This is a genomic window from Pseudomonas izuensis, assembly GCF_002356535.2.
GTDB classification, from domain to species: Bacteria; Pseudomonadota; Gammaproteobacteria; order Pseudomonadales; family Pseudomonadaceae; genus Aquipseudomonas; species Aquipseudomonas izuensis.
The window spans coordinates 6061286-6118460 of the sequence record NZ_AP017423.2; the positions used below are offsets into that span (position 1 = coordinate 6061286).

At 58.2% G+C, this 57175-nt stretch carries 59 protein-coding genes (2 of these 59 cut by a window edge); 13 read left to right on the forward strand and 46 right to left on the reverse strand.

Translation table 11 applies throughout. From position 1 onward, the window contains the following. From LAB08_RS27125 to LAB08_RS27145, 5 genes are all read left to right on the forward strand, one after another. Positions 1 to 143 carry the 3' portion of a DUF2796 domain-containing protein gene (locus tag LAB08_RS27125; protein ID WP_096514803.1) on the forward strand. 442 nt of this gene lie to the left of the window's left edge, so 143 of the gene's 585 nt are visible here — the last part of the coding sequence; its start codon lies beyond the left edge, outside the window; it ends in the stop codon at positions 141 to 143. A 131-nt stretch (positions 144 to 274) separates the two neighbouring features. Further along, positions 275 to 985, forward strand: coding sequence for an ABC transporter ATP-binding protein (locus LAB08_RS27130; RefSeq protein ID WP_096514801.1), 711 nt, complete (start codon positions 275 to 277; stop codon positions 983 to 985). A 1-nt stretch (position 986) separates the two neighbouring features. Beyond that, positions 987 to 2252 (forward strand): ABC transporter permease, encoded by a 1266-nt coding sequence (locus LAB08_RS27135; RefSeq protein ID WP_096514799.1) that lies wholly within the window; start codon positions 987 to 989, stop codon positions 2250 to 2252. Between the two features lie 11 nt (positions 2253 to 2263). Continuing rightward, a complete protein-coding gene (locus LAB08_RS27140) occupies positions 2264 to 2782 on the forward strand; it encodes a DUF3299 domain-containing protein (RefSeq protein WP_096514797.1) in 519 nt (172 codons plus the stop codon). Between the two features lie 221 nt (positions 2783 to 3003). Then, a complete protein-coding gene (locus LAB08_RS27145) occupies positions 3004 to 3702 on the forward strand; it encodes an OmpW/AlkL family protein (protein WP_096514795.1) in 699 nt (232 codons plus the stop codon). A gap of 153 nt (positions 3703 to 3855) precedes the next feature. Here LAB08_RS27145 and LAB08_RS27150 read toward each other — a convergent pair whose 3' ends face one another. Both LAB08_RS27150 and LAB08_RS27155 read right to left on the reverse strand, forming a co-directional pair. Then, the gene (locus tag LAB08_RS27150; protein ID WP_096514793.1) at positions 3856 to 4785 is read right to left on the reverse strand and encodes an NAD-dependent epimerase/dehydratase family protein; all 930 of its coding nucleotides are present in this window, start codon (positions 4783 to 4785) and stop codon (positions 3856 to 3858) included. Continuing rightward, entirely contained in the window at positions 4778 to 5662 is an 885-nt protein-coding gene (locus LAB08_RS27155; protein ID WP_096514791.1) for a sugar nucleotide-binding protein, read from the reverse strand. Before LAB08_RS27155 ends, LAB08_RS27150 begins: the two co-directional genes overlap by 8 nt. Before the next feature lie 325 nt (positions 5663 to 5987). On the opposite strand from LAB08_RS27155, the gene LAB08_RS27160 reads away from it, so the two are divergent. Continuing rightward, positions 5988 to 10292, forward strand: coding sequence for an Lhr family helicase (locus LAB08_RS27160; protein ID WP_096514789.1), 4305 nt, complete (start codon positions 5988 to 5990; stop codon positions 10290 to 10292). Between the two features lie 132 nt (positions 10293 to 10424). On the opposite strand, the gene LAB08_RS27165 is transcribed toward LAB08_RS27160, so the two are convergent. Next, positions 10425 to 12548 (reverse strand): mechanosensitive ion channel family protein, encoded by a 2124-nt coding sequence (locus tag LAB08_RS27165; protein ID WP_096514787.1) that lies wholly within the window; start codon positions 12546 to 12548, stop codon positions 10425 to 10427. A 265-nt stretch (positions 12549 to 12813) separates the two neighbouring features. Here LAB08_RS27165 and LAB08_RS27170 point away from each other — a divergent pair, with 265 nt between their 5' ends. The 5 genes from LAB08_RS27170 to LAB08_RS27190 all read left to right on the forward strand — a co-directional run bounded on the left by LAB08_RS27170 (position 12814) and on the right by LAB08_RS27190 (position 18210). After that, the gene (locus LAB08_RS27170) at positions 12814 to 14025 is read left to right on the forward strand and encodes an MFS transporter (protein ID WP_096514785.1); all 1212 of its coding nucleotides are present in this window, start codon (positions 12814 to 12816) and stop codon (positions 14023 to 14025) included. Between the two features lie 202 nt (positions 14026 to 14227). Further along, complete coding sequence (locus LAB08_RS27175; protein WP_096514783.1) at positions 14228 to 15154, forward strand: DUF72 domain-containing protein; 927 nt, start codon at positions 14228 to 14230, stop codon at positions 15152 to 15154. Next, on the forward strand, positions 15151 to 15948 hold the full coding sequence (locus tag LAB08_RS27180; protein WP_096514781.1) for an endonuclease/exonuclease/phosphatase family protein: 798 nt from the start codon (positions 15151 to 15153) through the stop codon (positions 15946 to 15948). The genes LAB08_RS27175 and LAB08_RS27180 overlap by 4 nt, the downstream gene beginning before the upstream one ends. Next, on the forward strand, positions 15945 to 17237 hold the full coding sequence (clsB, locus tag LAB08_RS27185) for a cardiolipin synthase ClsB (RefSeq protein WP_096514779.1): 1293 nt from the start codon (positions 15945 to 15947) through the stop codon (positions 17235 to 17237). The genes LAB08_RS27180 and clsB overlap by 4 nt, the downstream gene beginning before the upstream one ends. Next, the gene (locus LAB08_RS27190) at positions 17224 to 18210 is read left to right on the forward strand and encodes a lysylphosphatidylglycerol synthase domain-containing protein (RefSeq protein WP_096514777.1); all 987 of its coding nucleotides are present in this window, start codon (positions 17224 to 17226) and stop codon (positions 18208 to 18210) included. The genes clsB and LAB08_RS27190 overlap by 14 nt, the downstream gene beginning before the upstream one ends. A 47-nt stretch (positions 18211 to 18257) precedes the next feature. Here LAB08_RS27190 and LAB08_RS27195 read toward each other — a convergent pair whose 3' ends face one another. From LAB08_RS27195 to LAB08_RS27205, 3 genes are all read right to left on the reverse strand, one after another. Continuing rightward, positions 18258 to 19016 carry an alpha/beta hydrolase family protein gene (locus tag LAB08_RS27195; protein WP_096514775.1) on the reverse strand — a complete coding sequence of 253 codons (759 nt, stop codon included), beginning with the start codon at positions 19014 to 19016 and terminating at the stop codon, positions 18258 to 18260. Continuing rightward, positions 19006 to 20115 carry a DUF3182 family protein gene (locus LAB08_RS27200; RefSeq protein ID WP_096514773.1) on the reverse strand — a complete coding sequence of 370 codons (1110 nt, stop codon included), beginning with the start codon at positions 20113 to 20115 and terminating at the stop codon, positions 19006 to 19008. Before LAB08_RS27200 ends, LAB08_RS27195 begins: the two co-directional genes overlap by 11 nt. 287 nt (positions 20116 to 20402) lie before the next feature. Then, positions 20403 to 21395 (reverse strand): GlxA family transcriptional regulator, encoded by a 993-nt coding sequence (locus LAB08_RS27205; protein ID WP_096514771.1) that lies wholly within the window; start codon positions 21393 to 21395, stop codon positions 20403 to 20405. Positions 21396 to 21496: 101 nt separating this feature from the next. On the opposite strand from LAB08_RS27205, the gene LAB08_RS27210 reads away from it, so the two are divergent. Beyond that, the gene (locus LAB08_RS27210) at positions 21497 to 22051 is read left to right on the forward strand and encodes a cysteine hydrolase family protein (RefSeq protein ID WP_096514769.1); all 555 of its coding nucleotides are present in this window, start codon (positions 21497 to 21499) and stop codon (positions 22049 to 22051) included. A 97-nt stretch (positions 22052 to 22148) separates the two neighbouring features. Here LAB08_RS27210 and LAB08_RS27215 read toward each other — a convergent pair whose 3' ends face one another. Then, positions 22149 to 22661: a single-stranded DNA-binding protein gene (locus tag LAB08_RS27215; RefSeq protein ID WP_096514767.1), complete on the reverse strand. Its 513-nt coding sequence runs from the start codon at positions 22659 to 22661 to the stop codon at positions 22149 to 22151. Between the two features lie 9 nt (positions 22662 to 22670). Then, positions 22671 to 24068 (reverse strand): MFS transporter, encoded by a 1398-nt coding sequence (locus tag LAB08_RS27220; protein ID WP_096514765.1) that lies wholly within the window; start codon positions 24066 to 24068, stop codon positions 22671 to 22673. A 191-nt stretch (positions 24069 to 24259) separates the two neighbouring features. Here LAB08_RS27220 and uvrA point away from each other — a divergent pair, with 191 nt between their 5' ends. Further along, positions 24260 to 27094, forward strand: a complete 2835-nt coding sequence (gene uvrA, locus LAB08_RS27225) for an excinuclease ABC subunit UvrA (RefSeq protein ID WP_096514763.1) — start codon at positions 24260 to 24262, stop codon at positions 27092 to 27094. Between the two features lie 64 nt (positions 27095 to 27158). Here uvrA and bfr read toward each other — a convergent pair whose 3' ends face one another. The 38 genes from bfr to rplJ form a co-directional block, all read right to left on the reverse strand. Further along, complete coding sequence (gene bfr, locus LAB08_RS27230; RefSeq protein ID WP_008053867.1) at positions 27159 to 27623, reverse strand: bacterioferritin; 465 nt, start codon at positions 27621 to 27623, stop codon at positions 27159 to 27161. A gap of 148 nt (positions 27624 to 27771) precedes the next feature. Then, complete coding sequence (locus LAB08_RS27235) at positions 27772 to 29226, reverse strand: catalase (protein WP_096514761.1); 1455 nt, start codon at positions 29224 to 29226, stop codon at positions 27772 to 27774. Between the two features lie 196 nt (positions 29227 to 29422). Then, positions 29423 to 29809, reverse strand: coding sequence for a 50S ribosomal protein L17 (rplQ, locus tag LAB08_RS27240; protein WP_007955635.1), 387 nt, complete (start codon positions 29807 to 29809; stop codon positions 29423 to 29425). Positions 29810 to 29851: 42 nt separating this feature from the next. Continuing rightward, complete coding sequence (locus LAB08_RS27245) at positions 29852 to 30853, reverse strand: DNA-directed RNA polymerase subunit alpha (protein WP_007924176.1); 1002 nt, start codon at positions 30851 to 30853, stop codon at positions 29852 to 29854. Positions 30854 to 30875: 22 nt separating this feature from the next. Further along, positions 30876 to 31496, reverse strand: a complete 621-nt coding sequence (rpsD, locus tag LAB08_RS27250; protein ID WP_003176404.1) for a 30S ribosomal protein S4 — start codon at positions 31494 to 31496, stop codon at positions 30876 to 30878. 18 nt (positions 31497 to 31514) lie between these two features. Beyond that, complete coding sequence (gene rpsK / locus LAB08_RS27255; protein WP_002555466.1) at positions 31515 to 31904, reverse strand: 30S ribosomal protein S11; 390 nt, start codon at positions 31902 to 31904, stop codon at positions 31515 to 31517. A 30-nt stretch (positions 31905 to 31934) separates the two neighbouring features. Beyond that, positions 31935 to 32291 carry a 30S ribosomal protein S13 gene (gene rpsM, locus LAB08_RS27260; protein ID WP_009045849.1) on the reverse strand — a complete coding sequence of 119 codons (357 nt, stop codon included), beginning with the start codon at positions 32289 to 32291 and terminating at the stop codon, positions 31935 to 31937. A 130-nt stretch (positions 32292 to 32421) separates the two neighbouring features. Next, on the reverse strand, positions 32422 to 32538 hold the full coding sequence (gene rpmJ / locus LAB08_RS27265; RefSeq protein ID WP_002555468.1) for a 50S ribosomal protein L36: 117 nt from the start codon (positions 32536 to 32538) through the stop codon (positions 32422 to 32424). A 27-nt stretch (positions 32539 to 32565) separates the two neighbouring features. After that, complete coding sequence (gene secY, locus LAB08_RS27270; RefSeq protein WP_003228718.1) at positions 32566 to 33894, reverse strand: preprotein translocase subunit SecY; 1329 nt, start codon at positions 33892 to 33894, stop codon at positions 32566 to 32568. Then, positions 33895 to 34332 (reverse strand): 50S ribosomal protein L15, encoded by a 438-nt coding sequence (gene rplO / locus LAB08_RS27275; RefSeq protein ID WP_003228720.1) that lies wholly within the window; start codon positions 34330 to 34332, stop codon positions 33895 to 33897. A 3-nt stretch (positions 34333 to 34335) separates the two neighbouring features. Beyond that, complete coding sequence (gene rpmD, locus LAB08_RS27280; RefSeq protein WP_003176408.1) at positions 34336 to 34512, reverse strand: 50S ribosomal protein L30; 177 nt, start codon at positions 34510 to 34512, stop codon at positions 34336 to 34338. Positions 34513 to 34514: 2 nt separating this feature from the next. After that, complete coding sequence (rpsE, locus tag LAB08_RS27285; protein WP_003186035.1) at positions 34515 to 35015, reverse strand: 30S ribosomal protein S5; 501 nt, start codon at positions 35013 to 35015, stop codon at positions 34515 to 34517. 3 nt (positions 35016 to 35018) lie between these two features. Next, entirely contained in the window at positions 35019 to 35369 is a 351-nt protein-coding gene (rplR, locus tag LAB08_RS27290) for a 50S ribosomal protein L18 (protein ID WP_003186037.1), read from the reverse strand. A 10-nt stretch (positions 35370 to 35379) separates the two neighbouring features. Further along, a complete protein-coding gene (gene rplF / locus LAB08_RS27295) occupies positions 35380 to 35913 on the reverse strand; it encodes a 50S ribosomal protein L6 (protein WP_003176412.1) in 534 nt (177 codons plus the stop codon). 12 nt (positions 35914 to 35925) lie between these two features. Beyond that, complete coding sequence (rpsH, locus tag LAB08_RS27300; RefSeq protein WP_003228724.1) at positions 35926 to 36318, reverse strand: 30S ribosomal protein S8; 393 nt, start codon at positions 36316 to 36318, stop codon at positions 35926 to 35928. 209 nt (positions 36319 to 36527) lie between these two features. Beyond that, on the reverse strand, positions 36528 to 36833 hold the full coding sequence (gene rpsN, locus LAB08_RS27305; protein WP_003228726.1) for a 30S ribosomal protein S14: 306 nt from the start codon (positions 36831 to 36833) through the stop codon (positions 36528 to 36530). A gap of 13 nt (positions 36834 to 36846) precedes the next feature. Next, positions 36847 to 37386 carry a 50S ribosomal protein L5 gene (gene rplE, locus LAB08_RS27310; protein ID WP_003210069.1) on the reverse strand — a complete coding sequence of 180 codons (540 nt, stop codon included), beginning with the start codon at positions 37384 to 37386 and terminating at the stop codon, positions 36847 to 36849. 20 nt (positions 37387 to 37406) lie between these two features. Further along, positions 37407 to 37721, reverse strand: a complete 315-nt coding sequence (gene rplX / locus LAB08_RS27315; protein ID WP_003186046.1) for a 50S ribosomal protein L24 — start codon at positions 37719 to 37721, stop codon at positions 37407 to 37409. 11 nt (positions 37722 to 37732) lie between these two features. After that, a complete protein-coding gene (gene rplN, locus LAB08_RS27320; protein WP_002555479.1) occupies positions 37733 to 38101 on the reverse strand; it encodes a 50S ribosomal protein L14 in 369 nt (122 codons plus the stop codon). A gap of 23 nt (positions 38102 to 38124) precedes the next feature. Then, positions 38125 to 38391 (reverse strand): 30S ribosomal protein S17, encoded by a 267-nt coding sequence (gene rpsQ, locus LAB08_RS27325; RefSeq protein ID WP_096514759.1) that lies wholly within the window; start codon positions 38389 to 38391, stop codon positions 38125 to 38127. Between the two features lie 2 nt (positions 38392 to 38393). Continuing rightward, positions 38394 to 38585 (reverse strand): 50S ribosomal protein L29, encoded by a 192-nt coding sequence (gene rpmC, locus LAB08_RS27330; protein WP_002555481.1) that lies wholly within the window; start codon positions 38583 to 38585, stop codon positions 38394 to 38396. Then, positions 38585 to 38998, reverse strand: coding sequence for a 50S ribosomal protein L16 (rplP, locus tag LAB08_RS27335; RefSeq protein WP_003228729.1), 414 nt, complete (start codon positions 38996 to 38998; stop codon positions 38585 to 38587). The genes rpmC and rplP overlap by 1 nt, the downstream gene beginning before the upstream one ends. A 12-nt stretch (positions 38999 to 39010) precedes the next feature. Beyond that, positions 39011 to 39697 (reverse strand): 30S ribosomal protein S3, encoded by a 687-nt coding sequence (gene rpsC / locus LAB08_RS27340; RefSeq protein ID WP_007970424.1) that lies wholly within the window; start codon positions 39695 to 39697, stop codon positions 39011 to 39013. A gap of 13 nt (positions 39698 to 39710) precedes the next feature. Then, a complete protein-coding gene (gene rplV, locus LAB08_RS27345) occupies positions 39711 to 40043 on the reverse strand; it encodes a 50S ribosomal protein L22 (RefSeq protein WP_003103908.1) in 333 nt (110 codons plus the stop codon). An 11-nt stretch (positions 40044 to 40054) separates the two neighbouring features. Then, positions 40055 to 40330 (reverse strand): 30S ribosomal protein S19, encoded by a 276-nt coding sequence (gene rpsS, locus LAB08_RS27350; protein WP_002555486.1) that lies wholly within the window; start codon positions 40328 to 40330, stop codon positions 40055 to 40057. Positions 40331 to 40346: 16 nt separating this feature from the next. After that, the gene (gene rplB / locus LAB08_RS27355) at positions 40347 to 41171 is read right to left on the reverse strand and encodes a 50S ribosomal protein L2 (protein ID WP_003186055.1); all 825 of its coding nucleotides are present in this window, start codon (positions 41169 to 41171) and stop codon (positions 40347 to 40349) included. Positions 41172 to 41185: 14 nt separating this feature from the next. Beyond that, positions 41186 to 41485 carry a 50S ribosomal protein L23 gene (rplW, locus tag LAB08_RS27360; protein ID WP_002555488.1) on the reverse strand — a complete coding sequence of 100 codons (300 nt, stop codon included), beginning with the start codon at positions 41483 to 41485 and terminating at the stop codon, positions 41186 to 41188. Next, the gene (rplD, locus tag LAB08_RS27365) at positions 41482 to 42084 is read right to left on the reverse strand and encodes a 50S ribosomal protein L4 (RefSeq protein WP_007924200.1); all 603 of its coding nucleotides are present in this window, start codon (positions 42082 to 42084) and stop codon (positions 41482 to 41484) included. The genes rplW and rplD overlap by 4 nt, the downstream gene beginning before the upstream one ends. 12 nt (positions 42085 to 42096) lie before the next feature. Then, positions 42097 to 42732: a 50S ribosomal protein L3 gene (rplC, locus tag LAB08_RS27370; RefSeq protein ID WP_003186059.1), complete on the reverse strand. Its 636-nt coding sequence runs from the start codon at positions 42730 to 42732 to the stop codon at positions 42097 to 42099. An 80-nt stretch (positions 42733 to 42812) separates the two neighbouring features. Beyond that, a complete protein-coding gene (gene rpsJ / locus LAB08_RS27375; RefSeq protein ID WP_003186070.1) occupies positions 42813 to 43124 on the reverse strand; it encodes a 30S ribosomal protein S10 in 312 nt (103 codons plus the stop codon). Between the two features lie 158 nt (positions 43125 to 43282). Continuing rightward, positions 43283 to 44476, reverse strand: coding sequence for an elongation factor Tu (gene tuf, locus LAB08_RS27380; protein ID WP_008018195.1), 1194 nt, complete (start codon positions 44474 to 44476; stop codon positions 43283 to 43285). Between the two features lie 30 nt (positions 44477 to 44506). Beyond that, entirely contained in the window at positions 44507 to 46612 is a 2106-nt protein-coding gene (gene fusA / locus LAB08_RS27385; protein ID WP_046815908.1) for an elongation factor G, read from the reverse strand. 30 nt (positions 46613 to 46642) lie between these two features. Next, entirely contained in the window at positions 46643 to 47113 is a 471-nt protein-coding gene (gene rpsG, locus LAB08_RS27390) for a 30S ribosomal protein S7 (RefSeq protein ID WP_002555493.1), read from the reverse strand. Between the two features lie 119 nt (positions 47114 to 47232). Beyond that, positions 47233 to 47604: a 30S ribosomal protein S12 gene (rpsL, locus tag LAB08_RS27395; protein ID WP_003186084.1), complete on the reverse strand. Its 372-nt coding sequence runs from the start codon at positions 47602 to 47604 to the stop codon at positions 47233 to 47235. A 216-nt stretch (positions 47605 to 47820) separates the two neighbouring features. Continuing rightward, a complete protein-coding gene (gene rpoC, locus LAB08_RS27400; protein ID WP_096514757.1) occupies positions 47821 to 52020 on the reverse strand; it encodes a DNA-directed RNA polymerase subunit beta' in 4200 nt (1399 codons plus the stop codon). 64 nt (positions 52021 to 52084) lie between these two features. Continuing rightward, a complete protein-coding gene (rpoB, locus tag LAB08_RS27405; protein ID WP_008018199.1) occupies positions 52085 to 56158 on the reverse strand; it encodes a DNA-directed RNA polymerase subunit beta in 4074 nt (1357 codons plus the stop codon). A 220-nt stretch (positions 56159 to 56378) separates the two neighbouring features. Continuing rightward, positions 56379 to 56744: a 50S ribosomal protein L7/L12 gene (gene rplL / locus LAB08_RS27410; RefSeq protein ID WP_007970414.1), complete on the reverse strand. Its 366-nt coding sequence runs from the start codon at positions 56742 to 56744 to the stop codon at positions 56379 to 56381. Between the two features lie 75 nt (positions 56745 to 56819). Beyond that, positions 56820 to 57175: the 3' portion of a 50S ribosomal protein L10 gene (rplJ, locus tag LAB08_RS27415; RefSeq protein WP_007970413.1), read on the reverse strand. Its footprint extends 145 nt past the window's final position; 356 of the gene's 501 nt are visible here — the last part of the coding sequence; its start codon lies off the right edge, out of view; its stop codon occupies positions 56820 to 56822.

Sequence of the window (57175 nt, forward strand, 5' to 3'; positions counted from 1 at the left end):
CCCCCGGTGCGCTGAAAACCCTGGACCTGGCGAATATCTTCAACACATTCCCGGCCACCCAGAAAATTCAGGTACAACTGATCGGCCCGAGCGGGCAGCAAGGGGTTGAAGTGACGGCCAAGGCGGCTGCCCTGAAATTCTGATCCACCCCGGTCCTGTAGGAGCAAAGCTTGCTCGCGAAGAACGATAATGCGGTTTTTCAGCTAAACCGTGGCGCGCCCATCGCGAGCAAGCTTTGCTCCCACAGGTCATCAACATTCGTGAAATCGGTTAAATGACCCAAGCACTCATCGAACTGTCCGACCTGGGCTTCAGCTGGCCCGGTCATCCACCGCTGCTGGATATCCCGGCGTTTCGCCTGGAGCCTGGGGAAACCCTGTTTCTCAAAGGCCCCAGCGGCAGCGGCAAGACCACCCTGCTCGGCCTGCTCGGCGGTGTGCAAAGGCCTGATCGCGGCAGCATCCGCCTGCTCGGCCAGGAGCTGACGCAACTGTCGGCCGGTGCCCGCGACCACTTCCGTGTCGATCACACCGGCTACATTTTCCAGCAGTTCAACCTGCTGCCGTTCCTGTCGGTACGCGAGAACGTCGAACTGCCCTGCCACTTCTCGAAGCTGCGCGCCGAACGCGCGAAACAGCGCCATGGCAGCGTCGACAAAGCAGCAGCCACTTTGCTTGCCCATTTGGGTTTGAAAGATGAACACATCCTGGGTCGCCGCGCCGACTCGCTGTCCATCGGCCAGCAGCAACGGGTCGCCGCCGCGCGTGCCTTGATCGGCCAACCGGAACTGGTGATCGCCGACGAGCCGACCTCCGCCCTGGACTACGACGCCCGCGAAAACTTCATTCGCCTGCTGTTCGCCGAATGCCGCGAAGCCGGGTCGAGCCTGTTGTTCGTCAGTCACGACCAGAGCCTCGCGCCGCTGTTCGATCGCCACCTGTCGCTGGCCGAACTCAATCGCGCCGCCACGTCCGCAGAGGTCTGAGATGTATTTGTTTCGTCTAGCCATGGCCAGCCTGGCTAACCGCCGCTTCACCGCGATTCTGACCGCGTTCGCCATCGCCTTGTCGGTCTGCCTGCTGCTGGCCGTGGAGCGGGTGCGTACCGAGGCCAAGGCCAGTTTCGCCAGTACCATCAGTGGCACCGATCTGATCGTCGGCGCCCGCTCCGGCTCGGTAAACCTGCTGTTGTATTCGGTGTTCCGCATCGGCAACGCCACCAACAACATCCGGTGGGACAGCTTCGAGCACTTCGCCAACAACCCGAAAGTGAAGTGGGCGATCCCAATGTCCCTTGGCGACTCCCATCGCGGCTATCGGGTGATGGGCACCACCGAAGCCTACTTCGAACACTACCAGTACGGCCGCCAGCAACACCTGGAACTGGCCGATGGCCGCGCCTTCGCCACCGACCCGTTCGAAGTGGTGCTCGGCGCCGAAGTGGCGGACGCGCTGCACTACAAACTCGGCGACAAACTGGTGCTGGCCCATGGCGTGGCGGCGATCAGCCTGGTCAAGCATGACGACAAGCCATTCACCGTGGTCGGCATCCTCAAACGCACCGGCACCCCGGTGGACCGTACGCTGCACATCAGCCTCGGCGGCATGGAAGCGATTCACATCGATTGGCACAACGGTGTACCGGCCAGGGGTGAAGGTCGGATCAGCGCCGATCAGGCGCGCAACATGGACCTGACGCCCCAGGCGATCACCGCGTTCATGCTCGGCCTCAACAACAAGATTTCAACCTTTGCCTTGCAGCGCGAAATCAACGAATTCCGTGGCGAACCGATGCTGGCGATCCTGCCTGGCGTGGCACTGCAAGAGTTGTGGAGCCTGATGAGCACGGCAGAAAAAGCCTTGTTCGTGGTCTCGCTGTTCGTGGTGCTGACCGGGTTGATCGGTATGCTCACGGCCATTCTCACCAGCCTCAACGAACGCCGTCGCGAAATGGCGATTCTGCGTTCGGTGGGCGCGCGGCCGTGGCACATCGCGACGCTGCTGGTACTGGAAGCGTTTGCCCTGGCGCTGACGGGCGTGATCGCTGGCGTGGCGCTGCTTTATCTGTGCATCGCCGCCGCCCAAGGTTACGTGCAAGCCAATTACGGCCTGTTTCTGCCGCTGGCCTGGCCCAGTGAATATGAATGGACGCTGCTTGCCGGCATCCTGGCCGCCGCGCTGCTGATGGGTTGCGTTCCGGCCTGGCGCGCTTATCGCCAATCGTTGGCCGATGGCCTGTCGATCCGCTTATGAGGACCTTGAAAATGCCCCGCGCGGTTGTTGTGCTGTTGATGCTGGTCGCTCTGCCGCTGTGGGCAGCCGGGCCGAAAGAGCTGACCTGGTCCGACATGATCCCGCCGGATGCCCCGGTGCAAGTGCCGAACATGACACCGCTGCACGACCTGTCGAAGATGAGCGATGCCCTGTCCGCCGAATCCGCACCGGCGGCCAAGCAAGACCTGCCCAACGCACCGGTGGTCAAAACCCTGGACGGCCAGAATGTTCGCTTGCCGGGGTACATCGTGCCGCTGGAAGTCAATGAAGAGGGTCGCACCACGGACTTTCTGCTGGTGCCGTATTTCGGCGCCTGCATCCACGTACCGCCTCCGCCGTCGAACCAGATCGTGCACGTCAAAAGCGAAGTGGGTGTGAAGATTGAGGAGTTGTATCAGCCGTACTGGATCGAAGGTGCGATGCAGGTCAAAGCCTCCACCAGCGAGTTGGCGGATGCCGGGTATCAGATGGAGGCGGACAAGATTTACGTCTATGAATTGCCGGACTGAATCCGGAGATTAGCCGTTGCCTGAAAAATAGTCTTCGCGAGCAGGCTCGCTCCCACATTTGAAATGCATTCCCCTGTGGGAGCGAGCCTGCTCGCGAAGAGGCCATCGAAGTCTCCGTAAAACCAGGCCCATCACCGTTTCCTTGAGCTGAGTCAAAAGGCCGAATCGTTAGGCGCCTTAACATTGGACATCAAAGATTTTTAACGTCCTTTGGAGCCCCCATGAACAAGTCCCTGCTCGGCGCCTCGCTGTTTGCCCTTGCGCTCGCAGCCCCGCTCGCCCACGCCCATGAACAAGGCGACATCCTCTTGCGTGCCGGCGCGATCACCGTCGACCCGAATACCGACAGCTCCAGCGTCAAGGTCGATCAGGGCCCATTGAGCGGTGCCGATCTGGGCGGCGAGGCCACCCTGAGCAGCGACACACAACTGGGCCTGAACTTCGCCTACATGATCACCAACCACTTGGGGATCGAACTGCTGGCAGCCACGCCGTTCGAGCACGACGTCAAACTCAAGGGCACCGCCCTGAGCGCGGCCAACGGCAAACTGGGCAGCTTTAAACAACTGCCTCCGACCTTGAGCCTGGTGTACTACCCGCTCGACACCAAGTCCGCGTTCCAGCCCTATGTCGGGGCCGGCGTGAATTACACCTGGATGTACGACGAACACCTGAGCAGCGACGCCCGCGCCAATGGTTTCAGCAACTTCAACACCAAAAACTCCTGGGGCGTGGCCTGGCAGGTGGGTGCTGACTACATGCTGACCGACAACATCCTGCTCAACGCTCAGATGCGCTACATCGAGATCGATACCCGCGCGACAGTGGAAAACAACGCCGTCGCACCCGGTACCCGCGCACGGGTGAACGTGGATGCAGATCCGTTCGTCTACATGGTGGGTCTGGGTTACAGGTTCTAAAGAACTGTGGGAGCGAGCCTGCTCGCGATGACGGTGTAAGACTCAACATTCATGTTGAGTGAACTACCGCAATCGCGAGTAGGCTCGCTCCCACAGAGATTGCAGTGCTCGCCCCCTTAACAGACCTGTCATCCCACCCAACAAGCGCCGTTTCTATCGCCCCAGCAACCGCGCCAACCCGACGCTCATCGGCGTCTGCTGTGGGCGGGCAAATCGTTCGAGCAATCGCCGGTTGTTCGCCCGTGAATGACGGATATCACCGGAGCGTGCCGGGCCGTAACTTACCGGCGGCAACTCGCCGACCACTGCTTCCAGTGCTTCAAGCATCTGGTTGAGTGTCGTTGCCTGGTTCCAGCCAACGTTGACCGCGCCGACGTCTACCTGTGGTTTGTCGATGGCTTCCACCAGCAGGTTGACCAGATCCTCGACGTAGACAAAATCCCGCGTCTGCTCACCGTCACCAAACACAGTGATCGGCAGGCCTTTCTGCGCGCGCTCGGTGAAAATGCTGATCACCCCGGAATACGGCGAGGACGGATCCTGGCGCGGGCCGAAGATGTTGAAGAAGCGAAAAATCACCGGTTCCAGTGCATGTTGGCGCCGGTAGAAATCGAAATAATGCTCGCTGGCCAACTTGTCGGATGCATAGGGCGTCAACGGTGCCTTGGGCGTGTCTTCATCGATTGACTCACCTTCGCCATTGTTGCCATACACCGCCGCGCTGGAGGCAAACAGCACACGCTTGACGCCCGCCTGGCGCATGGCTTCGCAGACATTCAGCGAGCCGACGAAATTACTCTGGTGCGTCTTCACCGGATCGTCCACCGAAGCTTGCACCGAAGCCACCGCCGCCAGATGCGCCACTGCACTGCAACCGACCATCGCCCGTGCCACCAGCGCGGCATCGGCGACGTCGCCGACGATCAACTCGACCCTGGGATTGTCCAGCGGCAGGTTGCTGCGCTTGCCGGTGGACAGGTCATCGAGAATCCGTACCGAATGCCCCTTGGCGAGCAAGGCGTCGGTCAGGTGCGAACCGATGAAACCGGCGCCGCCGGTGATTAAAACGGGGGTATCAGCCATGGCGATAGAACCTGTCCAAAAGGCCCGGAAGCGCCGCACGCCAGGCGCGCGGTTTGATTCCGAAGGTGTGCAGAATTTTTTTGCAGGCCAACACCGCGTGTTGCGGCTCTTCGGCGGCGTCCGGCCGCGCGGCGTGAGCCTGGGCGGTCGGTGCTTCGATGGCCAGCGGATGCAAGGCACGCGCCTCGCTGAGAATGGCTTGCCCCAGCGCCAGCGGCGTGGTCGCCTCATGCCCGGCGTAATGGTAGGTGCCCCACAGCGGCGCCGCGCAGTCGAGTTGCTTGAGTACCGAAATGATCACGCGGGCGGCATCGTCCACCGGCGTCGGATTGCCCCGGCGGTCATCGGCCATCAGCAGCTCTTGCGGTTGTTCGGCCCGACCGAGGAACCGTCCGAGGGTGCCCTCGGGGCTGTCATCGAGCAACCAGCCGAAACGCAACAGCACGTGTTGCGGGCAAGTGGCGCGAACGCTTTGCTCGATCCGCCACAAGGCCTGACCGCGCAGCCCCAGCGGCACTGGCTCGTCTTTTTCGCTGTAGGCAGTGGCGCGGGAGCCATCGAACACACGATAGCTCGAAGGCTGCAACAGAACGATATTGTGATGCTGGCACAGTTCGGCCAGGCGCTCGATCGCCCGCTCCTGCCCGGCCAAACGCTGCTCGCTGACCGCCTCGGCCTGGAACCAGTCGAAGTAGTAGGCAAGGTTGATCAGCGCATCCGGGCGGGTGTCGTCGAGCAGTTGCGTCAGGCTCGCGGCGTCCCAGCCGTCTTGTGGCGGGCGGGGGGCGAGGAAGCCGATGTCTTCCTCCGCACCGAGGCGAATCAGCGCCTGCCCAAGGGCATTTCCGCCGCCCAGTAACATAAGGCGCATTCGCATAAAGTCAGCAGGCCCAGTCTGATTGGAACAATGGTTTTATCGACAGCGCTTGCGGGCGATGTCGTCGATAGTTGCAGGAATCGTTGCATTTTGCGGGTTTAGTGCGCAACCGTCATCCGTAAAGTGTAGATGCCCCGGATTTGTGGTGCTGCTACTGACCCCATCGCTGGCGAGCCAGCTCCCACAGTGATTTCCGTTGTTCACACGAATTGCGTCCACTGAAGATCCCTGTGGGAGCTGGCTTGCCAGCGATGGGGCCTTGCCAATCAATACAGATCCCCAGTGGTACTTGCATCTTCGGCCCCCCACCCGCATAAATTGCCCCATGAACCTGCCCATCCCCGCAGACAGTGCCCTGAACGGCTTCCATCCTGCCGTCAGCGCCTGGTTCAGCAATACCTTCGCGACGGCCACCGCCGCCCAGGCCAGGGCATGGCCGCTGATCCGCCAGCGCCGCTCGACCCTCATCGCCGCGCCCACCGGGTCCGGCAAGACTTTAACCGCATTTCTTGCGGTCATTGATGATCTGGTTCACCGCGGGCTGGAAACCGACAATGGCCTGCCCGACGAAACCCTGGTGGTCTACGTGTCGCCGCTCAAGGCGTTGTCCAATGACATCCAGATCAACCTGCAAAACCCGTTGGCCGGCATCACCGAACAACTGCGCGTGATGGGCCTGCCCGAATTGCAAATCACCACCGCCGTGCGCACCGGCGACACCCCGCAAAAAGACCGTTCGGCGATGCGCAAGACTGCGCCGCACATTCTGGTCACCACCCCGGAGTCGCTCTATGTCTTGCTCGGCTCCGACTCTGGCCGAAAAATGCTCGGCACCACGCGCACGGTGATCGTCGACGAAATCCACGCCATCGCAGCCAGTAAACGCGGCAGCCATCTGGCCCTGAGCCTGGAACGCTTGCAGGCGCTCTGCGCCGAGCCGCTGGTGCGCATTGGCCTGTCGGCTACGCAAAAACCCATCGAAGCGGTCTCGCGCTTTCTGGCAGGTCGCGACCGCGATTGCGAGATCATCGACATCGGCCACGCCCGGCCACGGGACCTGAGCATTGAGGTTCCGCCCGTACCGTTGTCGGCGGTGATGGCCAATGATGTGTGGGAGCTGGTTTACGACCGCCTCGCCGCCCTCGCCCGCGAACACCGCACCACGCTGATTTTCGTCAACACCCGACGCCTCGCCGAGCGCCTGAGCCGGCATCTGAGCGAGCGCCTGGGCAAGGACGCCGTAGCCGCCCACCACGGCAGCCTGGCCAAGGAGTTTCGCCTGGACGCCGAGCAACGGCTCAAGCGCGGTGACCTCCAAGTGCTGATCGCCACGGCGTCGCTGGAACTGGGCATCGACATCGGCGATGTCGACCTGGTGTGCCAGATCGCCTCGCCGCGCTCGATTGCCGGGTTTCTGCAACGGGTCGGACGCTCCGGGCACCAGGTCGGGGGAACGCCCAAGGGCCGCTTGTTCGCCACCACCCGCGACGACCTGATCGAATGCGCCGCGCTGCTCGATTGTGTGCGCCGGGGCGAGCTGGACACCTTGCAGATCCCGCTGGCGCCGCTGGACGTACTGGCGCAGCAGATCATCGCCGAGGTCAGTTGCCAGGAATGGCCGGAAGACGCTTTGCTTGCCCGGTTCCGCCAGGCTTCGCCCTACGCCACGCTTGACGAGAAGCACTATCAGGCGCTGCTGCACATGCTCGCGGAGGGCTACAACGGGCGCCTGGGCATCCGCAGTGCCTACCTGCACCGCGATGCCGTGAGCCGCACGCTGCGCGGGCGGCGCGGCGCCAAACTGACGGCCGTTACCAGTGGCGGGACCATTCCCGACAACGCCGACTACAGCGTATTGCTGGAACCCCAGGGGCTGAACATCGGCAGCGTCAACGAAGACTTTGCCGTGGAAAGCATTGCCGGCGACGTGTTCCAGTTAGGCAATACCTCGTACCGCATCCTGCGGGTGGAAACCGGCAGGGTCCGGGTCGAGGATGCCCAGGGGCAACCGCCAACCATTCCGTTCTGGCTCGGTGAAGCGCCAGGGCGCAGTGCAGAATTGTCGTTTGCCGTCGCGCGCCTGCAAGCACAACTCGATGAACTGCTGGGCGCTACACCAGGCAACCTGCGACCGGCCCTCGATTGGCTGACCGAGACCCTTGGCCTCAATCTCGCCAGCGCCGAACAACTGGTCGAATACCTGGCCCGCGCCCGCCAGACCCTCGGCGCTTTGCCGTCCCGGGACACGTTGCTGATGGAGCGGTTTTTCGACGAGTCCGGTGGCACCCAACTGGTCATCCATACGCCGTACGGCAGCCGCATCAACCGTGCCTGGGGCCTGGCCTTGCGCAAGCGTTTTTGCCGCACCTTCAACTTCGAGTTGCAGGCTGCCGCCAGTGAAGACGCCATCGTGCTGTCGTTGTCCACCAGTCACAGTTTTGAATTGGACGAGGTCTGGCGTTACCTGCACAGCAACAGTGCCGAACACACGCTGATCCAGGCCGTGCTCGATGCGCCGCTCTTCGGCGTGCGCTGGCGCTGGAATGCCGGCGTGGCCCTAGCATTGCCGCGCTACTCCGGTGGACGCAAGGTACCGCCGCAGATCCAGCGGATGAAAAGCGAAGACCTGATCGCCAGCGTGTTCCCCGACCAGATCGCCTGCGTGGAAAACCTCGCCGGCGAACGGGAAATTCCCGACCATCCGTTGGTGGAACAGACCCTCGACGATTGCCTGCACGAGGCCATGGACAGCGAAGGCTGGCTGGCGTTGTTGCGGCGCATGGAACGGGGCGAAATCCGCCTGATCAGCCGCGACTTGCCGGCGCCCTCGCCGCTGGCCGCGGAAATTCTCAGTGCCCGCCCCTACACGTTTCTCGACGATGCGCCGCTGGAAGAGCGCCGCACCCAGGCGGTGCTCAATCGCCGCTGGAGTGACCCTCAATCCACCGACGACCTCGGCGCGCTGGACGCCGACGCCATCGCCGCCGTGGCTGAAGAAGCCTGGCCGACGCCCAACGGCATCGATGAAATGCACGAGGCGCTGATGAGCCTGGCGTGCATCACCGAGGCCGAAGTGCGGGCGAATCCGAACTGGCTCGACTGGCTGAAAACCCTGGCCGACAGCGGCCGCGCCTGTTGCATCAATCAATCGCTATGGCTGGCGCGAGAGCGGCTGACCTGCCTGCGGGCCATTTATCCACAGGCTGATTTGAGTCCCGCGCTGGAAGCTTTGCGGGGGTTTGATGAACCCTGGGAAACGGAGGACGCCGTACTGGAGCTGATTCGCGCACGGCTCAGCGCATTTGGCCCATTGCCGCTGCCGGAAATCGCCGAACCGCTCGGATTGGCGCCAGCCCAGGTCACACAGGCACTGGCGCAATTGGAGCGCGAAGGTTATGTGCTGCGCGGTCACTTCACCCCAGGCACCGCCGAAGAGGAATGGTGCGAACGGCATTTGCTGGCGCGGATTCATCGCTACACGGTCAAGCGTCTGCGGCGGGAAATCGAGCCGGTGGCGTTGCAGGATTTCATGCGGTTTCTGTTCGACTGGCAGCATCTGTCCAGCACCACCCAGGGCCAAGGCAGCACGATATTGCAAGCGATCGTCGCTCAGTTCGAGGGCTATCCCGCCGCCGCATCCGCCTGGGACAGCGACATTCTGCCGGCGCGGCTCAAGGACTATTCACCCACTTGGCTGGATGATCTGTGTCGCAGCGGCAAACTGGTCTGGACCCGCCTTACCGCGCACAACAAAGGCGCCAGCAGCGCACTGCGCAGCACGCCGATTGTGTTGTTGCCGCGTAATCGCGTCGGGTTGTGGAGCGACTTGACCGAGCAGACGCCGGTCAACGAACTGTCGCCCAAAACCCAAAAAGTCTACGAAGCACTCCACCAGCATGGCGCGCTGTTTTTCGATGAGCTGGTGCATGAAGCGCATGTGTTGCGTACAGAACTGGAGATCGCCCTGCAGGAATTGGTGGGCGCCGGACGGGTGAATGCCGACAGCTTCGCCGGCCTGCGCGCGCTGATCACCCCGGCCAGCAAACGGCAGAATCGCAGCAGCCGTCGTGGACGCGGGGCATTCATCGGCGGCATGGACGATGCGGGGCGCTGGGCCTTGCTTCGACGCGGGTCGCCAGCGCCGATTGTGGATAACCCGCGTCCGGCACCCACACCCGCCGAGACGCTGGAACACATCGCCATGACCTTGCTGCGCCGATACGGCGTGGTGTTCTGGCGTCTGCTTGAGCGCGAGGCGGACTGGCTGCCGAGCTGGCGTGAACTGCTGCGCACCTTTCATCGGCTGGAAGCGCGGGGCGAGATTCGTGGCGGACGTTTTGTCAGTGGCCTGGCGGGCGAGCAATTTGCGCTGCCCGAAGCGATACCGTTGCTGCGTGAAGTGCGGCGGCGACCCCATGACGGCAGCCTGATTGCGGTGTGCGGGGTTGATCCGCTGAACCTGGCCGGCACTCTGCTGCCCGGCGCGAAAGTGCCGGCGCTGGCGAGCAATCGGCTGGTGTATCGCGATGGATTGCCGGTGGCTGCCGAGATTGCTGGCAAGCAGCAGTTCTGGCTGGATTTGGATGAGCAGGTCATGGCTGAAGTGCGTAGTAAATTGATCCGACATTGATGCTGTCTGGCCCGGCCTCTTCGCGAGCAGGCTCGCTCCCACAGGGGATTTCGTCCGACTCACATCTGGCCTTCAACGCAGAACACTGTGGGAGCGAGCCTGCTCGCGAAGAGGCCATCACTGCCACCCCCATTACTGAGGCCGCGGCCGATCCGGCATCAACACCGCCGAATGCTCCGGCTCGGCCGCACCGTCCTGCAGCGGCTCTATCGCCTGCCTCGGCATCAAGACCTGCTGTGGATAAGTCTGCGCGAAATGCACCCATGGACTGTTATCCACAAGCTTTTTCAGCCGCTGGTTGAATGCCCGGCTCACCGCATATTGCCCACCGGAGACGGTGCGAAACTGCGCCGTCAACACCACGCCGTTGAGGTCCATCTTGTCGACGCCGAACACATCCAGCGGCCCCTGCAGGTTGTACTTGAGGAACGGATCGCCAGTAATCGAATGCCCGGCCTCGCGGATCAGTTCGATGGCCTTGTCGACGTCGGTGTCGTAGGTGAATTGCACCGAAAAAAACGCATAGGCAAATTGCCGGGATTGGTTGGTCACGGCCTTGATCTGGCCGAATGGCACCGAGTGCACAAACCCCTTGCCGTCGCGCAGGCGCAAGGTACGGATGGTCAGGCCTTCGACGGTGCCGGCGTGCCCGGAGTCGAGTACCACCCAATCGCCGATGGACAGGGTGTCTTCGATGATGATGAACAGCCCGGTGATCACATCCTGCACCAGTTGCTGGGAACCGAAGCCGATCGCCAGCCCGATGACGCCGGCACCGGCCAGGAACGGTGCGACGTTGATGCCCAGGTTAGCCATGGTGGTGATTGCGCAGATCACCACCAGAATGATTTTGATCGCATTGCGCAACAACGGCAGGATGGTCTTGACCCGTGTACTGGGCTGGCGCGCCGAGCGTTTGTTGACCGGCGGTTTCAAGGCTTCCTGAATCGCCGTGTCGAGCACGACCCAGACCATCCAGGTGATCAGGAAGATCAAACCGATGTGGCTCAACGAGTCGCTGATCGCCCGACCGACCGAATTGCTCACCGCGAATTCGAACAGCGAGACGCCCCAGATACGCCCCAGAATGTCGATGAACACGATGGCGATGGCAATGCGCAGCAACGCGTGGGAAAGGTTCAGAAAGCGTTCCTTGTAGGCACTGCTGCGCCGCAGGTCCGCTTCATGGCGCGTCTTGAACAGGTGATGCAGCGTGGTGCTCAGAAACACCGTGGCAATCAGCAGAACCGTGGTAAACAGCGCACTGCGCAGTACCTGTTGATTGTCGGCGCTGACGCTGATCAGGTTGATGACCGAAACCAGTACCATCAACAGAATCGGCCAATACCAGAGCCCGGAAAAAATCCGCAGGGTTTCGCGCAGCGCTGGCTGCGATCGACGCTGAGCCAGCGGCAGAATCCGGATGACATGGGCGACGGGACGGCGCATGCGAAATACCAGCAGACCGAAGGAAATCGATGCCGCCAGACCGGTAAACACGGCGATGCTGCTGGTGAGGTTGCTGCCTAGCTGCTGGGCGATCTGCGGGCTGGTCAGGGCGTCGCTCAGGGCGACCAGGAAGCCGATCAGAAACAGCGGTCGCGGGCTGTCCTGGTGAATGATCTGCACCGCCCTGCGTTTGTGACCGACGTTGAACAACACCACCAGTGACATCACCAATGACGCGGCGAAAATGCCGCTGCTGGTGGCATAGGCAAAACACAACGCCATCGCCCGACCGGCCGACACCGGCAAAAACTGACTGACATAAATCGTCAACGGCAGACTGATCAACGCGGGAAGACTGTAGGGCAACACATACCCCAGCAATGCCTGACCACGCTCTCGACTCAACAGCACGCGATGCCGACACAGACGCTGGGTCAAGAACTTGCCGAACATCCGCAGCAGGCCGAAGACGCCCGCCCACACAGCGGTCAGCAGCAGGAAATCCCCCGTTACGCGCCAGCCCGAACGGGCAGAGGGCCGATTGACCAATTGATCCACTTCATCTGCCGCACGGTCGGCACGCAGGCGCCAGGCGTCGACCAGGTTTTCGTTGAGATCGAGTTTTGCCTGCACCTCATCGATGCTTGAACTGATGGCCCCCAGCAATCCGCCTTGCACCAGCGGTTGCGGGTGTGCCGGTGGCGTCGCGGTGGCGGCCGGCAGACCCGGGATCGTTGCCGCATCCAGTTCCTCGCTGCCCAGAACCAGCAGCGCTCCCAGAAATATCGCGGTCTTGAGCTTGATCAACGTATCCGCTCCCTTGGATGAGACTGTAAGGAACTGATCGGGAAATCCCCCTGTAGGAGCCGGCTTGCCGGCGAATGCGGTGTGTCAGACATCATGTAGGTTGGTTGATACACCGCCATCGCCGGCAAGCCGGCTCCTACAGGTCCAGCATCCTCGTTCGATATTTGATCTGTACGCAAATATCAAATGCCCATACCTGTATTTTTCCGCACGACCCAAACCTCGACACTGCACTCCATCAATTCAACCCACCGGAGTTGCAGCCATGCCCATTGCCTTGCTCGCGCTGACCCTCAGCGCCTTTGCCATCGGGACGACCGAGTTCGTCATCGTTGGCCTGTTACCCACCATCGGCGCCGATCTCGGGGTCAGCCTGCCGTCCGCCGGCCTGCTTGTCAGCCTGTACGCATTGGGCGTCGCCGTCGGTGCCCCGGTGCTGACTGCCCTGACCGGCAAAGTCCCGCGTAAATTGCTGCTCTTGTCGCTGATGGTGCTGTTCACCCTCGGCAACCTGCTGGCCTGGAAAGCGCCAGGCTACGAGTCGCTGATTCTGGCGCGAATCGTCACCGGCCTGGCCCACGGGGTGTTTTTCTCGATCGGTTCAACCATCGCCACCAGTCTAGTGCCCAAGGAAAAAGCCGCCAGCGCGATCGCCATCATGTTCACCGGATTGACCGTGGCACTGGTCACTGGCGTACCGCTGGGCACCTTCATCGGCCAGCATTTCGGCTGGCGTGAAACCTTCCTCGCCGTGTCGGCGTTGGGCGTCATCGCGTTCATCGGCAGCCTGCTCTACGTGCCGAAAGACATTGCCCACAGCAAACCCGCGTCGCTGTTGCAACAGTTGCAGGTACTCAAGCAACCCCGACTGTTGCTGGTGTACGCCATGACTGCGATCGGCTACGGCGGTTCGTTTATCGCCTTCACTTTCCTGGCACCGATCCTTCAGGACCTTTCCGGTTTCAGCGCCAGCACCGTCAGCCTGGTGCTGCTGGTCTACGGCATCTCGGTGGCCGTGGGTAACATCTGGGGCGGCAAACTGGCGGATAAACGCGGCCCGATCAGTGCCCTGAAAATCATCTTCGCCCTGCTCGCCGCTGTGTTGTTCGTGCTGACCTTCACGGCCGGCAATCCATGGCTGGCGCTGGCCACCGTGCTGGTCTGGGGTGCAGTGGCGTTCGGCAACGTGCCGGGGCTACAGGTCTATGTGGTGCGCCAGGCCGAACATCACACCCCCCATGCGGTGGACGTGGCTTCCGGCCTGAACATCGCCGCGTTCAACCTCGGCATTGCCGGCGGCGCGTGGGGCGGCGGCTTGATCGTTGCGCACTTGGGCCTGATCCACACCGCGTGGATCGGTGGTCTGGTGGTGTTGGGGGCGCTGGCGTTGACGGCGTGGAGCGGGCGTCTGGATCGGTTGGGGCCGGTGTATGCCGAACCGGCTGAGGGCTCTGCCCGCGTTATCACAGGTCACTGATTAACCCTGTGGGAGCGAGCCTGCTCGCGAAGACGGTGGCACATTCAACATTGATGTGACTGACACACCGCTTTCGCGAGCAGGCTCGCTCCCACATTGGATCTGCGGTGATTCGTGAATATGTACCGTCCGTACTTCCACCGAAACTTTCGTCGCCGCCCCACAGTCAGCAAAAGAACGGGGCACTCAGACGGGAGGCGACATGGCGGCGATTCATATCGGCATTTCAGGTTGGCGCTACACGCCCTGGCGAGGGGATTTCTACCCCAAGGGGTTGCCCCAGAAACGCGAGTTGCAATTCGCGTCACGGGCGGTCAACAGCATCGAAATCAATGGATCGTTTTACGCCCTGCAAAAGCCCGAGCGCTATGCCCAGTGGTACATCGAAACGCCGATGCACTTCGTGTTCAGCGTCAAGGCCCCACGTTTCATTACCCACATCAAGCGTTTGCGTGACATCCACAAATCCCTGGCGAATTTTTTTGCCTCCGGCGTTCTGGAGCTCAAGGAAAAGCTCGGGCCGATCCTCTGGCAGTTCCCGCCCAACTTCAAATTCGATGCCGAACTGTTCGAGACCTTTCTCGAACAATTACCCCGTGACACCGAACAGGTGGCCGCCCTCGCCCGTCAGCACGACTCGCACCTCCACGGCCACGCCAGCCTGAAGGCGTACAAGAAAAAACCTGTGCGCCATGCCGTGGAAATCCGTAACGACAGCTTCATCGACCCGGCTTTTGTCCGCCTGCTCAAACGCTACAACACGGCACTGGTGATCGCCGACACCGCCGGCAAATGGCCGTACCGCGAAGACATCACCAGCGACTTCGTCTACCTGCGCCTGCACGGCGCCGAAGAACTCTACGCCAGCGGCTACACAACGCAGGCACTGCAGCGCTGGGGTGAGCGGATCGAGGCCTGGCATCACGGGCGGCAACCGAAAGATCCACAGTTGATCGCGCCCCGGCAGAAACCCAGGGTCTGCAAATCCCGCGAAGTGTTCTGCTATTTCGATAACGACATCAAAGTCCGCGCGCCTTTCGATGCGCGTCGCCTGCTGGAGCGATTCGACCTCGACCAGGAGCTGCTCACCGCCCCGGGTGAACCCGTTGCCGAAGGAGCGCTGCCATGAGCATTCGCGAACCGGTCGGCGTCACCGACGAGCAGGCCTCCATCGATACCATGGTGCATCGTTTCACGGTGCTGACGGTCAACACCCACAAGGGTTTCACCGCGCTGAATCGGCGTTTCATCCTGCCGGAACTGCGCGAAGCGGTGCGCAGTGTCTCTGCCGATGTGGTGTTTTTGCAGGAAGTCCACGGCACCCATGAACAGCATCCCAAGCGCTACAACAATTGGCCGGCGATGCCGCAATACGAATTCCTCGCCGACACCCTGTGGCCGCAGTTCGCCTACGGGCGCAACGCGGTCTATCCGGCGGGCGATCACGGCAACGCGCTGCTGTCGAAATTCCAGATCGTGCGGCACGACAACCTCGACGTGTCCATCAGTGGCCATGAGAATCGCGGCCTCCTGCATTGCATCTTGCGCCTGCCCGGCGAAGGCCCGGAGGTGCACGCGATATGCGTCCACCTGGGCCTGCGCGAAAGCCATCGCAACGAACAACTCAGGTTGCTGGCCCGCCGGCTGGAAGAACTGCCAAACGATGCGCCGGTGATCGTCGCCGGGGATTTCAATGACTGGCGTCAGCGTGCCGATGCCCTGCTCAACCCTTGCGGTTTGCGCGAAGTGTTCGCCGAGCACCATGGCAAGCCCGCGCGCAGTTTTCCCGCTCGATTACCCGCGCTGCGTCTTGACCGCATCTACGTGCGCAACCTCCAGGCCAGCCAACCACAAGTGCTGACGTCCCGGCCCTGGTCACACCTTTCGGACCATGCACCGCTGTCGGTAGAGATCGAGTTATGAGCCTCTCGCCGATGGAAAAAACCACCGTGGACCCGATTGCCGCGCCGCCGACCAGCGAACCCGCAGCGGTCGACGTCGAGTACCGTTGGCAAGGCAACAACCGCGTCGAGCTGCTGGAAAACGGCGAGGCCTATTTTCCCCGGGTGTTCGAGGCCATGCGCCAGGCCAAGACCGAGATCCTTCTGGAAACCTTCATCGTGTTCGAGGACAAGGTCGGCGAAGAGCTCAAGACCGTACTCATCGGCGCCGCGCAACGCGGGGTACGTGTCACCGCCAGCTTCGACGGATTTGGCTGCGGCGAACTGAGTACCGGTTTTCTCACCGCGCTCAGTGGAGCCGGCGTGCATCTGCAAATGTTCGATCCGGCACCCAAGCATCTGGGCATCCGCACCAACTGGTTCCGCCGCCTGCACCGCAAGATAGTGGTCGTAGACGGAACCGTCGCCTTCATTGGCGGGATCAACTTCTCCGCCGATCATCTGGCCGATTTCGGTCCCGAGGCCAAACAGGATTATTCGGTCGAAATACAAGGCCCGGCGGTGGCCGACATTCATCACTTTGCCCTGTTGCAATGCGGTCGTCCCGCGCGGGCCAAGTACTGGTGGCAACGGCGTCGACAACGTCGCTCGGAACTGGCCTTCGATGAGCATGACGGTCAGGTGCGGCTGGTGTACCGCGACAACGCCGAGCACTTGACCGACATCGAAGAGGTTTACCGCCTGGTGTTACGCACTGCGCAGCGGCGCGTGGTCATCGCCAACGCTTACTTTTTCCCCGGCTACCGATTGCTGCGCGAGATCCGCAACGCCGCCCGCCGCGGTGTTGATGTGCGGCTGATTCTGCAAGGTCAACCCGACATGCTGGTGGCCAAACTCGCTGCGCGCATGACCTACGATTATTTGCTCAAATCCGGGGTGAAGATCTACGAATATTGCGACCGCCCCCTGCACGGCAAGGTCGCGCTGGTGGACGAAGACTGGAGCACCGTCGGTTCCAGCAACCTCGACCCGTTGAGCCTGTCGATGAACCTGGAAGCCAATGTGTTGATCCGCGATCGCGCATTCAACCTTGACCTGTTCGAGCGCCTCGAAGAACTCAGTGACCATCACTGCAAGGCCATGTCGGTGGACAACGCCCCACGCGGCCGCGTCTGGCACATGACCGTGGGTTTTCTGGTGTTCCACTTCCTGCGGCATTTCCCGGCATGGGCCGGCTGGTTGCCGGCGCATAAACCACGCCTGAAAGCGTTCACTTCACCGACCGGGAGCGATCAGCATGAGCCGCACTGAAGCACACGCGGCGCCCCACGCCGACCACCCGGCAAAATCTCGCCTGAGCCGCTGGAAAAGACCGCTGACGATGCTGTTTTTCCTGGCGCTGATCGTGCTGTTGAGCCTGTTCGCCTCGCGCATCGAATGGGGCGAAGTGTTCGACACCCTGGCTGACTTCAAGGTGCGCACGCTGATCATCGCCTCTGGATTGACCCTGGTGAGTTTTCTGGTCTACGCCAGTTTCGACCTGATCGGCCGCACCTACATTCGCCAGGATCTGACGTGGAAACAGATCCTGCCGGTGGGGATCATCAGCTACGCCTTCAACCTCAACCTGAGTGCCTGGGTCGGCGGTATTGCCATGCGTTATCGGCTGTATTCGCGGCTCGGTGTGAGCAAAGGCAACATCGCAAAAATCCTCGGCCTGAGCCTGGCCACCAACTGGTTCGGCTACATGGTGATTGCCGGGGCAGTGTTCAGCAGCGGGCTGGTACGCATGCCCCCGGGATGGAAACTGAGCAGCGACGCGCTGCAAGGTGTGGGCGTTTTGTTGCTGCTGGTGAGCGCGGGATATCTCGCGGCGTGCCGGTTTTCCAAACGGCGCGAGTGGGCGATACGCGGCATTGAAATCGACTTGCCGTCCTTGCGCATGGCCATTGTGCAACTGGCCCTCGGGGCGTTGAACTGGTCGCTGATGGCGGCGGTGATCTTCACCCTGCTGCCGAGCAAACTCGACTACCCATTGGTGCTTGGCGTGTTGCTGATCAGTGCTATTGCCGGGGTCATCACCCACATACCGGCCGGGCTCGGTGTGCTGGAAGCGGTGTTCGTGGCTTTGCTGCAACACGAGGTATCGCGGGGCAGTCTGGTGGCGGGACTGCTGGCTTATCGGGCGATCTATTTTCTGCTGCCGTTGTTGATCACGCTGGTGATGTATTTGCTGGTGGAGGCCAAGGCCAAGTCGCTGCGGATCTCGAAAAAACCCAAGTGATTTGTGGTGACGGTGATGACGCCATCGCGGGCAAGAACACCACACAATCATTTGGATTGAATAATGCTCAACCGCTCACCCACCACCATTTCCGTGATCCAGTCCACCAGGATCGAGGTGTAGGCCTGCTGCGAAACCGGATCGCTCAGCGCATGGTCGGCACCGTCGATAATGCGGTGCGTCATCGAATGGGTCTGCTGACACGCTGCGCGATAACTCATGATCGTCGCGTGGGGCACATAGTCATCGGTTTCGGACTGGACCAACAGCACATCCCCGGTAAATTGCGAACAGGCATGCAGCGCCCGATTGCTATCGGCACGCACCAGCGTACCGCGGTAATCGCGCAAATCGAGCTTGTCCAGGTCACGCTTGGGTGTGTGCCATTGCTCGTCGCGATACAGTGCCGGCACCCGTAGCGCCAGCCAGCGCACCGGACGCAACGACGTGAGGATCGAGGCCAGGTAACCGCCATAGCTGGTGCCGACCACGGCAATGGCCGAGGTATCCAGCGCCGGGTGCGCGAGCAAGCGGTCGTAGGCCGCCAACAGGTCGCGCAGGTTATCTTCACGGGTTACCCGGGTCAGCGGAATGCCGGTGCCGCCGGTGTGGCCCCGCAGGTCGAAGGTCAGGCACACACAACCCAAGCCGGCGATGCCCTTGGCCCGCTCCAGATCGCGCTCCTGACTGCCGCCCCAACCGTGCACGAACAACACGCCGGGGACTTTCGATTTGGGGCTGAGAAAGGTCCCGCTCATCTGCTCGTCGTCGATGTCGATTTGAATGCTTTCGCTTCTAGCCGTCATAGGATTTGACCGTTACGTACTTGAGTAGGAAATCACTGTTTTGCGCCGGACCGCGATACACCTCGATGGCGTCCGCCGGAAGCGGCCGATCGGTGTAGGTTTCCACCGAAGACACGCGAATCGCGCGCATTTGCGGGTCGTTGACGAAGCTCTGCAAGGCAGCGACTTCGGCGCTGCTGGCCCCGCCCATGCGCCAGGATTGCTCGAGCACGCCGCTGCGGGGTTTGCCATCACTGGCCACCCCCTGGGCGATGTCGTAGTTGCGCCGCGACGCATAGAAGCCGGGGTAGGCTTCATTCGCCGCGTCGTCGAATACCTGCGCTTGCCTGATCGCCAATCGCACGTCTTCAGGCAAGTCCAACGCCAACAGATCCTGATAGCCACCCTGCACCACCAGCAGGTTGGAGCCGCCATACACCTCTTCGCCTTGAGGGTCCTTGGTCAAAAATTGCTCACCGCAATAACTCAGCACCCTGTCACCGATGAAACTCTGACCGACGCTGTGGGTGATCACCTGATCCAGGTCCTGCTCGAGCACCACACCTTCGTTGAACAGGGTCTTGGCCTCGGGCCGAGCGAGGATTTCGTCGAACTGGTCGAGGCTTTTGATCACTTCCTGACCGCGCCCGGCGCAGGCGTGAATCGGCTTGAGGCGGATTGGGCCGCTGTAGAGCAAATGCTCCGCCGCTGGCCGTGCATCGTCGAGGGAAAAAACACTGAGGCCATCGAGCACGACGTTGCGCACCCGTTCGCAAAACAGCGGCACCCAACCTGGTGGCGCATGGGCATGATGATTCAGCAAACCGTGGCTGATGGCTTTGGTGCAGATGAAGGCATGTTCGACATAGCCACCCCACAAATCCTCAGGACCTTTGACCCCCAACTGCCGGGCGGCTGCGGCCCCCACCAGCGTTTGGGTGGGCAGCAGGTAAATGTCTCGTCCGCGATGCTGCCCAGGGTCGTAACTGCCACCGAACTTGAGCCCGAGGATTTGTGCCAGCCACTTGGCCAGCGCGCGATTGGTTTCAATTTCATGCAATGGCGCGTCGGGGTGCACCGAGTGGGCGACCACCAGTTTCTTGCGGTTTGTTGGGGTCATGCGTCCCCTTTCAATCGGCAGTAGATGAATGTAGGTGTAGGAGGTGCAGAGATCAGGCCAAGCGGGGCTGCCGGGAAACGCTTTTCAAATCATGTGGTTGCACGAACAGTAGTGGCAGGAGGCCTGTTTGATTCTGCACGAGAGCCTTTCAAAGTCCGGCATTTTGCACGATCTCTTGTGGGAGCGAGCCTGCTCGCGAATAGGCCCTTTCACTCACCATCGATGTGGGATGTCAGACTGCTTTCGCGAGCAGGCTCGCTCCTACAAGGGGAACTGCGGTGTTGTGCCTAGCGTGCGGCGACACCCGGCAACACCCCAAACCGCGCCCGATAATCGCTCGGCGCCAGCCCGGTGATTTTCTTGAACGTGGAGCGAAACGCCCCCGGGTCCTGATAGCCCACTGTCCAGGCAATATGATCGATGGTGCCGTTGGTGAATTCGAGCATTTCCCTGGCCTTGCCGACCCGCAGGTGCTGGCAGTACTCAGTAGGCTTTAGCCCGGTCGCCGCGCGGAAGCGGCGCAGGAACGTGCGTTCCTCCAGCCCTGCCCGCTCGGCCATCGCCGTCAGCGACACATCGGTGGCTCCGGTGCTTTGCAGCCAGTGCTGCACCTTGAGAATCGAAGCATCGCCATGGCTGAGGATCGGTGCGAAGTTGCTGCCGCATTCACTGGCACTGTCGCTGTGCTCCACCACCAGGAAACGCGCGGTGCCTGTGGCAATGCTCGGCCCCAACAGGCGATCCACCAGACGCAGACCCAGTTCGGACCAGGCCATCAGCCCCGCGGTGGTAATCAGGTCGCCGTCATCGACGATGGGCGTATCGGCCTTGAGTTTGATCGCCGGGTATCGCTCGGCGAAAGCCTTGGCGGAGGTCCAGTGGGTGGTGGCGCTGCGGCCGTCGAGCAGGCCACTTTCGGCCAACAGAATCGAACCCACGCAAACACCACCGAGGGTCGCGCCATTGGCGTGTTGCTGCCTGAGCCAGCGAATCAGCGCCTGCGATGCCTGGCCTTCGCAGAACCCGGCAATCGACGGTGGAATCAATACCGCCACCAGTGCACCGTCCGCTGCGGGATGGCTGTCGTAGACCCGAGTGGGTGGCCGATCGCCTTCGACCCGCCAATGGCTGACCCGCAACAGCGGCAAGCGCGCAGCCTGATGTTCGGCGGCGATCCGATTGGCCACCCCGAACAGGTCGGTCAACCCATGCACCGCCGCCATCTGCGCGCCGGGATAGATCAACACGCCCACTTCGGCGATTGCCCTTTGTGCATCCATTGTCAGTTTTCCCCCTGCTATTGTCGGTGCGGCCAATCCCCGGACGGCCTGCTTGAGCCAATACTCCATTCCACACCCAAACCACACTCGAGGAAACACTCATGGCCAAGCAAGCACTCATCGTAGTCGATATCCAAAACGACTACTTCCCCCAAGGCAAGTGGCCGCTGGTCGGCGCCGATGCCGCCGCGGACAACGCCGTCCGTCTGCTAGCGGCCTTCCGCGAGGCCGGCGATTCGGTGGTACACATCCGCCACGAGTTCACCTCCGACGCCGCGCCTTTCTTCACCCCCGGCTCCGAAGGCGCCAAGCTGCACCCCAAAGTCCTCAACCTGGGCAATGAGCCTGTGGTGCTCAAACACTACGTCAACTCGTTCCGCGAAACCGAACTGCAATCGATCCTCGACCAGCAAGGCATCAAGGAACTGGTGGTCGTCGGCAGCATGAGCCACATGTGCATCGATGGCATCACGCGTGCCGCCAATGACCTCGGTTACAGCGTCACCGTGATCCACGACGCGTGCGCCTCCCGTGACCTGGAGTTCAACGGCCTGACCGTTCCGGCGGCCCAGGTGCATGCCGCTTTCATGTCGGCCTTGGGCTTTGCCTACGCCAACGTGGTGTCCACCGATGAGTTCCTCGCGGCCAACCGCTGAGTACAAGACTGACCTCCGGATTGCCGGCCAAATCCGAGGCAAAAAAAACCCGCGCTCTTGAGCGCGGGTTCTATTTTCACGTTGAAGCTCTATGGCTTCAGAACGGGATATCGTCATCAAAGCTGTCGAAGTCCGGAGCTGGCTGTGGAGCGGCCTGCTGTGGAGCCGGGCGCGACTGCTGCGGTGCCGACTGCTGTGGACGTGGAGCCTGCTGGCGTGGCGCGGACTGCTGGTAGTTGCCCCCGCCTTGTTGGTCGCCCTGCTGTGGACGGCCGCCCAGCAGTTGCATGGTGCCTTGCATGTCGACCACGATTTCGGTGGTGTAACGCTTGATACCGTCTTTTTCCCACTCGCGGGTCTGCAGCTTGCCTTCGATGTAGACTTGCGAGCCTTTACGCAGGTATTCGCCGGCGATTTCCGCAACTTTGCCGAACATCGACACACGGTGCCATTCAGTCTTTTCGACTTTCTGACCGGTTTGCTTGTCAGTCCATTGTTCGCTGGTCGCCAGACTCAGGTTGGTCACGGCGTTGCCGTTCGGCAAGTAGCGAACTTCAGGATCCTGGCCGCAAGTGCCGACCAATATGACTTTGTTAACCCCACGGGCCATTACGTTCTCCTAGGCTACGCACGCTTCCCCGGCCGGGTTGTTCACCAGGCTTTCAAGGGTGGTGCGATCCAATAGTTCGGTGTCCAATTTGATGTAAATGGCCGCCTCATCAGCGACTATCACTGCATCTGTTACCCCTACGACGGCCTTCAGGCGCTCGACCAGACCCGCTTCGCGGATCGCCTCGGGCGACAATGGCAAGCGCAGGCTTGTCACGTAGGGAGGTTCTCGCATGGTAACAGCAAAGGCCAGCCAGAGGGCAGCCAGACCCGCGCATCCAAGGAACACAACCGACAAACCGCCATGCTGGAACAACCAGCCACCGAGGATTCCGCCCAGTGCCGATCCGAGGAATTGGCTGGTGGAATAAACCCCCATCGCCGTGCCCTTGCCGCCGGCGGGTGAAACCTTGCTGATCAACGACGGCAGCGAAGCTTCCAGCAGATTGAACGCGGTGAAAAACACCACCGTCCCGACCACCAGAGCCCGCAAACTATCGCCGAACTGCCAGAAGAATAGCTCAGTGAGCATCAGCGTCACGACGGCACCGAGCAAAACTCGTTTCATTTTGCGTCGCTTCTCGCCGTAGATAATGAACGGGATCATGGCGAAGAAAGAAATCAGCAATGCCGTCAGGTACACCCACCAATGCTGCTCCTTGGGCAATCCGGCTTTTTCCACCAGCGCCAGCGGCAAGGCAACGAAGCTCGACATCAACATCGCGTGCAACACAAAAATGCCCAGGTCCAGACGCAGCAGGTCCGGGTGTTTGAGCGTCGGTATCAAGGCCTGGCGCGCGACACCCGACTCACGGTGCTGCAACGGGTGGGTGGAGCGCGGCACCATGAACATCACGATCACGATGCCGAACAGCGCCATGCCGCCCGTGGCGAGGAACAGTCCGGACAAGCCGAAAGCGCGAGTCAGCAAGGGTCCGACAACCATCGCGACCGCGAACGACAGACCGATTGTCATGCCGATCATGGCCATGGCCTTGGTTCGATGCTGCTCACGGGTCAGGTCCGATAGCAACGCCATGACCGCGGCGGAAATCGCCCCGGCGCCTTGCAGGACGCGTCCGGCGATCACACCCCAGATCGAATCGGCGTTGGCCGCCAATACGCTGCCGAGGGCAAAGACAATCAGCCCCAGGTAAATCACCGGGCGGCGGCCGATGCGGTCGGAGATGAAACCAAAGGGAATCTGGAAAATTGCCTGGGTCAGGCCATAAGCGCCAATCGCCAGCCCGATGAGGGCGGGGGTCGCTCCAGCCAGGTCCATGCCGTAGGTCGCCAGGACCGGCAACACCATGAACATGCCAAGCATACGGAAGGCGAACACCAGGGCCAGACCGCTCGCCGCGCGGGTCTCGCTGCCACTCATGCGTTCGCTGTGGGGATCGTGCATGGAAAAACCTCATGTGAACCGGCGGCGATTCTACCAGTCCCATCGATTGGCGGGGTATATCGCGACGCTTTGCCGCGTGTAGATGACAGACCTTTCATGTAAGTCAGCCATGACATCATTCGATAGTGTGCATCCATCCAGTATTTGGCCGTATACTCCTACGTTTTCGACGCCCGCCAAGCGAGGCCACTTTGGACAAGATCCTGATTCGTGGGGCTCGAACCCACAACCTGAAGAACATCGACCTGACCCTGCCCAGGGACAAACTGATTGTCATCACCGGCCTGTCCGGCTCCGGCAAGTCGTCCCTGGCCTTCGACACCCTGTACGCCGAAGGCCAGCGCCGCTACGTCGAATCGCTATCGGCCTATGCCCGGCAGTTCCTGTCGATGATGGAAAAGCCTGACGTCGACACCATCGAAGGCCTGTCGCCAGCGATCTCCATCGAACAGAAATCGACCTCGCACAACCCGCGCTCGACTGTCGGGACCATCACCGAAATCTACGACTACCTGCGTTTGTTGTATGCGCGCGTAGGCATTCCGCGCTGCCCGGATCACGACATTCCGCTGGAAGCGCAGACCGTCAGCCAGATGGTCGATCTTGTCCTCGCCGAGCCGGAAGGCAGCAAGCTCATGCTGCTGGCTCCGGTGATTCGCGAACGCAAAGGTGAACACCTCTCGGTCTTTGAAGAGCTTCGAGCCCAGGGCTTCGTCCGTGCCAGGATCAACGGCAAGCTTTATGAGCTGGACGAAGCGCCCAAGCTCGACAAACAGAAAAAGCATTCCATTGATGTCGTGGTTGACCGCTTCAAGGTCCGCGCCGATCTGCAACAGCGCCTGGCCGAATCCTTCGAGACCGCGCTGAAGCTGGCGGACGGCATCGCGCTGGTGGCACCGATGGACGATGAGCCGGGCGAAGAAATGATCTTCTCCGCGCGCTTCGCCTGCCCGATCTGCGGTCACGCCATCAGCGAACTCGAGCCCAAACTGTTTTCCTTCAACAACCCGGCCGGTGCCTGCCCGACCTGCGACGGTTTGGGGGTAAAGCAATTTTTCGACATCAAGCGACTGGTCAATGGCGAGCTGACCCTCGCTGAAGGTGCAATTCGCGGCTGGGACCGGCGCAACGTCTATTACTTCCAGATGCTCGGTTCATTGGCGTCCCACTACAAGTTCAGCCTGGAAGTGCCGTTCAACGAGCTGCCGAGCGATCAGCAGAAGAACATCCTGCATGGCAGCGGCTCGCAAAACGTCGACTTCAAATACCTGAACGACCGCGGCGACATCGTCAAACGCTCACATCCATTCGAAGGCATCGTACCGAACCTGGAACGTCGCTACCGCGAAACCGAGTCGGCTTCGGTGCGCGAAGAGCTGGCCAAGTTCCTCAGCACCCAGTCCTGCCCGGACTGCCGCGGCACCCGCCTGCGACGGGAAGCACGGCATGTTTGGGTCGGCGAGAAAACCTTGCCGGCGGTGACCAACCTGCCAATCGGCGACGCCTGCGACTATTTTGGCGAGCTGAAGATGACCGGGCGTCGTGGCGAGATTGCCGACAAGATCCTCAAGGAGATCCGCGAACGCCTGCAGTTTCTGGTCAACGTCGGTCTCGATTATCTGTCGCTGGATCGTAGTGCGGACACATTGTCCGGTGGTGAGGCTCAGCGCATACGCCTGGCCAGCCAGATCGGCGCGGGCCTGGTCGGCGTGCTGTACATTCTCGACGAACCATCGATCGGCCTGCATCAGCGCGATAACGACCGGTTGCTCGGCACACTCAAGCACCTGCGCGACATCGGCAACACGGTGATCGTGGTCGAGCACGATGAAGATGCGATTCGCCTGGCGGATTATGTTGTGGATATCGGGCCGGGCGCCGGCGTCCATGGCGGCCATATCGTTGCCGAAGGTACGCCTGCTGAGGTGATGTCGCATCCGGACTCCTTGACCGGCAAGTACCTGTCAGGCCGGGTGAAAATTGCTGTTCCGGCCAAACGCACCCCGCGCAACAAGAAGCTGTCGCTGTCGCTCAAGGGCGCCCGCGGCAACAATTTGCGCAATGTAGACCTGGATATTCCGATCGGCTTGCTGACCTGCGTAACCGGGGTGTCCGGTTCGGGCAAGTCGACGCTGATCAACAACACGCTCTTCCCCCTGAGTGCCACCGCGCTGAATGGCGCAACGACACTTGAAGCGGCCGCCCATGACAGCATCAAGGGTCTGGAGCACCTGGATAAAGTCGTCGACATCGACCAGAGCCCTATCGGTCGTACGCCTCGCTCCAACCCGGCGACCTACACCGGTTTGTTCACACCGATTCGCGAGCTGTTCGCGGGCGTGCCGGAGTCCCGCTCCCGGGGTTACGGTCCGGGGCGCTTCTCTTTCAACGTGAAGGGCGGACGTTGCGAAGCCTGCCAGGGTGATGGCCTGATCAAGGTGGAAATGCACTTCCTGCCGGACATCTATGTGCCGTGCGACGTCTGCAAGAGCAAGCGCTACAACCGCGAAACGCTGGAGATCAAGTACAAAGGCAAAAGCATCCACGAGACTCTCGAGATGACCATCGAGGAAGCCCGGGAATTCTTCGATGCGGTACCGGCCCTGGCGCGCAAGCTTCAGACACTGATGGACGTGGGCCTGTCCTACATCAAGCTGGGACAATCTGCGACGACGCTGTCGGGTGGTGAGGCTCAACGAGTCAAGCTGTCCCGCGAGCTGTCCAAGCGTGATACCGGCAAGACGCTATATATCCTCGACGAACCGACAACCGGCCTTCACTTCGCGGATATCCAGCAATTGCTCGACGTACTGCATCGACTGCGTGACCACGGCAATACGGTGGTGGTGATCGAGCACAACCTGGACGTGATCAAGACCGCCGACTGGCTGGTGGACCTGGGGCCGGAAGGCGGCTCCAAGGGCGGTCAGATCATCGCGGTCGGCACACCGGAAGAAGTCGCAGAGATGAAGCAATCTCACACCGGCTTCTACCTCAAACCGCTGCTGGAGCGTGATCGGGCTTAACCGGGCGCCATGAAAAAGCCCCTGTCACTTCATCAGTGACAGGGGCTTTTTTGTATCCGCTGGATCAGGTGTGGGACTGCAGATAATTCTCAAGCCCGATCAACTTGATCAGACCCAACTGTTTCTCGAGCCAGTAGGTGTGATCTTCCTCGGTGTCATGCAATTGAACCCGCAGCATTTCGCGGCTGACATAGTCCTTGTGCTGCTCACAGAGCTTGATGCCTTTGCACAGCGCAGCACGCACCTTGTATTCCAGGCGCAAATCCGCTTCAAGCATCTCTGTCACCGTGGTGCCGACATCGAGATCGTCCGGACGCATGCGTGGCGTGCCTTCGAGCATCAGAATTCGGCGCATCAGAGCATCAGCGTGCCCTGCTTCTTCTTCCATTTCATGATTGATTCGTTCGTAGAGCTTGGTGAATCCCCAGTCCTCATACATCCGCGAGTGGACGAAATATTGATCACGCGCAGCCAGTTCGCCGGTCAGCAACGTGTTGAGGTAATCGATCACATCTGGGTGGCCTTGCATCGCCCTACATCTCCCTGCTTGAAAGTTGTAGTTTGAACCAACATCCCCGTATCGTCACGAGAAAGCCGCAATAAAAGCGAAGATATTCTGAGAAAAACAGCTTAAATAACGCAAAAACCGCCCAAACAAGGGCGGTTCTGCTTCTCATTTAGACTTCGTTAAGCTGTACGTTGAGCAGCTTTGCGATTGCTTCTCCGTACGCCGGATCGGCCCTGAAGAAATGTTGCAATTGACGGTCGACGACGTCACTCGATACACCTGCCATCGCTCCGGCGATGTTGCCAACCAATAACGCCTTCTGCTCGTCACTCATCAGACGGAACAGCGCACCGGCGTGGCTGTAATAGTCAGTATCTTCGCGATGATCGTAACGATCGGCCGCGCCGCTCAAAGCCAAACCAGGCTCGGCGTAACGAGGCGCCTGCTTCGGCGAATCGACGTAGCTGTTCGGCTCATAATTCGGCGCCGCGCCACCATTGCTGCCAAACGCCATCGAACCATCGCGCTGGTAGCTGTTAACCGGGATACGCGGGGCGTTCACCGGCAGTTGCTGGTGATTGGTACCTACACGGTAGCGATGCGCATCAGCGTAGGCGAATACCCGACCTTGCAGCATTCGGTCCGGCGACAGGCCCACACCCGGCACCATGTTGCTTGGACCGAAGGCTGCTTGCTCGACTTCAGCGAAGTAGTTGAGCGGGTTACGATTGAGCTCCAACTCACCGACTTCGATCAACGGAAACTCTTTCTGTGACCAGGTCTTGGTGACGTCGAACGGATTCTCATAATGCGCGGCGGCCTGAGCCTCGGTCATGATCTGGATGCACACGCTCCATTTCGGAAAATCACCGCGCTCGATGGCCTCGAACAAGTCGCGCTGAGCGTAATCCGGATCAGTACCGGCCAAACGGGCCGCTTCTGTCGGTGCCAGGTTCTTGATGCCCTGCTTGGTCTTGTAGTGCCATTTCACCCAGTGACGCTCGCCATTGGCGTTGATGAGGCTGTAGGTGTGGCTGCCAAAGCCGTGCATGTGACGGTAACCATCAGGGATGCCGCGATCCGAGAACAGGATCGTGACCTGGTGCAATGCCTCTGGAGAGTGCGACCAGAAGTCCCACATCGCCTGCGGGCTTTTCAGGTTGCTTTGTGGCAGACGCTTTTGAGTGTGGATAAAGTCAGGGAATTTCAGCGGATCACGAATGAAAAACACTGGAGTGTTGTTACCCACGATGTCCCAGTTGCCCTCTTCGGTGTAGAACTTCAACGCGAAACCACGCGGATCCCGCTCAGTGTCAGCCGAACCGCGCTCACCACCCACAGTGGAAAAACGCAGGAACGTGGGTGTTTGCTTGCCAACCGACTCGAACAGCCTCGCGCTGGTGTACTGAGTGATATCGCGAGTGACGGTAAACGAACCGTAAGCACCCGAGCCCTTCGCGTGCACACGACGCTCAGGAATGTTTTCACGATTGAAATGAGCCAGCTTCTCGATCAAGTGGAAGTCGTCGAGCAGAAGCGGGCCACGTGGGCCGGCGGAACGGGAATTCTGATTGTCGGCGACAGGGGCGCCACTGGCGGTGGTAAGCGTTTTATTTTGGCTCATGCGATCTCTTTCCTTAGTCAGTCTCGAACTGCCGGCTAATCGGCTGAAGGGAGTATTGACGATCAACATGACGCTTACTAATTCATTAAATACTCACAATCGATAGATATTACCTATGCGACTGCAAATGCTGCACTTTTCATGCGCGCACAAAAAACCGGGCACTAGGCCCGGTTCTTCGTTTCAGACTGACGTCTTACTCAGCGGATACAGCTTCACCGCCGACAGCACGATCAACCAACTCGACGTACGCCATAGGCGCGTTGTCGCCAGCGCGGAAACCGCACTTGAGGATGCGCAGGTAGCCACCCTCACGGGTAGCGTAACGCTTGCCCAGGTCGTTGAAGAGCTTACCAACGATAGCTTTCGAACGAGTACGGTCGAAAGCCAGGCGGCGGTTAGCAACGCTGTCTGTCTTGGCCAAAGTGATCAGCGGCTCGGCAACGCGGCGCAGTTCTTTAGCTTTTGGCAGAGTAGTTTTGATCAGCTCGTGCTCGAACAGCGACACCGCCATGTTTTGGAACATGGCCTTGCGGTGCGAGCTGGTGCGGCTGAGGTGACGACCACTTTTACGATGACGCATGGTTCATTCCTTACCAAACACTACGTTCGGTGATTACGACGATCAGGCAGTCGCCTTGTCGTCCTTCTTAAGACTTGCAGGCGGCCAGTTGTCGAGGCGCATGCCGAGGGACAGACCGCGGGAGGCCAGAACGTCCTTGATTTCAGTCAAGGATTTCTTGCCAAGGTTCGGAGTCTTCAACAGCTCTACTTCGGTACGCTGAATCAGGTCACCGATGTAGTAGATGTTTTCCGCCTTAAGGCAGTTAGCCGAACGTACAGTCAGTTCCAGATCGTCAACCGGGCGAAGCAGGATCGGATCGATCTCGTCTTCCTGCTCGATTACCACTGGTTCGCTGTCACCTTTGAGGTCGACGAACGCAGCCAACTGCTGTTGCAGGATGGTTGCAGCGCGGCGGATAGCCTCTTCAGGATCCAGAGTACCGTTGGTTTCCAGATCAATAACCAGCTTGTCCAGGTTAGTACGCTGTTCGACACGGGCGTTTTCCACCACGTATGCGATACGGCGAACCGGGCTGAACGAAGAGTCAAGCTGCAAGCGACCAATGCTGCGGCTTTCGTCTTCATCGCTCTGACGCGAGTCGGCCGGTTCATAACCACGACCACGAGCTACTACGAGCTTCATGTTCAGGGCGCCGTTAGACGCCAGGTTAGCGATTACGTGATCGGGATTAACGATCTCGACATCATGATCCAGCTGAATATCGGCAGCGGTAACCACCCCCGAACCCTTCTTCGACAAGGTCAGCGTAACTTCGTCTCGACCGTGCAGCTTGATAGCCAGACCTTTAAGGTTCAACAGGATTTCAATTACGTCTTCCTGTACACCTTCGATGGCGCTGTACTCGTGGAGCACACCGTCAATCTCGGCCTCGACTACTGCACAGCCGGGCATGGAGGACAACAGGATGCGGCGCAGCGCGTTGCCCAGGGTATGGCCAAAGCCACGCTCGAGAGGCTCGAGCGTGATCTTGGCGCGGGTTGGACTGACAACCTGCACATCAATGTGGCGGGGTGTCAGGAACTCATTTACCGAAATCTGCATGGATGCACCTATTTTCTAGCCCTTACTTGGAGTAGAGCTCGACAATCAGGCTTTCGTTGATGTCGGCGGACAGATCACTGCGAGCTGGAACGTTCTTGAAAACGCCCGACTTCTTCTCAGTGTCTACTTCTACCCATTCTACGCGGCCACGTTGGGCACACAGATCGAGAGCTTGGACAATGCGAAGTTGGTTTTTTGCTTTCTCGCGAACAGCAACCACGTCACCAGCACGAACCTGGTAGGACGGAACGTTAACGGTTTGACCGTTTACGCTGATCGACTTGTGCGATACCAGCTGACGGGATTCGGCACGAGTCGAACCAAAGCCCATACGGTATACAACGTTGTCCAGACGGCATTCGAGCAGTTGCAACAGGTTTTCGCCAGTTGCGCCTTTCTTGCCAGCAGCTTCTTTGTAGTAGCCGCTGAATTGACGCTCGAGAACGCCGTAGATACGACGGACCTTCTGCTTTTCACGCAGTTGGGTGCCGTAGTCGGACTGGCGACCGCGGCGTTGGCCGTGGATACCAGGTGCTGCTTCAATGTTGCACTTCGATTCGATCGCGCGCACGCCGCTCTTCAGGAAGAGATCGGTGCCTTCGCGACGAGCGAGTTTGCATTTTGGACCAATGTAACGAGCCATTCTTTACAATCTCCTGGATTACACGCGGCGCTTCTTCGGCGGACGGCACCCGTTGTGCGGGATTGGCGTCACGTCGGTGATGCTGGCGATCTTGTAGCCACAGCCGTTCAAAGCGCGGACTGCGGATTCACGACCTGGACCTGGACCTTTGACGTTGACGTCGAGGTTTTTCAGGCCGTATTCCAGCGCAGCTTGACCAGCACGTTCAGCAGCTACTTGAGCAGCAAACGGGGTGGACTTGCGGGAACCGCGGAAACCCGAACCACCGGAGGTAGCCCAGGAAAGAGCGTTACCTTGACGGTCGGTGATGGTCACGATGGTGTTGTTAAAAGATGCATGGATGTGGGCGATGCCATCAACCACTGTCTTTTTAACTTTTTTACGAGGACGAGCAGCAGGTTTTGCCATGATTAAATTCCTGTCGATTCGCTGGGGCGATTACTTGCGGATCGGCTTACGCGGACCTTTACGGGTACGCGCGTTGGTCTTGGTACGCTGACCGCGTACTGGCAGACCACGACGATGACGCAGACCGCGATAGCAACCGAGGTCCATCAAGCGCTTGATTTTCATGTTGATTTCGCGACGCAGGTCACCTTCAGTGGTGAACTTCGCCACTTCGCCACGCAGCTGTTCAATTTGCTCGTCGCTCAGATCCTTGATCTTTGCGGCTGGGTTTACCCCAGTCTCTGCACAAATTTTCTGTGCAGTAGTGCGACCAACACCATAGATGTAGGTCAGCGAGATAACAGTATGCTTGTTATCTGGAATGTTAACGCCTGCAATACGGGCCATTCAGTGGGACTCCAATTGACAGCTACCTACGCCCCGGAAGCCAAGAAATAGGGCGCGAGATAATATCGCTGTAATAACAAATAATCAACCCGGCAGCGCACTAGCTGCCGGGCTTGAAGCACAATCACACTCAGCCTTGGCGCTGTTTGTGACGCGGTTCCGCGCTGCAAATTACTCGAACAACACCTTCGCGGCGAATAATCTTGCAGTTACGGCACAGCTTTTTCACCGATGCACGAACTTTCATCACCAACTCCTCGAACCTTATGGGTACTCAGCGCAACATGCCGCTGCCGTAACCCTTCAGGTTGGCTTTCTTCATCAGGGATTCGTACTGGTGCGAAACGAGGTGCGATTGTACTTGGGACATGAAGTCCATCACAACCACGACCACGATCAGCAACGAGGTCCCGCCAAGGTAGAACGGTACGTTGGCTGCAACCACCAGGAACTGGGGCAGCAGGCAGACGGCCGTCATGTAAAGAGCACCGAACATGGTCAAGCGAGTCAGAACGCCATCAATGTAGCGCGCAGACTGCTCACCTGGACGGATGCCCGGAATAAAGGCACCGGACTTCTTCAGGTTTTCCGCTACGTCTTTCGGATTGAACATCAACGCCGTATAGAAGAAGCAGAAGAAAATAATCCCTGCACTAAACAGCAGAATATTCAACGGCTGACCAGGAGCGATCGACTGCGAGATGTCCTGCAACCAGCCCATACCTTCAGACTGGCCGAACCAGGCACCCAACGAAGCCGGGAACAGCAAGATGCTGCTCGCGAAAATAGCCGGAATAACACCGGCCATGTTCACCTTCAGCGGCAAGTGGCTTGTCTGCGCAGCGAAGACCTTGCGGCCCTGCTGACGCTTGGCGTAGTGAACAGCAATACGACGCTGACCACGCTCAATGAACACCACGAAACCGATAATCGCTACTGCCAGCAAACCGATGGCAACCAGGGCGAAGATGTTGATATCACCCTGACGTGCAGACTCGAAAGACTGCCCAATCGCTCTCGGAAGACCGGCGACGATACCCGAAAAAATCAACATCGAGATACCGTTGCCAACACCACGCTCAGTAATCTGCTCACCCAGCCACATCATGAACATCGCACCAGCCACAAAAGTGGATACCGCGACGAAATGGAAGCCAAAGTCACCAGTGAACGCAACGCCCTGCCCCGCCAGACCAATGGACATGCCAATGGCCTGAACGAGAGCGAGAACGACAGTGCCGTAGCGGGTGTACTGGCTGATCTTGCGACGGCCAGCTTCACCTTCCTTCTTCAACTGCTCCAGCTGCGGGCTGACGGCGGTCATCAGCTGCATGATGATCGATGCCGAAATGTACGGCATGATCCCCAGTGCAAAGATGCTCATCCGCTCCAGCGCGCCGCCGGAAAACATGTTGAACAAGCTAAGAATGGTCCCCTCATTCTGTCGAAACAGGTCCGCGAGTCGGTCCGGGTTGATACCTGGAACCGGGATGTGTGCGCCTATTCGGTAGACGATAATCGCCAGGAACAGAAAACGCAGACGAGCCCAGAGTTCAGACATACCGCCTTTGCCGAGCGCAGAGAGAGCACCTTGCTTAGCCATTTATTCCTCGAACTTGCCGCCAGCTGCTTCGATAGCCGCACGCGCACCTTTGGTGGCGCCGATTCCCTTTCCGATGGTCACAGCGCGAGTCACTTCGCCGGACAGCATGATTTTCACACGCTGTACGTTGACGTTGATCACGTTGGCATCTTTCAGGGACTGCACGGTGACGATGTCGCCTTCCACTTTAGCCAGCTCGGACAGACGCACTTCTGCGCGATCCATGGCCTTCAGGGACACGAAACCGAATTTCGGCAGGCGACGATGCAGCGGCTGTTGACCGCCTTCAAAGCCTGGAGCAATGGTGCCACCGGAGCGGGAAGTCTGACCTTTGTGACCACGGCCACCAGTCTTACCCAAACCACTACCGATACCACGGCCCGGACGATGCTTTTCGCGACGGGAACCCGGCGCTGGACTCAGATCATTGAGTTTCATCGATTAACCCTCGACACGCAGCATGTAGTAAGCCTTGTTGATCATCCCGCGATTCTCGGGAGTATCCTGGACTTCTACAGTGTGACCGATGCGACGCAGACCCAGACCCTTAACGCACAGTTTGTGGTTAGGGATGCGGCCGGTCATGCTTTTGATCAGCGTAACTTTAACGGTAGCCATGATCAGAAGATCTCCTTGACGCTTTTGCCACGCTTGGCGGCAATGGATTCAGGAGACTGCATTGCTTTCAAACCCTTGAAAGTGGCGTGAACCACGTTTACCGGGTTAGTCGAGCCGTAGCACTTGGCCAGAACGTTCTGAACGCCAGCAACTTCGAGAACGGCACGCATTGCGCCGCCAGCGATGATACCGGTACCTTCAGAAGCAGGCTGCATGTACACCTTCGAAGCGCCGTGAGCGGACTTCATTGCGTACTGCAGAGTGGTGCCGTTCAGATCAACCTGGATCATGTTGCGGCGAGCAGCTTCCATTGCCTTCTGGATCGCAGCAGGCACTTCACGCGACTTGCCACGGCCGAAGCCAACACGCCCTTTACCATCACCAACCACGGTCAACGCGGTGAAAGTGAAGATACGGCCGCCTTTAACGGTTTTGGCTACGCGGTTAACTTGAACCAGCTTCTCGATGTAGCCTTCGTCGCGCTTTTGGTCGTTATTTGACATAACTTAGAACTCCAGCCCAGCTTCACGAGCAGCATCAGCCAGCGCTTTAACGCGGCCGTGGTACTTGAAGCCAGAGCGGTCGAAAGCCACCTGCGAGACGCCAGCGGCCTTAGCACGCGTAGCGACCAGCTGGCCAACCTTAGTGGCCGCGTCGATGTTGCCAGTGGCGCCATCACGCAGTTCTTTATCCAAAGTCGAGGCGCTTGCCAGGACTTTGTTGCCGTCGGCCGAAATGACCTGGGCGTAGATGTGCTGCGAAGAGCGGAACACGCAGAGACGCACGACTTCGAGTTCGTGCATTTTCAGGCGTGCTTTGCGAGCGCGACGCAGTCGAGTAACTTTTTTGTCGGTCATTTGCTATGCCCTACTTCTTCTTGGCTTCTTTACGACGGACGACTTCGTCCGCGTAGCGCACACCTTTGCCTTTGTACGGCTCTGGTGGACGGAAGTCGCGGATCTCGGCGGCCACTTGACCTACCAGCTGCTTGTCGATGCCCTTGATCAGGATATCGGTCTGGCTAGGAGTCTCAGCGGTGATGCCTTCCGGCAGTTCGTAATCCACTGGATGCGAGAAGCCAAGAGCCAGGTTCAGCACTGTGCCTTTTGCTTGCGCTTTGTAACCAACACCGACCAGCTGGAGCTTGCGCTCGAAGCCTTGGCTTACGCCTTGGACCATGTTGTTAACCAACGCACGAGTGGTACCAGCCATTGCGCGAGTCTGTTGATCGCCATTGCGAGCAGCGAAACGCAGCTCACCAGCTTCTTCAACGATCTCAACGGACGAATGGATGTTCAGTTCGAGAGTGCCCTTGGCACCCTTCACCGAAAGCTGTTGGCCTGCGAATTTTACTTCGACGCCGGCTGGCAGCTTAACGGGGTTCTTAGCGACGCGAGACATGCTTATCCCCCCTTAGAACACAGTGCAAAGAACTTCGCCGCCGACACCGGCAGCGCGCGCAGCACGATCAGTCATCACACCTTTGTTGGTGGAGACGATAGACACACCGAGGCCGCCACGAACTTTCGGCAGATCCTCGACGGACTTGTACTGACGCAAGCCTGGACGGCTAACGCGCTTCACTTCTTCGATAACCGGACGGCCTTCGAAGTATTTCAGCTCGATAGACAGCAGTGGTTTGGTTTCGCTGCTGATCTGATAACCCGCGATGTAACCTTCGTCCTTCAGGACTTTGGCAACAGCTACCTTCAACGTGGAAGATGGCATGCTTACGACGGACTTTTCAGCCATCTGGGCATTACGGATTCGAGTTAGCATGTCCGCTAACGGGTCCTGCATACTCATGGGCTAGACGCTCCTAATACAGAAAAATTAGCCTTGCGGCTACTACGTGTCGCCGAGAATCTCCGAGCATAGAAAACACGGGCTCAGGCGAGCCGGGTATTCTAGACACACCCCAGAAATGAATCAAGCCCCAAAAGGGGCTTGATTCAGATTCAAGGCCACCGGTGGTCAGGTTCTTGCGAACCTGACCACCAAGGCTTTGACAGCAATTACCAGCTGGCTTTAACCAGACCTGGAACGTCACCACGCATTGCCGCTTCACGCAGTTTGTTACGGCCGAGGCCGAACTTGCGGTAAACGCCGTGCGGACGACCAGTCAGGCGGCAACGGTTACGCATGCGCGAAGCGCTTGCATCACGTGGTTGCTTCTGCAGAGCTACGGTTGCTTCCCAACGCGCTTCTGGACTTGCGTTCAGATCGACGATGATAGCTTTCAGCGCTGCACGCTTGGTGGCGTACTTGGCAACGGTGAGCTGACGCTTCAGCTCACGGTTTTTCATGCTCTTCTTGGCCATTTTCCTACTCCAATCAGTTGCGGAACGGGAATTTGAAAGCGCGCAGCAGAGCACGGCCTTCGTCATCGTTCTTGGCAGTGGTGGTCAGGGTAATGTCCAGACCGCGGAGAGCATCGATCTTGTCGTAGTCGATTTCCGGGAAAATGATCTGCTCTTTTACGCCCATGCTGTAGTTGCCACGACCATCAAAGGACTTGGCATTCAGGCCGCGGAAGTCGCGAACCCGTGGCAGGGAGATCGACAGCAGACGATCCAGGAACTCGTACATACGCTCACGGCGCAGGGTCACTTTGACGCCGATCGGCCAACCTTCACGGACTTTAAAGCCAGCGATGGATTTCCGAGCGTAAGTCACAACGACTTTCTGGCCGGTGATCTTTTCCAGGTCAGCAACAGCGTGCTCGATGACTTTTTTGTCGCCGATCGCTTCGCCCAGACCCATGTTCAGGGTGATTTTGGTAACGCGCGGAACTTCCATCACGTTCGAAAGCTTAAGTTCTTCCTTAAGTTTCGGTGCGATTTCCTTCCGGTAAATCTCTTTTAGTCGTGCCATGGTCTTCTACCTAGCAGTGTTCAAGCATCAACCGCTTTTTGGGTCGACTTGAAGACACGAATTTTCTTACCGTCTTCTACTTTGAAACCAACGCGGTCAGCCTTGTTGGTTTCGCCGTTGAAGATGGCGACGTTGGAAGCGTGCAGTGGCGCTTCTTTCTCGACGATACCGCCCTGTACGCCCGACATCGGGTTAGGCTTGGTATGACGCTTGACCAGGTTCAGACCACCAACAACCAGACGGTTGTCAGCAAGAACCTTCAGCACCTTACCGCGCTTACCTTTGTCTTTGCCGGCGATCACGATGATCTCGTCGTCACGACGAATCTTTTGCATGTCGGATCTCCTTACAGCACTTCTGGGGCGAGCGAGACGATCTTCATGAACTTCTCAGTACGAAGTTCACGGGTCACTGGCCCAAAGATACGGGTGCCGATCGGCTCTTGCTTGTTGTTCAGAAGAACAGCAGCGTTGCCATCAAAGCGGATAATGGAGCCATCAGCACGGCGTACGCCGTGACGAGTGCGGACTACTACAGCAGTCATCACTTGGCCTTTTTTCACTTTACCGCGAGGAATTGCTTCCTTGACGGTAACTTTGATGATGTCACCGATACCAGCGTAACGACGATGGGAGCCACCCAGCACCTTGATGCACATAACACGGCGAGCGCCGCTGTTATCGGCCACATCGAGCATGGATTGAGTCTGAATCATATAATTTCTCCGACCCCTAGTCCTTAGACTTCCACAGCGCGTTCGAGAACTTCAACCAGCGCCCAAGACTTGGTCTTGGCCAAAGGACGAGTTTCACGAATAGTGACTTTGTCGCCGATGTGGCACTGATTGGTTTCGTCGTGCGCGTGCAGCTTAGTCGAACGCTTAACATATTTACCGTAGATCGGGTGCTTAACGCGACGCTCGATCAGAACGGTGATGGTTTTGTCCATCTTGTCGCTGACAACACGGCCAGTCAGCGTACGGACAGTTTTTTCGGCTTCAGCCATGATCACTTACCTGCCTGCTGGTTGAGCACAGTCTTCACGCGAGCGATGTCACGCTTAACTTGCGAGAGCAGATGAGACTGCCCCAACTGGCCAGTTGCTTTCTGCATACGCAGATTGAACTGGTCGCGCAGCAGGCCGAGCAGTTGCTCGTTCAGCTGCTGTGCGGATTTTTCACGAAGTTCATTCGCTTTCATCACATCACCGTCCGTTTAACAAAGGAGGTGGCGAGCGGCAGCTTTGCAGCAGCCAGGGCGAAAGCCTCACGCGCCAGCTCTTCAGAAACACCCTCGATTTCATACAGGACTTTGCCTGGCTGAATCTGGGCAACCCAGTACTCCACGTTACCCTTACCTTTACCCATCCGAACCTCGAGAGGTTTTTTGGAGATCGGCTTGTCCGGGAATACACGGATCCAGATCTTGCCGCCACGTTTTACGTGACGGGTCAGAGCACGACGCGCTGACTCGATCTGACGAGCGGTGAGACGACCACGAGCAACAGACTTCAGCGCGAACTCGCCGAAGCTGACTTTGCTACCGCGCAATGCCAGGCCACGGTTGTGACCAGTCATTTGCTTGCGGAACTTCGTACGCTTTGGTTGCAACATTTGGCGTACCCCTTACTTAGCAGCTTTTTTACGAGGCGCTGGTGCTTGTGGTTTCAGTTCTTCTTGGCGACCACCAATTACTTCGCCTTTGAAGATCCAAACCTTTACACCGATCACACCGTAAGTGGTGTGAGCTTCGTAGTTGGCATAGTCGATGTCGGCACGCAGGGTGTGCAATGGCACACGACCTTCGCGATACCATTCAGTACGTGCGATTTCAGCACCGCCGAGACGACCGCTCACTTGGATTTTGATGCCTTTGGCACCAATGCGCATGGCGTTCTGTACAGCGCGCTTCATAGCGCGACGGAACATTACGCGACGCTCCAGCTGCTGAGCTACGCTCTGCGCAACCAGCATACCGTCGAGTTCCGGCTTGCGGATCTCTTCGATATTGATGTGCACAGGCACACCCATTTGCTTGGTCAGGTCCTGACGCAGTTTCTCAACATCTTCACCTTTCTTCCCGATAACGATACCTGGACGAGCGGTGTGGATGGTGATGCGTGCAGTTTGGGCCGGACGATGGATATCGATACGGCTTACGGACGCGCTTTTTAGTTTGTCTTGGAGATACTCACGCACATTCAGATCTGCGAGCAAATAGTCCGCATAAGTCCGACCGTCTGCGTACCAGACGGAGGTGTGCTCCTTGACGATTCCCAGGCGAATGCCAATGGGATGTACTTTCTGACCCATCTCTTCGACTCCGTTACTTGTCAGCAACCTTGACAGTGATATGGCAAGACCGCTTGACGATGCGATCAGCACGGCCTTTGGCACGTGGCATGATGCGCTTCAGCGAACGCCCTTCGTTAACGAAAACGGTGCTGACCTTCAGGTCATCAACGTCTGCGCCTTCGTTATGCTCGGCGTTGGCTACGGCCGACTCCAGCACTTTCTTCATGATCTCGGCGGCTTTCTTACTGCTGAAAGCCAACAGGTTGAGCGCTTCGCCCACCTTCTTCCCGCGGATCTGGTCGGCGACCAAGCGGGCTTTCTGGGCGGAGATTCGAGCGCCCGACAACTTAGCGGCTACTTCCATTTCCTAACCCCTTAACGCTTGGCTTTCTTGTCTGCCACGTGCCCGCGATAAGTGCGGGTACCGGCGAACTCGCCCAGTTTGTGGCCGACCATGTCTTCGTTCACGAGAACTGGGACGTGCTGACGACCGTTGTGTACTGCGATGGTCAGACCGACCATTTGTGGCAGGATCATCGAACGACGCGACCAGGTTTTAACTGGTTTGCGATCGTTCTTTTCCGCCGCCACTTCGATCTTCTTCAGTAGGTGAAGATCGATAAAAGGACCTTTTTTCAGAGAACGTGGCACTGTCGTATCCCTCTATTTACTTGCGACGACGGACGATCATTTTGTCGGTACGCTTATTACCACGAGTCTTCGCGCCCTTAGTCGGGAAGCCCCATGGCGATACCGGATGACGACCACCAGAGGTACGACCTTCACCACCACCATGTGGGTGGTCAACCGGGTTCATGGCAACACCACGAACGGTTGGGCGAACGCCACGCCAGCGTTTGGCACCAGCTTTACCCAGCGAACGCAGGCTGTGCTCGGAGTTCGAGACTTCGCCCAGGGTCGCACGGCATTCAGCCAGCACTTTACGCATCTCACCAGAACGCAGACGCAGGGTCACGTAGACACCTTCACGAGCGATCAGCTGAGCCGAAGCACCAGCGGAACGAGCGATCTGAGCGCCTTTACCTGGCTTCAATTCGATGCCGTGTACGGTGCTACCAACTGGAATGTTACGCAGTTGCAGAGCGTTGCCCGGCTTGATCGGTGCCAGAGCACCTGCGATCAGCTGGTCGCCAGCACTCACGCCTTTAGGGGCGATGATGTAGCGACGCTCGCCATCTGCGTACAGCAGCAGAGCGATGTGAGCAGTACGGTTTGGATCGTATTCGATACGCTCGACAGTGGCAGCGATGCCATCTTTGTCGTTGCGACGGAAGTCGACCAGACGATAATGCTGCTTATGACCACCACCGATGTGACGAGTGGTAATACGGCCATTGTTGTTACGACCACCAGACTTCGATTTCTTCTCGAGCAGCGGTGCGTGAGGAGCGCCTTTATGCAGCTCCTGGTTGACCACCTTGACCACAAAACGGCGGCCAGGGGAAGTCGGTTTGCATTTAACGATTGCCATGATGCACCCCTTCCTTACTCAGCACTGCTGCTGAAATCGAGATCTTGGCCTGGCTGAAGGGAGATAACTGCCTTCTTCCAGTCATTACGCTTGCCCAGACCGCGAGCAGTGCGCTTGCTCTTACCCAGAACATTCAGGGTAGTTACACGCTCTACTTTCACGCTGAACAGGCTTTCGACGGCCTTCTTGATTTCCAGCTTGGTTGCATCAGTAGCAACCTTGAAAACGAACTGGCCTTTCTTGTCTGCCAGAACCGTAGCCTTCTCGGAAACGTGCGGGCCAAGCAGAACTTTAAATACGCGTTCCTGGTTCATCCCAGCAGCTCCTCGAATTTCTTCACGGCCGACACGGTGATCAACACCTTGTCGTATGCGATCAGACTAACTGGATCGGAACCTTGCACATCACGTACATCTACGTGCGGCAGGTTGCGAGCAGCCAGGTACAGATTCTGATCAACAGCGTCCGACACGATCAGAACGTCGGTCAGGCTCATGTTGTTCAGCTTGCCCAGCAGGTCTTTGGTTTTCGGCGTTTCAACAGCGAAATCCTGAACCACGACCAGACGATCAGTACGCACCAGCTCAGCAAGGATGGAACGCATTGCTGCGCGATACATCTTCTTGTTCAGCTTCTGGGAGTGATCCTGAGGACGAGCTGCGAAAGTGGTACCGCCGCCACGCCAGATTGGGCTACGGATAGTACCGGCACGAGCACGGCCAGTACCTTTCTGACGCCATGGGCGCTTACCGCCACCAGAAACGTCGGAACGGGTCTTTTGCTGCTTGCTACCTTGACGGCCGCCAGCCATGTAGGCCACGACTGCTTGGTGAACCAGCGTCTCGTTGAATTCGCCGCCAAATGTCAGTTCGGAAACTTCGATCGCTTGAGCGTCATTTACATTTAATTGCATGTCAGCTTCCCCTTAACCGCGAGCCTTGGCTGCTGGACGTACAACCAAGTTGCCGCCAGTAGCGCCAGGAACAGCGCCCTTGACCAACAACAGATTGCGTTCAGCGTCCACGCGCACTACTTCGAGGGACTGCACGGTCACGCGCTCAGCGCCCATATGACCGGACATTTTTTTGCCCTTGAATACACGACCAGGAGTCTGGCACTGGCCGATAGAGCCTGGAACGCGGTGGGATACGGAGTTACCGTGGGTGTTATCTTGCCCGCGGAAGTTCCAACGCTTGATCGTACCCTGGAAGCCTTTACCCTTGGACTGACCGGTTACATCAACCAGTTGACCAGCGGCGAAGATTTCAGCGTTGATCAGATCGCCGGCCTGGTACTCGCCTTCTTCAAGGCGGAATTCCATTACGGTACGACCAGCGGCAACGTTCGCCTTGGCGAAGTGGCCAGCCTGAGCTGCTGTTACACGCGAAGCGCGACGCTCGCCGACAGTGACTTGCACTGCACGATAGCCATCGGTCTCTTCAGTTTTGAACTGGGTGACGCGATTCGGCTCGATCTCAATGACCGTGACCGGAATGGAGACACCTTCTTCGGTGAAAATACGGGTCATACCGCATTTACGACCGACTACACCAATAGTCATGTTGTAAACCTCATGAGTGTACGGGGCTTTCACCCGCTATGGCCGCCCATTTCAGAGCGTTACACGACTAAGACCGAGTCTTAGCCGAGGCTGATCTGCACTTCCACACCGGCCGCAAGATCAAGCTTCATAAGTGCATCAACGGTTTTATCCGTTGGCTGGACGATGTCCAGAACGCGCTTATGAGTACGGATCTCGTACTGGTCACGCGCGTCTTTGTTGACGTGCGGGGAGACCAGAACGGTGAACCGCTCTTTACGGGTAGGCAGTGGAATTGGACCACGCACTTGAGCACCAGTACGTTTCGCGGTTTCCACGATTTCCTGGGTTGATTGGTCGATCAGGCGATGGTCGAAAGCCTTCAACCTGATACGGATTTGCTGATTTTGCATTGGATTTCAGACTCCGGCTGCTATTCCCACCGGGCGCAATACGCCCGTTAAAAGGAGGCGCAATTCTATAGACGCCCCAGATAGGTGTCAACCCAATAAAAAAGCCCCCGCTGAGCGGGGGCCTTTTCAAAGCATCGAAGCTATCTCAAAAGAGAAGCTTACTCGATGATTTTAGCTACAACGCCAGCACCAACGGTACGGCCGCCTTCACGGATAGCGAAGCGCAGACCGTCTTCCATTGCGATGGTTTTGATCAGGGTAACAGTCATCTGAATGTTGTCACCTGGCATTACCATTTCAACGCCTTCTGGCAGTTCGCAGTTACCGGTCACGTCAGTAGTACGGAAGTAGAACTGTGGACGGTAGCCTTTGAAGAACGGAGTGTGACGGCCGCCTTCTTCCTTGCTCAGAACGTAAACTTCTGCGGTGAACTTGGTGTGCGGCTTAACCGAACCTGGCTTAACCAGAACCTGGCCACGCTCAACGTCGTCACGCTTGGTACCACGCAGCAGAACGCCGCAGTTCTCGCCAGCACGACCTTCGTCGAGCAGCTTGCGGAACATCTCAACACCGGTGCAGGTGGTGGTGGTGGTGTCACGCAGACCAACGATTTCCAGTGCATCTTGAACGCGAACGATACCGCGCTCGATACGACCAGTCACAACAGTACCACGACCCGAGATCGAGAATACGTCTTCGATTGGCATCAGGAATGGCTTGTCGATAGCACGCTCTGGCTCTGGGATGTAGGTATCCAGAGTTTCAACCAGCTTGCGAACAGCGCTGGTGCCCATTTCGTTATCGTCTTTGCCTTCCAGAGCCATACGAGCCGAACCGATGATGATCGGGGTGTCGTCGCCTGGGAAGTCGTAGGTGGACAGCAGGTCGCGAACTTCCATCTCAACCAGTTCCAGCAGCTCAGCGTCGTCTACCAGGTCAGCCTTGTTCAGGAAAACCACGATGTACGGAACGCCTACCTGGCGGGACAGCAGGATGTGCTCACGGGTTTGTGGCATCGGACCATCAGCGGCCGAGCAAACCAGGATCGCGCCGTCCATCTGGGCAGCACCGGTGATCATGTTCTTCACGTAGTCAGCGTGACCTGGGCAGTCAACGTGAGCGTAGTGACGAATGTTCGAGTTGTACTCGACGTGCGCGGTATTGATGGTGATACCACGAGCCTTTTCTTCTGGCGCGCTGTCGATCTTGTCGAATTCAACTACGGCCGAACCGAAAACTTCGGAGCAGACGCGAGTCAGAGCAGCGGTCAGAGTGGTTTTACCGTGGTCAACGTGACCGATGGTGCCAACGTTGACGTGCGGTAGGGAACGATCAAATTTTTCTTTAGCCACGACAATTAACTCCTTGCCTAAAGGACTGAATCAGCCTTGTTTTTTGGTAACGGTTTCGACGATGTGCGACGGAGCCGTATTGTATTTTTTGAATTCCATAGAGTAGCTTGCGCGACCCTGGGACATCGAACGAACGTCGGTCGCATAACCGAACATCTCGCCCAACGGAACTTCAGCACGGATAACCTTACCGGAAACCGTATCTTCCATACCCAGAATCATGCCGCGACGACGGTTAAGGTCGCCCATCACGTCACCCATATAGTCTTCAGGCGTAACAACCTCTACCGCCATGATCGGCTCGAGCAACTCACCACCGCCCTTCTGGGCCAGTTGCTTGGTCGCCATGGAAGCAGCCACCTTAAACGCCATCTCGTTCGAGTCGACGTCGTGGTAAGAACCATCAAACACGGTAGCCTTCAGGCCGATCAGCGGATAGCCGGCAACAACGCCGTTCTTCATCTGCTCTTCGATACCCTTCTGGATAGCCGGGATGTATTCCTTAGGAACCACACCACCCACTACTTCGTTCAGGAATTGCAGACCTTCCTGACCTTCGTCAGCAGGTGCAAAACGGATCCAGCAATGACCGAACTGGCCACGACCACCGGACTGACGAACGAACTTGCCTTCGATTTCGCAGCTCTTCGTGATGCGCTCACGATAGGAAACCTGAGGCTTACCGATGTTGGCTTCGACGTTGAACTCACGGCGCATCCGGTCAACCAGGATGTCCAGGTGCAGCTCGCCCATGCCGGAGATGATCGTTTGACCAGTCTCTTCATCAGTCTTGACGCGGAAAGACGGGTCTTCCTGAGCAAGTTTGCCCAGTGCGATACCCATTTTTTCCTGGTCATCCTTGGTCTTTGGCTCAACGGCAACCGAAATAACCGGCTCCGGGAAGTCCATGCGAACCAGGATGATTGGCTTGTCAGCGTTGCACAAAGTTTCGCCAGTGGTGACGTCCTTCATGCCGATCAAGGCCGCGATGTCGCCAGCGCGTACTTCCTTGATTTCTTCACGGGCGTTTGCGTGCATTTGCACCATACGACCCACGCGCTCTTTCTTGCCTTTAACCGAGTTGATCACGCCGTCGCCGGAGGCCAACACGCCCGAGTAAACACGGACGAAGGTCAAGGTACCCACGAATGGGTCGGTAGCGATCTTGAACGCCAGAGCCGAGAACGGCTCATTGTCGTCTGCATGACGCTCCATTTGCTTTTCCTCGTCATCCGGGTCAGTACCCTTGATGGCAGGAATGTCGGTAGGAGCCGGCAGGTAGTCGATAACGGCGTCGAGAACCAGGGGAACACCCTTGTTCTTGAAGGAAGAACCGCAAACAGCCAGAACGATCTCACCAGCGATGGTACGCTGACGCAGAGCGGCCTTGATTTCCTCGATGGAGAGCTCTTCGCCTTCGAGGTACTTGTTCATCAGCTCTTCGCTGGCTTCGGCCGCAGCCTCAACCATGTTGCTGCGCCACTCTTCAGCCAATTCCTGCAGTTCAGCAGGGATAGCTTCGCGACGTGGAGTCATGCCCTTGTCAGCATCGTTCCAGTAAACCGCTTCCATGGTCATCAGATCGATCTGACCCTGGAAGTTGTCTTCGGAACCGATAGCCAACTGGATCGGCACCGGAGTGTGACCCAGGCGCTGCTTGATCTGAGCGATCACGCGCAGGAAGTTCGCACCGGCACGGTCCATCTTGTTCACGTAAACGATACGTGGAACGCCGTACTTGTTGGCTTGACGCCATACGGTTTCGGACTGAGGCTCAACACCCGAAGTACCACAGAACACAACGACCGCGCCGTCGAGTACACGCAGGGAACGCTCAACTTCAATGGTGAAGTCAACGTGGCCCGGGGTGTCAATAACGTTGAAGCGGTATTGGTCTTTGTGCTGCTTCGCAGAACCCTGCCAGAAGGCGGTAATAGCAGCAGAAGTAATGGTAATACCACGCTCCTGCTCCTGCACCATCCAGTCTGTGGTCGCGGCGCCGTCATGCACCTCGCCCATCTTGTGACTTTTGCCGGTGTAAAAAAGGACGCGCTCGGTGGTGGTGGTTTTACCAGCATCCACGTGAGCAACGATACCAATGTTACGGTAGCGATTAATCGGTGTAGTACGAGCCATAAAGCCCTCGCAAAATTAGTGACGCTAAAATTAGAAGCGGTAGTGCGAGAAAGCTTTGTTAGCTTCAGCCATACGGTGCACGTCTTCACGCTTCTTAACTGCAGCACCTTTACCTTCGGCAGCGTCCAACAGTTCGCCAGCCAAACGCAGAGCCATAGACTTCTCGCCGCGCTTACGGGCGAAGTCTACCAACCAGCGCATTGCCAGAGCGTTACGACGGGACGGACGAACTTCAACCGGAACCTGGTAAGTAGCACCGCCTACACGGCGCGACTTTACTTCGACCAGCGGAGCGATGGCGTCGAGAGCTTTCTCGAAGATTTCCAGGGGGTCGCTGTTCTTGCGTTCTTTAACCTTTTCCAGCGCGCCATAAACGATACGCTCGGCAACGGCTTTCTTGCCGCTTTCCATTACGTGGTTCATGAACTTGGCCAGGATCTGGCTTCCGTATTTTGGATCGTCAAGCACTTCGCGCTTGGCTGCTACGCGTCTTCTTGGCATGGATAAGCCCTCAAACGGTCTTCAGGTTCGCTCGGAATCGGTGCCCTCTACGGGACGCCTCCGACCTTACTCTTATCGACTCAGAAAAATAGAAATCAGTTTTTTGCAGCAAGCGGCCATTACTTCGGACGCTTGGTACCGTACTTCGAACGACCCTGGTTACGACCTTTAACGCCGGAAGTATCCAAAGAACCGCGAACGGTGTGGTAACGAACACCTGGCAAGTCTTTTACACGACCGCCGCGGATCAGTACCACGCTGTGCTCTTGCAGGTTGTGACCTTCACCACCGATGTACGAGGAAACCTCGAAACCGTTGGTCAGGCGCACACGGCATACTTTACGCAGTGCCGAGTTAGGTTTTTTCGGCGTGGTGGTGTACACGCGGGTGCACACGCCACGACGTTGCGGGCAGTTCTGCAGCGCAGGCACGTCGGATTTCTCGACGATACGCTTACGCGGCTGACGTACCAGCTGGTTGATAGTTGCCATCTACTAGCTCCACTGTTGTCTTGCGACGCTATTGTCTTGCAAGAAAAGCAAAATGGCAGGAACGAATCCCCGCCAAATTTAGGGGTACAAGAGTCTAAAGAGGATCTTGCCCCCAGTCAAGGCAAGGCCCCGCCCTCCCCGCTCATCCAACCTCGACAATTTGTCTCGATTCGATGAACGGAGCGACCAGGGCCTTACGCTCATTTACCGCAGAACTCAGTTACCGCTCGAGTTCAGCGCTTCGGTCAGTGCAGCTTCCACTTCACTGGCGCTTACGCGCAACGGTTTGTCTGCATCACGGCGACGCTTACGCTCGCTGTGATAAGCCAGACCGGTACCAGCCGGGATCAGACGACCCACGACCACGTTTTCTTTCAGGCCGCGCAGGTAGTCGCGCTTGCCGGTTACCGCCGCTTCGGTCAGTACACGGGTGGTTTCCTGGAAGGAAGCCGCCGAGATGAACGATTCGGTGGACAACGACGCCTTGGTGATACCCAGCAGAACGCGAGTGAACTTGGAGACAAACTTGTCCTCGCCGCTCAAACGCTCGTTCTCTACCAGAACGTGAGTCAATTCCATCTGGTCGCCCTTGATGAAACTGGAATCGCCGGATTCAGCGATTTCAACTTTACGCAGCATCTGACGCAGAATGGTCTCGATGTGCTTGTCGTTGATCTTCACGCCTTGCAGACGATAAACGTCCTGGATCTCGTTAACGATGTACTTGGCCAGCGCACTCACACCCAGCAGACGCAGGATGTCGTGTGGATCGCTCGGACCGTCGGAGATAACTTCGCCGCGGTTTACCTGTTCGCCTTCGAACACGTTCAGGTGACGCCACTTCGGAATCAGCTCTTCGTACGGATCGCTACCGTCGTTCGGGGTGATCACCAGACGGCGCTTGCCCTTGGTCTCTTTACCGAACGCGATGGTGCCGCTGACTTCAGCCAGAATCGAGGCTTCTTTCGGACGACGGGCTTCGAACAAGTCGGCAACACGCGGCAGACCACCGGTGATGTCACGGGTCTTCGAAGTTTCTTGCGGAATACGAGCGATAACATCACCGATCGCAATTTTCGCACCGTCCGCTACACCGACCAGGGCGTTGGCTGGCAGGAAGTACTGAGCGATAACATCAGTGCCTGGCAGCAACAGATCCTTGCCGTTGTCGTCGACCATCTTCACAGCAGGACGGATGTCCTTACCGGCAGCTGGACGGTCTTTGGCGTCGAGTACTTCAATGTTGGTCATACCGGTCAATTCGTCAGTCTGACGCTTGATCGTGATGCCTTCTTCCATGCCCACGTAGGTCACGGTACCTTTCATTTCGGTAACGATCGGGTGAGTGTGCGGATCCCACTTGGCCACGATTGCGCCAGCGTCGACCTTGTCACCTTCTTTAACCGAAATCACAGCACCGTACGGCAGCTTGTAACGCTCACGCTCACGACCGAAGTCATCAGCGATGGCCAGCTCACCGGAACGGGACACAGCAACCAGGTGACCATCCACTCGCTCAACGTGCTTCAGGTTATGCAGACGGACGGTACCGCCATTCTTCACCTGAACGCTGTCGGCTGCGGAGGTCCGGCTTGCCGCACCGCCGATGTGGAACGTACGCATCGTCAGCTGGGTACCCGGCTCACCGATGGACTGGGCAGCGATAACGCCGACCGCTTCACCGATGTTCACCTGGTGACCACGAGCCAGATCGCGGCCGTAGCACTTGGCGCAAATGCCGTAGCGGGTTTCGCAGCTGATCGGCGAACGCACGATCACTTCGTCGATGCTGTTCAGCTCGATGAACTCGACCCACTTCTCGTCTACCAGGGTGCCAGCAGGAACGATAACGTCCTCGGTACCTGGCTTGAATACGTCACGGGCGATAACACGACCCAATACGCGCTCACCCAGCGGCTCTACAACGTCGCCGCCTTCAATGTGCGGAGTCATCAGCAGGCCGTGCTCGGTGCCGCAATCGATCTCGGTTACAACCAGATCTTGTGCCACGTCTACCAGACGACGAGTCAGGTAACCGGAGTTAGCGGTTTTCAACGCGGTATCCGCCAGACCTTTACGAGCACCGTGAGTGGAGATGAAGTACTGAAGTACGCTCAAACCTTCACGGAAGTTCGCAGTAATCGGCGTTTCGATGATGGAGCCGTCCGGCTTGGCCATCAGGCCACGCATACCGGCGAGCTGACGGATCTGCGCAGCAGAACCCCGTGCGCCCGAGTCAGCCATCATGTACATCGAGTTGAAGGATTCCTGGTCGACTTCGACGCCATGACGGTCGATGACTTTCTCTTTCGAGAGGTTGGCCATCATCGCCTTGGAAACTTCGTCGTTCGCCTTGGACCAAAGGTCGATCACTTTGTTGTACTTCTCGCCCTGGGTTACCAGGCCGGAGGCGTACTGACTTTCGATCTCTTTCACTTCGTCGGTAGCAGTACCGATGATGCGGGCTTTTTCATCCGGGATAACGAAGTCGTTAACACCGATGGAAACGCCGGAAATGGTCGAATAGGCAAAACCGGTGTACATCAACTGGTCAGCGAAGATCACGGTCTCTTTCAGACCAACCACGCGGTAGCACTGGTTGATCAGTTTGGAGATCGCCTTTTTCTTCATCGGCAGGTTGACGACGTCGTACGACAGACCTTTCGGCACAACCTGGAACAACAGCGCACGGCCGACAGTAGTGTCGACGATACGGGTGTTGGTCACGCTGCCGCCATCACGGTCGTTGACGGTTTCGTTGATCCGCACTTTGACCTTGGCGTGCAGTGCGGCTTCGCCAGCACGGAACACACGGTCAACTTCTTGCAGATCCGCGAACACACGACCTTCGCCCTTGGCGTTGATCGCTTCACGCGTCATGTAGTACAGACCCAATACAACGTCCTGCGACGGAACGATGATTGGCTCACCGTTGGCTGGCGACAGAATGTTGTTGGTCGACATCATCAACGCACGCGCTTCGAGCTGGGCTTCCAGCGTCAGCGGTACGTGCACGGCCATTTGGTCGCCGTCGAAGTCGGCGTTGTACGCGGCGCAGACCAGCGGGTGCAGCTGAATAGCCTTACCTTCGATCAGTACCGGTTCAAACGCCTGGATACCCAGACGGTGAAGGGTCGGTGCACGGTTGAGGAGGACCGGGTGTTCGCGGATCACTTCAGCGAGAACGTCCCAAACTTCCGGCAGCTCGCGCTCGACCATCTTCTTGGCAGCTTTGATGGTGGTCGCGAGACCACGCATTTCGAGCTTGCCGAAAATGAACGGCTTGAACAGCTCGAGAGCCATTTTCTTCGGCAGACCGCACTGGTGCAGACGCAAGGTCGGACCTACGGTAATTACCGAACGACCGGAGTAGTCAACACGCTTACCGAGCAAGTTCTGACGGAAACGACCTTGCTTACCCTTGATCATGTCAGCCAGGGATTTCAGAGGACGCTTGTTGGAACCGGTGATAGCGCGGCCACGACGACCGTTGTCGAGCAGTGCGTCGACGGCTTCCTGCAACATACGCTTTTCGTTGCGCACGATGATGTCCGGAGCGGACAGATCCAGCAGGCGCTTCAAGCGGTTGTTACGGTTGATCACTCGACGATACAGGTCGTTGAGGTCGGAAGTCGCGAAACGACCGCCATCCAATGGGACCAGTGGACGCAGATCTGGCGGCAGAACCGGCAGAACGGTCAGCACCATCCACTCTGGGAGGTTGCCGGAACCCTGGAAGGCTTCCATCAACTTCAGACGCTTGGACAGCTTCTTGATCTTGGTTTCGGAGTTGGTTTGCGGAATCTCTTCACGCAGACGGCCAATCTCGTGTTCCAGGTCGATAGCGTGCAGCAGTTCGCGGACAGCTTCGGCACCCATGCGGGCATCGAAATCGTCGCCAAACTCTTCCAGCGCTTCGAAGTACTGCTCATCGTTCAGCAGCTGACCTTTTTCAAGGGTGGTCATGCCTGGATCGATAACGACGTAGCTCTCGAAGTAGAGAACGCGTTCGATATCACGCAGGGTCATGTCCATCAGCAAGCCGATACGGGACGGCAGCGATTTCAGGAACCAGATGTGGGCAACCGGCGAGGCCAGTTCGATGTGTGCCATGCGCTCACGACGAACTTTTGCCAGCGCGACTTCAACGCCGCACTTCTCGCAGATTACACCACGGTGCTTCAAGCGCTTGTACTTACCGCACAGGCACTCGTAATCTTTTACCGGGCCAAAGATTTTGGCGCAGAACAGGCCGTCACGTTCAGGTTTGAACGTACGGTAGTTGATGGTTTCCGGCTTTTTAACTTCACCGAACGACCACGAACGGATCATCTCAGGCGATGCCAATCCGATACGGATGGCGTCGAACTCTTCGACTTGACCCTGGTTTTTCAGCAAATTCAGTAGGTCTTTCAAGGCCTTTCCTCCTGGCGGAGCAGAGAGCGGGCAATCCTGCCCCGCTCTCGATTCGCGTCACGTGTTATTCGGTTTCCAGATCGATATCGATGCCGAGGGAACGAATTTCCTTGATCAACACGTTGAAGGACTCGGGCATGCCCGGCTCCATACGGTGATCGCCGTCCACGATGTTTTTGTACATCTTGGTCCGGCCGTTCACATCGTCCGACTTCACTGTGAGCATTTCTTGCAGAGTGTAAGCAGCACCGTATGCTTCCAGTGCCCAGACCTCCATCTCCCCGAAACGCTGACCACCGAACTGCGCCTTACCACCCAGCGGTTGCTGGGTAACCAGGCTGTACGAACCGGTAGAACGAGCGTGCATCTTGTCGTCTACCAAGTGGTTCAGCTTCAGCATGTACATGTAGCCAACGGTAACCGGGCGCTCGAACTTGTTGCCGGTACGGCCGTCAGTCAGCTGCATCTGGCCGCTTTCTGGCAGGTCAGCCAGTTTCAGCATGGCCTTGATTTCGCTTTCCTTGGCGCCGTCGAACACTGGAGTGGCCATTGGAACGCCGCCACGCAGGTTTTGAGCCAGATCCAGGATTTCCTGGTCCGAGAAGTCATCGAGGCTTTCCTGACGACCGCCGATCTCGTTATAGATCTCGTGCAGGAATTTACGCAGCTCGGCAACTTTGCGCTGCTCTTCAACCATACGGTTGATCTTCTCGCCCAGCCCTTTGGCCGCGAGGCCCAGGTGGGTTTCAAGGATCTGACCGACGTTCATACGCGAAGGTACGCCCAATGGGTTGAGGACTACGTCGACCGGGGTGCCATTGGCATCGTGCGGCATGTCTTCAACCGGCATGATCACGGAGACCACACCTTTGTTACCGTGACGACCGGCCATCTTGTCGCCCGGCTGGATGCGACGACGGATTGCCAGGTAAACCTTGACGATTTTCAGCACGCCTGGAGCCAGGTCATCGCCCTGCTGCAGTTTGCGCTTCTTGTCTTCGAACTTGTCGTCCAGCAGACGGCGACGATCAACGATGTAGGCCTGAGCCTTCTCGAGCTGCTCGTTCAGAGCATCTTCAGCCATGCGCAGTTTGAACCACTGGCCGTGCTCAAGACCGTCGAGCACTTCGTCGGTGATGTCCTGGCCTTTCTTCAGACCGGCACCACCTTCGGCTTTGTGGCCGACCAGGGCGGAGCGCAGACGTTCGAAAGTAGCGCCTTCAACGATGCGGAACTCTTCGTTCAGGTCCTTGCGGATCTCGTCCAGCTGGGACTTCTCGATCGACAGGGCACGAGCGTCACGCTCAACGCCGTCGCGGGTGAAGACCTGTACGTCGATGACAGTACCTTTGGTACCGGTAGGTACACGCAGGGAAGTGTCTTTAACGTCGCTGGCTTTTTCACCGAAGATCGCACGCAGCAGTTTTTCTTCCGGAGTCAGCTGAGTCTCGCCTTTCGGAGTGACCTTACCAACCAGGATGTCGCCTGCGCCAACTTCAGCACCTACGTAAACGATACCGGCTTCGTCCAGCTTGTTCAGTGCAGCTTCACCCACGTTCGGGATGTCCGCAGTGATTTCCTCTGGGCCAAGCTTGGTGTCACGCGCCACACAGGTCAGTTCCTGGATGTGGATCGTGGTGAAGCGGTCTTCCTGAACCACACGCTCGGACAGGCAGATGGAGTCTTCGAAGTTGAAGCCGTTCCATGCCATGAACGCGATGCGCATGTTCTGACCCAGCGCCAGTTCACCCATGTCGGTGGACGGGCCGTCGGCCATGATGTCGCTACGCTGAACCCGATCACCCTTACGCACCAGCGGACGCTGGTTGATGCAGGTGTTCTGGTTGGAGCGGGTGTATTTGGTCAGGTTGTAGATGTCGACACCGGCTTCACCGGTTTCAACTTCGTCATCGGCAACACGAACCACGATACGGCTGGCGTCGACGGAGTCGATCACGCCGCCACGACGAGCCACGACGCAAACGCCGGAGTCACGGGCTACGTTACGCTCCATGCCGGTACCTACCAGCGGCTTGTCAGCACGCAGGGTCGGTACAGCTTGACGCTGCATGTTCGAACCCATCAACGCACGGTTGGCGTCGTCGTGCTCGAGGAACGGAATCAGCGACGCAGCAACCGAAACTACCTGCTTCGGCGAAACGTCCATCAAGGTGACGTCTTCCGGCGCCTTGACGGTGAATTCGTTCAGGTGACGAACAGCTACCAGCTCGTCGATCAGGACTTTCTTGTCGTTCATCGTGGCCGAAGCCTGAGCGATCACGTGATCGGCTTCTTCGATGGCGGACAGGAACACGATCTCATCGGTGACCAGAGCGTCTTTCACCACGCGGTACGGGCTCTCGAGGAAACCGTACTGGTTGGTGCGCGCATAGGCGGCCAGGGAGTTGATCAGACCGATGTTCGGGCCTTCCGGCGTTTCAATCGGGCATACGCGACCGTAGTGAGTCGGGTGTACGTCACGAACTTCAAAGCCCGCGCGCTCACGAGTCAAACCGCCTGGGCCGAGTGCAGAAACACGACGCTTGTGGGTGATCTCGGACAGCGGGTTGTTCTGGTCCATGAACTGGGACAGCTGGCTGGAACCGAAGAACTCTTTCACCGCCGCAGCCACTGGCTTGGCGTTGATCAGGTCTTGCGGCATCAGGCCTTCGCTTTCAGCCATCGACAGACGCTCTTTGACCGCACGCTCAACACGTACCAGGCCAACGCGGAACTGGTTCTCGGCCATTTCGCCTACGCAGCGAACACGACGGTTACCCAGGTGGTCGATGTCATCGACGATGCCTTTACCGTTACGGATGTCGACCAGGGTCTTCAGTACCGCGACGATGTCTTCCTTGCACAGCACGCCCGAACCTTCGATCTCGGTACGACCGATACGACGGTTGAACTTCATCCGGCCGACCGCAGACAGGTCATAGCGCTCAGGGCTGAAGAACAGGTTGTTGAACAGGGTCTCGGCAGCGTCTTTGGTTGGCGGCTCGCCAGGACGCATCATGCGATAGATCTCGACCAGCGCTTCCAGTTGGTTGCTGGTGGAGTCGATCTTCAAGGTGTCGGAGACGAACGGACCGCAGTCGATATCGTTGGTGTACAGAGTTTCGATGCGAACAACGCCGGCCTTGGCAATTTTCGCCAGGATCTCGGTGTTCAGCTCGGTGTTGCACTCTGCCAGGATTTCGCCGGTTGCCGGATGCACGATGACCTTGGCGGTTGTGCGACCCAGGACGTAGTCCAGAGGCACATCCAGCTCTTTGATCCCGGCTTTTTCCAGCTGGTTGATGTGGCGAGCGGTGATACGACGACCTTGCTCGACAATAACCTTGCCTTTGTCATCCTGAATATCGAGGACAGCGATTTCACCGCGCAGGCGCTGAGGCACCAGCTCCAGGCTCAGGGTCTCGCCCTTCACGTGGAATACGTTGGTGGTATAGAACGCGTCCAGCACTTCTTCAGTGGTATAGCCCAGCGCGCGCAGCAGTACCGAGGCAGGCAGCTTGCGACGACGGTCGATACGCACGAATACGCAGTCTTTCGGGTCGAACTCGAAGTCCAGCCACGAACCGCGGTAAGGAATGATGCGCGCGGAGTACAGCAGTTTGCCGGAGCTGTGCGTCTTGCCACGGTCGTGGTCGAAGAACACGCCCGGGGAACGGTGCAGCTGGGAAACGATTACACGCTCGGTACCGTTGATTACGAAGGTACCGTTTTCAGTCATCAGGGGGATTTCACCCATGTAGACTTCTTGCTCTTTGATGTCCTTGATCGCTTTGTTCGACGATTCTTTGTCGAAAATGATCAGGCGCACTTTTACCCGCAAAGGTACGGCGTAAGTTACACCGCGCAATACGCATTCTTTGACATCAAATGCCGGTTCGCCCAGACGATATCCGACGTACTCCAGCGCAGCATTGCCGGAGTAGCTGATGATCGGGAAAACGGATTTGAAGGCCGCATGCAGGCCCACGTCGCGGAACTGATCTTTAGTCGCTCCCGCTTGCAAGAATTCACGATACGAATCCAGCTGGATGGCCAGGAGGTACGGCACATCCATGACGTCCGGCAACTTGCTAAAGTCCTTGCGGATACGTTTTTTCTCAGTATATGAGTAAGCCATCAGCGTTCCCCAGCTTGGTCACCTGCTTGTTTGGCCCCTCCCGACGGGAGCAGCCAGAAAATCGTGCAAACCCCATGGTTTGCGCCACCGCATCGGGTGGTTACAGCACGTTATCAGCACCGACCCAGTCGGCTGCCAATAACGGAAAAAGGCCGGTGGCAAGAGCCACCAGCCATCAGCCTGTCGCTTAACGCTCGGGCTGGAGGAGCAAAGTCGATGCTTACTTCAGCTCGACTTTAGCGCCTGCTTCTTCCAGAGCTGCTTTGGCTTTGTCAGCTGCGTCTTTGGCAACAGCTTCCAGAACCATGGCAGGTGCGCCGTCAACTACAGCCTTGGCTTCTTTCAAGCCCAGACCGGTCAGTTCACGTACAGCCTTGATCACGTTAACTTTCTTCTCGCCAGCTTCGGTCAGCATGACGTTGAATTCGGTTTGCTCTTCAGCAACGGCAGCAGCAACAGCTGGACCAGCCGATGCAGCAGCAGCGGTAACACCGAATTTTTCTTCGAAAGCTTTGATCAGCTCAACAACTTCCATTACGGACATGTTGCCAACTGCTTCAAGGATATCGTTCTGAGAGATAGACATGAATCTAATTCCTGATATTGGGGACGGCCTACGCGACCATCGAAAAAAACAAAAAACGCGAGAAGTTGACGAGCCTTAGGCTGCAGCAGCTTCTTTCTGGTCGCGAATTGCCGCCAGAGTACGAGCCAATTTGCTGGTAGCGCCTTGAATCACGCTCATCAGCTGAGAAATTGCTTCGTCACGGGTCGGCAGAGTTGCCAGTACGTCGATTTGGTTAGCTGCGAGGAACTTGCCCTCGAACGCAGCTGCCTTGATCTCGAACTTGTCCTGACCCTTTGCGAATTCCTTGAAGATCCGGGCAGCAGCGCCTGGATGTTCCTTGGAGAACGCAATCAGGGTAGGGCCAGTGAACACGTCGTTGAGGACACTGAATTCAGTGTCAGCAACAGCGCGCTTGAGCAGGGTGTTACGTACAACACGTACGTAAACGC

Coding starts and splice junctions, on each gene's coding strand:
- rplV (WP_003103908.1), bottom strand. CDS start 40,043: ATGGAAGTAGCCGCTAAGTTGTCGGGCGCTCGAATCTCCGCCCAGAAA.
- clsB (WP_096514779.1), top strand. CDS start 15,945: ATGAGCCTCTCGCCGATGGAAAAAACCACCGTGGACCCGATTGCCGCG.
- LAB08_RS27130 (WP_096514801.1), top strand. CDS start 275: ATGACCCAAGCACTCATCGAACTGTCCGACCTGGGCTTCAGCTGGCCC.
- rpmC (WP_002555481.1), bottom strand. CDS start 38,585: ATGAAAGCGAATGAACTTCGTGAAAAATCCGCACAGCAGCTGAACGAG.
- rplB (WP_003186055.1), bottom strand. CDS start 41,171: ATGGCAATCGTTAAATGCAAACCGACTTCCCCTGGCCGCCGTTTTGTG.
- rpsD (WP_003176404.1), bottom strand. CDS start 31,496: ATGGCTCGTTACATTGGTCCAAAATGCAAACTCGCTCGTCGCGAAGGC.
- rpmD (WP_003176408.1), bottom strand. CDS start 34,512: ATGGCTACCGTTAAAGTTACGCTGATCAAAAGCATGACCGGCCGCATC.
- rpmJ (WP_002555468.1), bottom strand. CDS start 32,538: ATGAAAGTTCGTGCATCGGTGAAAAAGCTGTGCCGTAACTGCAAGATT.
- LAB08_RS27200 (WP_096514773.1), bottom strand. CDS start 20,115: ATGACCCCAACAAACCGCAAGAAACTGGTGGTCGCCCACTCGGTGCAC.
- LAB08_RS27140 (WP_096514797.1), top strand. CDS start 2,264: ATGCCCCGCGCGGTTGTTGTGCTGTTGATGCTGGTCGCTCTGCCGCTG.
- rpsE (WP_003186035.1), bottom strand. CDS start 35,015: ATGTCAAATAACGACCAAAAGCGCGACGAAGGCTACATCGAGAAGCTG.
- rplE (WP_003210069.1), bottom strand. CDS start 37,386: ATGGCACGACTAAAAGAGATTTACCGGAAGGAAATCGCACCGAAACTT.
- rplW (WP_002555488.1), bottom strand. CDS start 41,485: ATGAACCAGGAACGCGTATTTAAAGTTCTGCTTGGCCCGCACGTTTCC.
- LAB08_RS27245 (WP_007924176.1), bottom strand. CDS start 30,853: ATGCAGATTTCGGTAAATGAGTTCCTGACACCCCGCCACATTGATGTG.
- LAB08_RS27135 (WP_096514799.1), top strand. CDS start 987: ATGTATTTGTTTCGTCTAGCCATGGCCAGCCTGGCTAACCGCCGCTTC.
- rplC (WP_003186059.1), bottom strand. CDS start 42,732: ATGACTATTGGTGTAGTCGGTCGTAAATGCGGTATGACCCGTATTTTC.
- rplL (WP_007970414.1), bottom strand. CDS start 56,744: ATGTCTATCTCTCAGAACGATATCCTTGAAGCAGTTGGCAACATGTCC.
- LAB08_RS27195 (WP_096514775.1), bottom strand. CDS start 19,016: ATGACGGCTAGAAGCGAAAGCATTCAAATCGACATCGACGACGAGCAG.
- rplN (WP_002555479.1), bottom strand. CDS start 38,101: ATGATTCAGACTCAATCCATGCTCGATGTGGCCGATAACAGCGGCGCT.
- rpsJ (WP_003186070.1), bottom strand. CDS start 43,124: ATGCAAAATCAGCAAATCCGTATCAGGTTGAAGGCTTTCGACCATCGC.
- rpsC (WP_007970424.1), bottom strand. CDS start 39,697: ATGGGTCAGAAAGTACATCCCATTGGCATTCGCCTGGGAATCGTCAAG.
- LAB08_RS27150 (WP_096514793.1), bottom strand. CDS start 4,785: ATGGCTGATACCCCCGTTTTAATCACCGGCGGCGCCGGTTTCATCGGT.
- rpsK (WP_002555466.1), bottom strand. CDS start 31,904: ATGGCAAAACCTGCTGCTCGTCCTCGTAAAAAAGTTAAAAAGACAGTG.
- LAB08_RS27190 (WP_096514777.1), top strand. CDS start 17,224: ATGAGCCGCACTGAAGCACACGCGGCGCCCCACGCCGACCACCCGGCA.
- rplF (WP_003176412.1), bottom strand. CDS start 35,913: ATGTCTCGCGTCGCTAAGAACCCCGTTAAGCTGCCAGCCGGCGTCGAA.
- rpsQ (WP_096514759.1), bottom strand. CDS start 38,391: ATGGCTGAAGCCGAAAAAACTGTCCGTACGCTGACTGGCCGTGTTGTC.
- LAB08_RS27220 (WP_096514765.1), bottom strand. CDS start 24,068: ATGCACGATCCCCACAGCGAACGCATGAGTGGCAGCGAGACCCGCGCG.
- rpsL (WP_003186084.1), bottom strand. CDS start 47,604: ATGGCAACTATCAACCAGCTGGTACGTCAGCCGCGTAAGCGTATCGTC.
- LAB08_RS27170 (WP_096514785.1), top strand. CDS start 12,814: ATGCCCATTGCCTTGCTCGCGCTGACCCTCAGCGCCTTTGCCATCGGG.
- secY (WP_003228718.1), bottom strand. CDS start 33,894: ATGGCTAAGCAAGGTGCTCTCTCTGCGCTCGGCAAAGGCGGTATGTCT.
- rplD (WP_007924200.1), bottom strand. CDS start 42,084: ATGCAATTAAATGTAAATGACGCTCAAGCGATCGAAGTTTCCGAACTG.
- rplP (WP_003228729.1), bottom strand. CDS start 38,998: ATGTTGCAACCAAAGCGTACGAAGTTCCGCAAGCAAATGACTGGTCAC.
- bfr (WP_008053867.1), bottom strand. CDS start 27,623: ATGCAAGGCCACCCAGATGTGATCGATTACCTCAACACGTTGCTGACC.
- LAB08_RS27205 (WP_096514771.1), bottom strand. CDS start 21,395: ATGGATGCACAAAGGGCAATCGCCGAAGTGGGCGTGTTGATCTATCCC.
- LAB08_RS27145 (WP_096514795.1), top strand. CDS start 3,004: ATGAACAAGTCCCTGCTCGGCGCCTCGCTGTTTGCCCTTGCGCTCGCA.
- fusA (WP_046815908.1), bottom strand. CDS start 46,612: ATGGCTCGTACTACACCGATTAATCGCTACCGTAACATTGGTATCGTT.
- rplO (WP_003228720.1), bottom strand. CDS start 34,332: ATGAAACTCAATGATCTGAGTCCAGCGCCGGGTTCCCGTCGCGAAAAG.
- rpoB (WP_008018199.1), bottom strand. CDS start 56,158: ATGGCTTACTCATATACTGAGAAAAAACGTATCCGCAAGGACTTTAGC.
- rpsH (WP_003228724.1), bottom strand. CDS start 36,318: ATGAGTATGCAGGACCCGTTAGCGGACATGCTAACTCGAATCCGTAAT.
- LAB08_RS27215 (WP_096514767.1), bottom strand. CDS start 22,661: ATGGCCCGTGGGGTTAACAAAGTCATATTGGTCGGCACTTGCGGCCAG.
- LAB08_RS27175 (WP_096514783.1), top strand. CDS start 14,228: ATGGCGGCGATTCATATCGGCATTTCAGGTTGGCGCTACACGCCCTGG.
- LAB08_RS27160 (WP_096514789.1), top strand. CDS start 5,988: ATGAACCTGCCCATCCCCGCAGACAGTGCCCTGAACGGCTTCCATCCT.
- rplR (WP_003186037.1), bottom strand. CDS start 35,369: ATGACCGACAAAAAAGTTACTCGACTGCGTCGCGCTCGCAAAGCACGC.
- LAB08_RS27180 (WP_096514781.1), top strand. CDS start 15,151: ATGAGCATTCGCGAACCGGTCGGCGTCACCGACGAGCAGGCCTCCATC.
- LAB08_RS27235 (WP_096514761.1), bottom strand. CDS start 29,226: ATGAGCCAAAATAAAACGCTTACCACCGCCAGTGGCGCCCCTGTCGCC.
- rpsN (WP_003228726.1), bottom strand. CDS start 36,833: ATGGCCAAGAAGAGCATGAAAAACCGTGAGCTGAAGCGTCAGCTCACC.
- rpsG (WP_002555493.1), bottom strand. CDS start 47,113: ATGCCAAGAAGACGCGTAGCAGCCAAGCGCGAAGTGCTTGACGATCCA.
- LAB08_RS27210 (WP_096514769.1), top strand. CDS start 21,497: ATGGCCAAGCAAGCACTCATCGTAGTCGATATCCAAAACGACTACTTC.
- rpsM (WP_009045849.1), bottom strand. CDS start 32,291: ATGGCCCGTATTGCAGGCGTTAACATTCCAGATAACAAGCATACTGTT.
- LAB08_RS27155 (WP_096514791.1), bottom strand. CDS start 5,662: ATGCGAATGCGCCTTATGTTACTGGGCGGCGGAAATGCCCTTGGGCAG.
- rplQ (WP_007955635.1), bottom strand. CDS start 29,809: ATGCGTCATCGTAAAAGTGGTCGTCACCTCAGCCGCACCAGCTCGCAC.
- rplX (WP_003186046.1), bottom strand. CDS start 37,721: ATGCAAAAGATTCGTCGTGACGACGAGATCATCGTGATCGCCGGCAAA.